The following is a 55717-nucleotide window of genomic DNA, read 5'->3' on the forward strand; positions in this document are numbered from 1 at the left end:
TGGCTGCAGCGCTGCCCGAGAACCTGGGCCAGGAGGTCATCGTGCAAGAGGGCGTGCCCACCCACGAGCGCGTGCACGAGGCCGTGGCCGAACCGGTCGTTTACATGATGGATCGCTACGTCGTCGGCGGCTACTACCGCGTGCATGCCCACCGCGGCATCGACGAGAGCCTCAATGCCCCGGGCGCCAGCTATGTGCCGCTGGCCTTCGCCGACTCACCTCATCTGCCCCGCCCCGGCGAGAAGCCTGGAGCGAGCGCTCCCAATCGCTTCTACATGTACGGTGTCATCGGCAGGCTGGCCATGCTGGCGGCCAGCTACGAGCTGGAGGCGACGGACCCGCAGGCGGAGGCGGAAGCGGCCTGAGCGGGCAACTTTCGGCAGGGCGCGGCCTTTGATCTAGGCTGGCGGTTTCGCGCAAACCGCTGCCCCAGATGAAGATCTACCGCCTCGCCGCCCTCGTTCTGTCCCTTCAGTTGGCCGGCCTTGCCGGTGCCGCACCGCATTCCGGCCTCGACCTCGCCGGCATCGACCGCGCCGTGCGCCCGCAGGACGACCTGTTCCGCGCCGGCAACGGCCATTGGCTGTCCACCACCGAGATCCCGGCCGACAAGTCCTCCTTCGGCATGGTGGCCCAGCTGCGCGACCTGTCCGACCAGCGCGTGCGCGCCCTCGTCGAGGGAGCGGCCCAGGCCAAGCCCGGTTCGGCGGAACACAAGATCGGCGCCTATTACGCCGGGTTCATGGACACCGCGGCCATCGACAAGGCCGGCATGGCGCCGATGAAGCCCATGCTGGGCAGCATCGCCGCCCTCCAGACCCGCCAGCAGCTCGCCGCCTGGCTGGGGCGCCAAAACGGCGTCATCGACCAGCCGCTGACGATGGTCGTCGATGCCGACTTCAAGCAGCCCGGCATCAACCGCCTGACGCTGAACCAGACCGGCCTGGGCCTGCCGAACCGCGACTACTACCTGAAGGACGACGCTCGCATGGCCGCCGCCCGCACGGCCTACCAGACCTATCTGCAGGTGCTGTCCGGCGCGGCCGGCCTGCCGGAAGGCGCCGCTGCACGCGCTTACGCCTTCGAGCAGCGTCTGGCCGAGGCCCAGTGGCCGGCCGAGGACAACCGCGACCCGCAGAAGATCTACAACCCGATGACGCCGGCGGAACTGGCCGCCAAGGCGCCGGGCCTGGACTGGGCGGCCCTGCTGGCGGCCGCTGGCGTGCCGGCGCCCGACCGTGTCATCGTGGCCCAGCCCAGCTATGCCGCGGCCGCCGCCCAACTGATGGCCGAGGCGCCGCTGGAGGATGTGCGCGCCTATCTCGCCCTGCGCGCGCTGGATCTGGGCGCCGATGTGCTGCCCCAGCCGCTGAGGGAGGCCCGCTTCGCCTTCCGTGGCACCGCGCTGAGCGGCGCCAAGACCGAGCAGCCACGCTGGCAGCAGGCCGTGGCCGACCTGAACAACAACATGGGCGAGGCGGTCGGCGAGGCCTATGTGAAGCGCCACTTCGCCGCGGCCGACAAGGCCCGCATGCTCAAGCTTGTCAACAACCTGATGGCCGCCTATGGCGAGTCCATCGACGGCCTGGGCTGGATGACGCCCGCCACCAAGGCCAAGGCCAAGGACAAGCTCTCCAAATACCTGGTCAAGATCGGCTACCCCGATGTCTGGCGCAGTTATGCCGCGCTGGACGTGAAGGTGGGAGATCCGCTGGGCAACCGCCAGCGCGCCGCGCAGTTCGAATGGCAGCGCCAGGTGGCCAAGGCCGGCAAGCCGGTGGACAAGCGCGAATGGGGCATGACGCCCCAGACCGTCAACGCCTACTACAACCCGACCTTCAACGAGATCGTCTTCCCGGCCGCCGTGCTGCAGCCGCCGCTGTACAACACCCGCGCCGACGACGCGGTCAACTACGGCGCCATCGGGGCCGTCATCGGCCACGAGATCAGCCATGGCTTCGACGACGAGGGCAGCCAGTTCGACGGCGACGGGGCGCTGGCCAACTGGTGGACCGATGCCGACCGCCAGGCTTTCGAGAAGGTCGGCGAGCGCCTGGTGGCCCAATACGCCGCCTACGAGCCCATTGCGGGCAAGCATGTGAACGGCAAGCTGACGCTGGGCGAGAACATCGCCGACCTGTCCGGCCTGCAGATCGCCTACAAGGCCTATCTGCGCTCGCTGGGCGGCAAGCCGGCCCCGGTCATCGACGGCCTCACCGGCCCGCAGCGCTTCTTCATGGGCTGGTCGCAGGCCTGGCGCGAAAAGATGCGCGAGCCGCGCCGCCTGCAGCAGCTGACGGCCGACCCGCATTCGCCGGCGGAATTCCGCGCCAATGGCGCCGCCGTCAACCACGACGGCTTCCACGAGGCCTTCAAGACCCAGGCCGGCGACGGGATGTTCAAGCCCGCGGAGGCGCGCATCCGCATCTGGTGAGAGGGTCGCCCGCGCTTACGCCTGCAGAGGGGCAGGCGTCAAGCCTCGGAACCATGGTTTTGCTGCGCTGCACAAAAACCCAAAACCGGGCGCAGAATCCCCTCTTTCGAACAACAAAAGCCACTGCTCAAGCCGGTGGCCTTCGCGAAGTGAGTTCTTCTCATGCGGCCCGCAGCCCCTCGGCGCTGGCGGGTCTGACCCTCGGGGCCCTCGGAGTGGTCTATGGCGACATCGGCACCAGCCCGCTGTATGCCCTCAAAGAAGTCTTCCATGGCGGTCATGTCAGCACGACGCCCGAGAACATCCTTGGCGTGCTGTCCCTGCTGTTCTGGACGCTGACCGTCGTCGTTTCGATCAAGTATGTGCTGCTGATCCTGCGCGCCGACAACAACGGTGAGGGCGGCCTCATCGCCATGCTGGCGCTGGCCACCAATGCCGTGAACGACAAGCCGCCGCTGCGCCGCACGCTGATGCTGGTCGGCCTGTTCGGCACGGCCATCTTCTTCGGCGACGCCGTCATCACGCCGGCCATGACGGTGCTGGGCGCCGTCGAGGGCATCGACGTCTATGAGCCGCATCTGCACGACGCGATCCTGCCGATCACGCTGATCGTCATGGTCGGCCTGTTCGCCGTGCAGCGCTTTGGCACCGGCGGCATCGGCAAGGCCTTCGGGCCCATCATGATGCTGTGGTTCCTGACGCTGGTGGCCCTGGGCCTGCCGCACATCTTCGAGAACCCGCGCGTGCTGGCGGCCGTCAATCCCGTCTATGCGCTGCACTTCTGCCTCGAATACCGCTGGGTCGCCTTTGTCGCCCTGGGCGCCGTCGTGCTCGTCGTCACGGGCGGCGAGGCTCTCTATGCCGACCTGGGCCATTTCGGCAAGAAGCCCATACGCATCGCCTGGTATGGCGTCGTCATGCCGGCTCTGGTGATCAACTATTTCGGCCAGGGCGCCATGCTGCTGGACAACCCCGAAGGCGTGAAGAACCCTTTCTTCCTGCTGGCACCCGGCTGGGCCGAGATTCCCCTCTTCCTGCTTGCCACTGGCGCGGCCATCGTTGCGTCGCAGGCCCTGATCACGGCGGCCTTCTCGGTCACCAAGCAGGCCATCCAGCTCGGCATCCTGCCGCGGCTGCGCGTGCTCCACACCAGCGTGCGCGACATCGGCCAGATCTACGTGCCCTTCATCAACTGGGGCCTGTTCAGCCTGGTGATCCTGGCCGTCGTCTTCTTCGGCTCGTCCACCAAGCTGGCCGGGGCCTACGGCGTGGCCGTCACCATCGACATGACGATCACGACGGTGATGACCTTCTTTGTCATCCGCTACGGCTGGAAGTACCCGCTGGTGCCGTGCATCCTGGCCACCGGCCTGTTCTTCCTCATCGACGTCACCTTCCTCGCCTCCAACCTGCTGAAGGTGGCGGCGGGCGGCTGGTTCCCGCTGCTGATCGGCATTGGCATGTTCACGCTGATGCTGACCTGGAAGCAGGGCCGCAAGCAGCTGTCCGACAAGCTGCGCGAAGACGCCATCGAACTCGATACCTTCCTCGAGGCTGTCTTCATCAACCCGCCCACACGCGTGGCCGGCACGGCCGTCTTCCTGTCGGCCGAGAAGGGCTCCACGCCCAACGCCCTGCTGCACAACCTCAAGCACAACAAGGTGCTGCACGAGCAGAACGTCTTCGTCACCGTCAAGCATCACGAGGTGCCCTGGGTCGGCTTCGAGAAGCGCTGCGAGGTCGAGGCCCTGGGCCATTGCTGCTGGCAGGTGGCCCTGCACTTCGGCTTCAAGAACGAGCCTGACGTGCCCGAGGCCCTGGCCCTGTTGAAGAAACATGGCGTGCAGCTCGACGAGATGGAAACCAGCTACTTCCTGAGCCGCGACATCGTCATCCCGACCATCGGCTCGGGCATGGCGCTGTGGCGCGAGAAGCTGTTCGCCAGCATGCACCGCAACGCAGCGGCGGCGGCAGATTTCCTGCACCTGCCGACCAACCGCATCGTCGAGCTGGGCTCCAAGGTCGAAATCTGATGTCTGCGGCGCTGCCCGAGCGCCGCCTCGGTGCCCGGCACGCGGGGGCCTTGTGCGTCGGCATGGTCGTCGGCGCCGGCATCTTCAAGACCTCGCCCATGGTGGCGCAGTCGCTGCCCGACGCAGGCCAGCTCTATCTCGCCTGGGTGCTGGGCGGCGTGCTGTCCTTTGTCGGCGCGCTGTGCTTTGCCGAGCTGGCTTCGGCTTTCCCTGACCCCGGCGGCGACTATCACTTCCTGAGCCGCGCCTTCGGCCGGCGCTTGGGATTTTTGTTCGCCTGGTCGCGCTTTGCCGTCATCCACACCGGTTCTATGGCGCTGCTGGGTTTTGTCTTCGGCGACTACCTCGCCCAGGTGGTGGACCTCAGCCCCTGGCTGGGCACCCATGCCAGCGCGCTGCTGGCCGCCGCGCTGATCGTGTTGCTGACGGGGCTGAACCTGCTGGGCGTGCGCGTGGGTCTGGGCACACAGCTGGGCCTGACGACGCTGGTGATCGCGGGCCTGCTGCTGCTCGGTTGTGCGGCCGGTGCACAACAGCTGAGCGGCCAGCCGCCCGCGACCCAGGGCGCGGCGACGGTCGGCACCGACTGGGGCGTGGCCATGGTCTTCGTCTTTCTGGCCTATGGCGGCTGGAGCGACGCGGCGACCTTGTCGGCCGAGATGCGCGATGAGAAGCGCGGCATCGTTCGCGCGCTGCTGCTGGGCCTCGGCGTCGTGATGGCCCTGTATCTGCTGGCGAACTGGGCCTATGTGCGCGTGCTGGGCCTGCCCGGGCTGGCGCGCAGCGAGGCACCGGCGGCCGAGCTGATGCGCCTTGCTTTCGGCCGCGGCGCCGAGCTGCTGATGGTGGGCGTCGTCACGTTGACCGCGTTGTCGGTCATGAACGCCATCCTGATCGCCGGCCCGCGCACCACCTATGCCGCCGCACGCGATCTCGCGGCCGAGTGGCGGCTGGCGCACTGGAACACGCGCCGCGGCACGCCCAGCGCCGCAGTCATCGCGACCGCCCTCGTGGCCCTGCTGCTGGTGGCCCTGGGCGACCTGACGCGCGGCGGCTTCTCGACCATGGTGGACTATTTGTCGCCGGTCTACTGGTTCTTCCTGGTGCTCAGCGGCGGGGCGCTGATCGTGCTGCGCCGACGCGAGCCCGAGCGGCCGCGGCCCTTTCGCGTGCCGCTGTACCCGTGGCTGCCGCTGCTGTTCAGCGCCTGCAGCAGCTATGTGCTGTGGGCCAGCCTGGTCTATGTGAAGGCGGGCGCCATCGTCGGCGTGGCCGTGCTGGCGGTCGGGGCGCTGCTGTTGCTCGTGTTCAGCAAGCGCTAACCGCCGCAGAGCATCCGCCGCTCGATGCGCCCATCGTGCACATGCACGACCTCGCCCTTGGCCAGCGGCTGCCAGGCCTCGGCGTCGTCGCCCAGCGGTTCCGACGCAATCGCCCAGCCGCCGGGCTGGGGCTTGAGGTAGAGGCTGGGCGGCTTGTCGTCGCTGGCCCAGCGCACCGCCCAGAGCTGCTCGCCGTCGGCCAGGGCGGCCGAGAAGCGCAGCGGCGTGGTGATGCCGCGCACTTCCATCTCGTCCACGATGTCCAGCAGCACCTGGCGCGTCGCCGCCTCCACCGTAGCGCCGGCCTTCACGCGGCCCATGATGAGCAGGAAGAGCAGCTCCGAATCCGTCGCGCCGCGACGCAGGTCATAGAGCTCGTCGCTCAACTGGGCCTCCATACCGCGGCGCAGGCGCGGGAAGTCGCCGATCTGGCCGTTGTGGATGAAGAGGTAGCGGCCGAGGTGGAAGGGGTGGCAGTTCTGCCGGGATACGCCACCACCGGTGGCGGCCCTCACATGGGCCATGAAGAGATGGGAGCGCACATTGGCGCACAGGGCCATCAGGTTGTCGTCGCTCCAGGCCGGCATCACCTCGCGGTAGACGCCCGGCGTGTCGCGCTCGCCATACCAGCCGATGCCGAAGCCGTCGCCATTGGTCACCGATTTGGCTTCCGACGCCTGCAGGCTCTGGCGCACCAGCGAATGGCGCGGCTTGCAGACCAGGTCTTCCAGAAAGATCGCGTCGCCCGAGTAGGCGAGGAAACGGCACATCCGCGGGCCTGTCGTTGATGAAGTGGTGGCTATGCTGGCTGCATGACACGCTTGCTGCAAGACTTTTCGCCCTCAACCGTTGTTGCCGGCTTCGTCGCGGTGCTGGTGGGCTACACCAGCTCGGTGGCCATCATCTTCCAGGCCACCGTCGCCCTCGGTGCCACGCAGGCCCAGACCGCCTCCTGGCTGTGGGCCCTGGGCCTGGGTATGGGCGTCACCAGCCTGGCCCTGAGTCTGTGGACCCGCCAACCGGTGCTGACGGCCTGGTCCACGCCCGGCGCGGCCCTGCTGGCCTCGACCTCGGGCGTGGAGATGCCCGAGGCCATAGGCGCCTTTGTCATCTGCGGCCTGCTCATTGCCTGGGCGGGTGCGAGCGGCTGGTTCGAAAAGCTGATGGACCGCATCCCCGTGGCCATCGCCTCCGCCCTGCTGGCTGGCGTGCTGGCGCGCTTCGGCCTCGACGCGGTGACCAGTGCCAAGACCGCACCCGAACTCGTCCTCGCCATGGCCGCTGCCTATCTGCTGGGGCGGCGCCTGTGGCCGCGCTATGCCGTGCCCGGCGTGCTGATCGTGGGCGTCGTCGTCGCGCTGGCACGGGGGCAGCTCAGCTTCATCGGCCTCGACACGGCCCAGATCTTCGTGCTGCCGGTTTGGACGGCACCGCAGTTCACCTGGCATGCCGCCATCGGCGTGGCCCTGCCGCTGTTCATCGTCACCATGGCCTCGCAGAACCTGCCCGGCGTCGCCGCCCAGCGCGCCAGTGGCTATGCAACGCCGGTGTCCGCCACCATTGCCGTGACCGGCGCGGCGACGACCCTGCTCGCGCCCTTCGGCGGCTATGCCTTCAACCTGGCCGCCATCACGGCCGCCATCTGCATGGGCCGCGAGGCGCATGAGGACCCGGCGCGCCGCTACACGGCCTCCATCGCCGCCGGCCTGTTCTATGTCCTCGTCGGCCTGGCGGGTGGTGCTGTCGCCATGCTGCTGGCGGCCTTTCCGCGCGAGCTCGTCGCGGCCATCGCCGGCCTGGCCCTGCTGGGCACGATTGCCGGCGCGCTGGCCACCTCGCTGAAGGACGAGACCCACCGCGACGCGGCCATCCTGACCTTCCTGGTCTGCCTGTCCGGCATCAGCGTCTTCGGCATCGGGGCGGCCTTTTGGGGTGTCGTGGCGGGTGGCGTCGCCACCCTCGTTGCCAGCTGGCGCCGTCGCCCCTAGGCCGGCGGGGGCGGGCGCCTTGTGCAACACTGGCCGGCGCTGAAATCGACAGGCCCGCCCCATGAAGCTGCTCTTCGTTGCCGACCCCCTCGCCACCTTCAAGACCTACAAGGACTCCACCTTCGCCATGATGCGCGAGGCCGTCAGGCGGGGCCACAGCATCGTCGCCTGCGAGGTCGCCCAGCTCGTCTGGCTGCGCGGCGGCCGCGTGACGGCGCGGGGCGCCCACCACATCACGCTGACCGGCGACGCCCATGACTGGTTCAAGGTCGAGGCCACTGCCGATGTCGCGCTGGCCGACGTCGACGCCGTGCTGATGCGCAAGGACCCGCCGTTTGACAGCGAGTTCTTCTACGCCACCCATCTGCTCAGCCAGGCCGAGCGCGAGGGCGCCCGTGTCTTCAACCGCGCCAGCGCCTTGCGCGAGCACCCCGAGAAGCTGGCCATCCTCGAGTTCCCGCAGTTCATCTCGCCGACGCTGGTCACTCGTGACCCGGCCGAGATCCGTGCCTTCCACGCCGAGCAGCGCGACATCATCCTCAAGCCCCTGGACGGCATGGGCGGCATGGGCATCTTCCGCGTCAAGGACGACGGCTTGAACCTGGGCAGCATCATCGAGACGCTGAACAAGGACGGCACGCAGACGGTGATGGTGCAGCGCTTCATCCCGGCTATTACCGAGGGCGACAAGCGCATCCTCATCATCGGCGGCAAGCCTGTGCCGCATTGCCTGGCGCGCATCCCGCAGGGCAATGAGGTGCGCGGCAACCTCGCCGCCGGCGGCAAGGGCGTGGCCCGCCCGCTCACCGCTCGCGACCGCGAGATCGCCGAATATCTCGGCCCCATCCTGGCCGCGCGCGGCCTGCTGCTGGTGGGCCTGGACGTCATCGGCGAGAACGTCACCGAGATCAATGTGACCAGCCCGACCTGCTTCCAGGAGATCACCGATCAGAGCGGCTTCGACGTGGCCAAGATGTTCATCGACGCCCTTGAAGAGGCCCTGGCATGAAGCGTAGAGAGTTCACCGCCCTCGGCCTGGCCACTTTGGCATTGCCAACCCTGGCCCAGGACGCCGGCTTCGACAAGCTGACCGAAACCTTCCTCGAAGCCCTGTGGCCGCTCGATCCCGATGCCGCCGTGGCGGCCGGCCGCTTCGAATTCGCGCCCGCAGTGACACTGCCAAGCAATGCTCAGCGTGATCGCCTGCGCGCCTTCCACAAGCAGTGGCTCGCCAGGTTCGAGCAGCAGCCGGATGCCGCGCTGAGCACCAGCCAGCGCATGGACCGCGCCCTGCTGATCGCCAAGCTCCAGAGCGACCTCTGGCGCCTGGACACGCTGCGTGAATGGTCCTGGAACCCGGCCGAGCACAACCCCGCGGCGCCGCTGGACCTGCTGCTCAACACCGACTACGCGCCGCTGACCGCCCGACTGGCGGCGCTCAAGCCGCGCATCGCGGCGCTGCCCACCTACTACCGCGCGGCGCGAACCAGCCTGGCCGGCGTCACGCGCGAGCACACCGAGCTGGCCATCCAGCAGGCACCTGGCGTGCTCGGCGTGCTCGACGACATCGCCAAGCGTGCCGCCGAGGCAGGTCAGGCCGTGGCCTTCAAGGCGTCGCTGAACCAGGCCCGCGCCGCGGTGAGCAGCTATGTGTCCCATTTGAAGCAACTGCTGCCGACGGCGCGGCGCTCCTTCCGCCTTGGCGCGGAGCTGTACGAGCCCAAGTTTGGCCACGACATCCAGTCCGCGCGCACGGCCAGTGAGACCTATGAGTTGGCTAAAGCGCGCCGCGAAGAGGTGCTGGCCAGCATGCAGACCCAGGCCGCCGCGTTGTGGCCCACCGTCATCGGCAGCGAGGCGCCGCCCGCCGACCGCTTCGCGCTGATCGGCCGCGTCATCGCCAAGCTCAGCGAAAGGCACGTAACTCGCGAACGCTTTGTCGACGAGATCCGTGCCCAGATCCCCCAGCTCGAAGCCTGGGTACGTGACCACGACCTGCTTAGCCAGGACGCCAGCAAACCCCTGGCTGTGCGCGAGACGCCCGAATACCAGCGCGGCGTGGCCGGCGCCAGCATCGAGGCGCCCGGCGCCTACCGGCCCCAGGACCGCACCTATTACAACGTCACGCCGCTGGACGACCTGACGCCCGAGCAGGCCGAGAGTTCACTGCGCGAATACAACCACTGGATCCTGCAGATCCTCAACATCCACGAGGCCATCCCCGGCCACTACACCCAGCTCGTGCACGCCAACCGCGCGCCGAGCAAGGTCAAAGCCCTGTTCGGCAACGGTGCGATGGTGGAAGGCTGGGCCGTCTATGGCGAGCGCATGATGATCGAGAGCGGCTACGGCGCCTCGCCCGAAATGACGCTGATGTACGGCAAATGGCATCTGCGCTCGGTCACCAACACCGTGCTCGACTACAGCGTGCACGTGCTCGGCATGACCGAGGCCGACGCGCTGGACCTGCTGACGCGTCAGGCCTTCCAGACCGAACGCGAGGCCAAGGAAAAGTGGCGCCGCGTGCAACTGAGCTCGGTGCAGCTGACCAGCTATTTCAGCGGCTACAGCGAGATCTTTTCGCTGCGCGAGGCACTCAAGGCCAAGTCAGGTGTCGCGGGCTTCAATCTCAAGGCCTTCCACGAGCAGTTCCTCAGCTATGGCAATGCGCCGGTGCGGCTGATTGCGGCCGACATGCTCAAAGCTTGAAGCGGTCATGCACCCGCGGCGCCGTCGCCGCGGGATCATCGTTGCGCCAGACCGGCCCCGGCGCGCCCGCGCGCCGCCAGCGCCGCGGCACGCGGTCGATGGCGATGAACCAGGCCGTCAACTCGCCGGCGGCATCGATGCGAAAGCGCAAGAAGCCCTTGTGGTCCTGCCCGTCGAGCGCCGAATAGGCGTTGTTGGTCAGCAGGCCCAGGCGACACATCAGTGCCAGATAGCCGCCGAAAAGTGCCGAGCCCAGCACCGCGCCGCCAGCGAAGACGCCCGCGCCGACCAGCAGCGAATGCAGGATCAGCCCCAGCCACTGGTCGCGGCTGCCCAGGCCCGCCCACAGGCTGACGGCCTGGTGCATGAAGAACTCCAGGCTGAACACGGCCAGCACGTGCACGCCCGCATGCACGGCACCCATGCCCCAGGTGACGGCCCAGCGCTTGGTGCGACCGTCGTCGGGTGACAGCTCGTCCACGGCCTCGCGGCCCATGGTCATGCAGCCAAAGGCCATCAGCCCGTTGATCAGAAAGCCCAGCGGGCTGAACACCATCGCCTTGAGCCACAGCGCCAGCACGGCCAGGTAGTCGCCCGGCCCGTAGGCCCACAGCGGCTGGAAACCATCGGCCCGGAACGACCAGGAGAAGGGGCTGGAGTTCAGGTAGGCGTTGAACCAGTACAGCGCGCCCAGCAGCAGCGCAAAGCCCACGTTGCCGTTGCCGCCCTCCCGACGCGGCAGGAAGGCGAACAGATTGCGCCAGCCCCGCCCCCGCGACGCTTCGGCCGCCGGGTAGACGGTGGCTTCCTTGCGCTCGAAATGCACACCCCGGGCGCGCCGGCCCGTCAGGCCGACCTTGAGGGCCGGCGTCTCGGTGCGTGGCTCGGGCGGGATGCAGTCCTCGGTGTCGAAGGCCTGCAGCCGCACGGGCCGTGTGGTCGCCCTGGTGTGCGTCGGGTGGGTGAAGGCGCCGCCGCAGCCGCAGGTGACGAGGCGGCCGTCTCGGGCCAGATCTTGGGAGTCCCAACGCATGTAGTGGTGCAGGTCGCCGGCCAGGCGCAGCCGGATGCGACCGCGCAGCAGGCCTTCCAGGCGCTGGTAGCGCTTGGGGTGGCTCTCATCGGCGCCGTCGCCGATGGGCCGTGTCCAGTAGGGCTCGGGGTAGATGAGGATGACCTTGTCGCCCGGGCCGATGACGGCCGGCTTGCCATGGCCGCCGATGGCCAGGGTCTCGAACTGCTCGTACTGGTCGCGATCGATGTCGCGCGTCAGTGCAAAGTCCAGGGCCAGGGCCCACCAGCCGCCCGGCAGCTTGACGCAGAAATAGGACTGGCGCTGCGGGATGTCGGCGCCCAGCAGCGGTGCCGAGTCGTAGCCGCGCACGAAGTAACGGCTGAAGGTCGAGGCCGAGTCCATCCAGTCGTGGTTCTGCGGCACGGCCGCCAGCGTCAGCCGCCGGCCGCGCACCAGGGTGTCAGCGAAGTCGTTGCGCACCGCTTCGAACATCTCGACGAAGCGGTAGCGGTAGTCCTCGGTGCTGGCGGCCGGGTAGGCGAGGTCGCCACCGAAGAGCAGCAGCTGGCCTCTTGGGAGTGTCTGCAGGGTCTCGCCGTCGAGCGCCAGCTCGGGCGCCAGCGCGGCGCTCGCCACCGCATAGCTGGCGTTGCCGCCGTCACCGGTGTCGGCGATGAAATCAAACCAGAACGTACCGTCGGCCTCGGGCTGGCTGCGGTCGATGACCACCAGCGGTTGCGGCTGTGCCTCGCGGCCGTCGCGGTTGCGCAGCTGGTCCAGTGACGACAGCACCTGGTTGGCGGCCGTCCACAGCACGCTGGGTTGGTACCAGGCGACCGGATGGCGTTCGTGGGGTGGAACGGAGCGGCCGAGCTTGGGTGAAGGCATGGGGCGCGATGATCCTCGCGGCCCCGGCGGTGATCAAGGGGCGCGTGTGCGATGCCCCGCAGCCGCCTTGTACGCATTGATCTCGGCCGCCACCTCGGCGGGGTCGATGACGTCCGCCAGCCGGGCAAAGCCCTCCGGCGCCAGCGCCTCCACGCGGTCGAGGATGGCGTCCAGCCCTTCGCGGCGGTTCATCTCGACGATGCGGGCGCACATGGGCCGCCGTTCGTCCTCGTAGGCGGCCAGTGCCGTGTCGAGGTCGGCGTGCGTGCTCAGGGCCTCGGCCAGCGCCTTGGCATCCATGATGGCCTGGGTCGCGCCGTTGGAGCCGATCGGCACCATCGGGTGGGCTGCGTCACCCAGCAGCGTCGAGCGGCCGAGCTGCCAGCGTGGCAGCGGATCGCGATCCACCATGGGCCATTCCAGCATCTGCTCGGCGCGGCTGATGAGGCCAGGCACGTCCAGCCAGTCGAAGTGCCAGTGGCCGAAGGTGGGCAGCAGGTCGTCGAGATTGCCGGCGCGGCTCCAGTCGGCGCGATCGGGGGCGGTCAGGCCGGGCGTGGGCTCCTGCACGCGGCGGTCGGCGATCCAGTTGATGAGCTGCAGCCCGTCGGCCCGCGGTGCGCCAATCGGGTAGACGACGAACTTGGCCTGGCTGTGGCCGGCCTGCACCATGGTGCGGCCGTCCAGGAAGGGCGGCGCCCAAGTCGTGCCACGCCACATCATGACGCCGCGCCAACAGGGCGCACCTTCGTCGGGTGCGAGGCGGCGGCGCAGGGCGGAGTGGATGCCGTCGGCGCCAATGACGAGATCGGCCGCCTGCTCGCGCGGGCCGTCCACGGTTGCGATCTCGGCAATGGCGCGGTCGCCTTCATCGCGCACGTTGACGACGCGCTGGCCGTCGAGCACCGTGACCTTGGCCGAGGCTTCGGCCCAGAGCCGCATCTGCAGCTCACCGCGATGGATGCTGAACTGCGGATGGCTGTAGCCGCCCTCCAGGCCGCGCGGGTCGCGGTAGATGGCCTGGCCGTGCTTGTTGGCGAAGACGAGGGCCGAGGTCTCGACGGCCATGCCGCGCAGCGCCGGCAGCAGGCCCAATTCGTCCAGCACGGCGACCGCATGCGGCAGCAGATTGATGCCCACGCCCAGCGGTTTAGGTTCCCGCACCGACTCCAGCACCGTCACGGCGTGGCCGCGTGCGTGCAGGGCCAGCGCGGCCGTCAGCCCGCCGATGCCACCGCCTGCGATCAGGATCTTCATGAGCTCAGGTTAACTCAGGGTAAGCGAGATAGTTGCAGTGAGCAACAAAAACTAAGCTGGATTGGTGAGCACGCCCGACGGCCCCAGCGCCATTCCTCCCGAAGGCCCGATGTTGCCTGTTCCCGGGCTGGATTACGGCCTGCTGGACGGCTTGCTGGGCTATGCGCTGCGGCGCGCGCAGAACGCGCTCTACCTGGACTTCTACCGCGCCACCGCCGAGTGGGACATCAGCCCGCCGCGCTTTGCCGCCCTGGTGCTGATCGCACGCAACCCCGGCCTGCGCCAGGGGCTGCTCGGCCAGGCCATGGGCCTGCACCGCAGCGGCGCGCTGCGCCTGACCGACTGGCTCAACGCCCAGGGCTGGGTCGAGCGCCGCGACGCGCCCGACGACGCGCGCAGCTGGGGCCTGCATCTGACGCCGGCCGGCAAAAGACTGCTGGCCAAGCTTGAAGCCGCCGTCGCCGAGCATGACCGTGCACTGGTCCGGGCCCTGGGCGACCAGGGGCCTGCACTGCAAACGGCCCTGGAGCGCCTCGCCCGCGTTGCCACTGCAGCGCCTATCAACTGACAACACGACCGGAGACAAGAGAAATGATGCAACGACGCCACCTGATGCTTTCCTTCGCGGCCTTGCCGCTCGCTGCGCGCGCGCAAGGCCAGCCGCCGCGCATCCTCGTCGGTTTCCCGGCCGGCGGCTCGGTGGACACGACGGCCCGCCGCTTCGCCGAATTCGGCCGCGGCAAGCTGGCCGAGACCATCCTCGTCGAGCAGAAGGTCGGCGCCGGTGGCCGCATCGCCATTGGCGCGTTGAAGGACGCGGCCCCCGACGGCCTGACGATGCTGCTCGGCCCTTCGTCCATGTTCACCGTCTACCCGCATGCCTACCGCAAGCTGGCCTACAACCCGGCGACCGACGTCATCCCGGTCTCGCCGCTGGCGCTGTCGACCTGCGGCTTCGGCGTCGGGCCCCAGGTGCCGGCCACCGTCAAGACACTGGCGCAACTGGCCGACTGGCTGAAGGCCAACCCCGACAAGGCCGCCTACGCCTCGCCCGCAGCGGGCGCCATGCCCCACTTCCTCGGCAACCAGTTCGAGCACGCGGCCGGCCTCAAGCTCACGCACGCGCCCTACCGTGGCGCGGCGCCCGGCATGCAGGACCTGATGGGCGGCCAGATTGCCGCGGGCTGCTTCTCCATCGGCGACTTCCTGCCCCACCTCGCCTCCGGCCGCGTGCGCCTGCTCGGCGTGACCGACAAGGCCCGCTCGCGCTTCGTGCCCGATGTGCCCACCTTCGAGGAGCAGGGCTTCAAGGGCATCGTTGGCGTCGAGACCTACGGCCTCTTCCTGCCGGCCAAGACGCCGCAGGCGACGGTCGACAAGCTGGCTGAGGTGGCCCGCGCCGCGGTGCGCGAGCCCGGCGTCATCGAGGCCCTGGCCAAGCTGGGCTTCGAGCCGCTGTCGCTGCCGCCGGCAGACTACGCCAAGCGCCTCGCCGCCGAACGCGAGTACTGGGGGCCGGTCGTCAAGGCTTCGGGGTTCTCGTCGGACGATTAGCATCGGCGCTCCACTCATGGAGCCTGAATGCCCTGGCGTCGACTGGCCGTTGGCCTCGCTGCTTGCCTTGCTGTTTGCCTGACCCTGGATGCGGCCCACGCGGCGACCGACGCCGCGCGGCTGCAGGCGTTGCTGACCGAACAGCAATACGCCGCGGCGCGCGCCGATGTCGACGCATTGCTGCGCGCCAGGCAACCCGATGCCGCCGAGCGCGTCGTCATCTACCAATGGCTGTTCGCCCGCGATGACGGTGCCGCCATCGATCGCCGCACGCGTCATGTGCTGACCACTTCCAACGTCGACGCCATCGACCTGCTCGCCGCCGGCCGCCTTGCGCTGGACCGGCGCGATTTCGAGCGCGCCAGGCAGTGCTTCGAGAAAGCCCTTGAGCGGGCAAAGCGGCCCGTCGACAAGGCGCAGGCCCTGCGCGGCCTGGGCCAGCGCCATTACCAGCTGCGTGAGTTCGACGCCTCGCTACAAAAGCTCGAAGCCGGCATCGCCGCCGAACGCACCGCCGACGGCCTGGCCGCGCTGGCCGACACGTTGATCCGGCTCGGCCGCACCGAAGACGCGATTGCTGCGGCCGAGGGCGCCGTCGCGCTGAACCGTCATCACGAAGCCGCCCACTACCTGCTCGGCAATGGCTATGTGCGCGAGAACTACAGCCAGCTCGCTGCTCGCCTGGGCGACGGCTTTGCACCGCTGATGGCCGACGTGAGGCGTGCCTCCGATGCCTTCGAAAAGGGCGACTTCGACACGGCGCTGCTCATCAGCCTCGCCGTGCTGGAGCGTTGCCCGCAGCTCGGCCGGGCTCATGCCATCGCGGCCAAGGCGCTGGAGTCGCAGCGCTTTGCCATTGATGTGCACCGCGCCGACTACGAGCGCCGCTTCAAGGCCCTGCCCATGCCCACCGTGCCGGGCATCGAGCGCTATGTACTGAACTGGAAAGAGCTGTCGCCGCGCCACCAGAAGCGTGTGGCACTGTCCGTCGCGCCGTGGAAGGCCTTCATCCCGGTGCTGGTGGAAGGGGGCGCTACCCACTTCATCAAGCCGATGTGGATGCGCCTGTCCGAGACGCCGCAGGCGCATGCGCTGAAGGATGCGCGCATCGACTACGACTCGCGGCTGTGGGACGACGTGCGCGGCATGGGCGGCCACTTCACCGTCACTGGTATCGAGGACGTCGAGCGCAGCATCTTCGACCGCTACAACACCGTGCTGCACGAGCTGACCCACCAGGTCCATGGCGTGCTGACGGCCGACCAGGCGCGCAGCATCGAGGCGCTCTACCAGCAGGCCAAGTCGCGTGACGCCAGGACACGCAAGGGCTTCCTGTCACGGTATGCCGGCGGCTCGGTGTGGGAATACTTCGCCGAGGGTGCCAACGCCGAGGCCTCGCCCCGGCGCGATGCCTATGACGGCCGCGAGATCGTGCGCGAGCGCCTCATCGAGATGGACCCGGCCCTGCGTGCCGAGATCCGGCGCTTCTTCGCCCAGCGCGACACGCGCGCCAGCTTGCCTGTGGCCCTGGTCAATGCCGGCAACCAGAAGCTGGAAGATGGCCAGCTGGCCGAGGCCAAGCCGCTGTTTGCGCGCGCTCTCAAGCTCGCGCCCACCGACGAGCGCGCGCTGACGGCCCAGCTCAATGCGCTGGCCATCGAGGGTGATGGCGCCGCCGTTGCTGAACTGGCGGCCCGCGCCCTGGCTGCTCATCCGCGCAGCGGTGCGCTGCGCGCGGGTGTCGCCGACGCCCTCTGGCATGGCGGCCGCCCACTGGCTGCCGAGGTTGTGCCTGGCCTGGGGCGCGATGTCGAGGCGCTGAAGGGCGAGGACCGCTTCCGCGTCGACCTCGCGCTGGCCGACTACTACCGGCGCCTCGGCGATGTGCCGCGGGCGCTGGCGGCCTATGAGGCCGTGCTGGCCTACCAGGGCGACCAGCCTGAGGCGCTGTGGGGCCGTGCCGCCACGCTGGCGCTGGGCAGTCGCTGGGACGACGCCTTCAAGCAGTACGAGGCCGTGTTGCGGCTGCGCACCGGCCTCGTGCCGCTGCGCCGCGATTACGCGCTGGACCTGCTGCGCGCCGGCCGCAAGGAGGCGGCGCGAGCCCAGATCAAGGAAGCGCTGATCTTGGACCCCGCCGACCCCGACACGCTGGCGCTGAAGGGCTGGCTGGCCCTCGTCGATGGCGACGCCGATGCCGCACGCCGCGATGCCGAGGAAGCGCTGCGGCTGGGGCCGTGGAGCGATCTGGCCCTCATCGTCGAGGCCGCCGCACTGCAGGCCCTGGGGCAGGGCGAGGCGGCGCAGGTGACTCTCGCGCCGCTGAAGCAGCGCATCGCCGGCAACGCGCCGCCGCAATACGTCTACCGGCCCGAGAAGTCGGGCTGGTTCTCGGTGCATGAGCTGCCGGCCAGCGAGCGCCGTGTCATGGAGCTGTTCGTCAAGTGAGATTCATCAAGCGCCTGGAGGCGGCCCATCTGAACGGCCTCAGCGTGGCCCTGGGCGTGGCCGCCACGCATCTCGCGGTCGGCGCGCTGTTCGGCGAGACGGCGGGCCTGGCGGCCGTGGGGGGCGCCGTCTGCGCCAGCCTGACCGATCTGCCCAACCCGCCCCAGCGCGTGCTGCCGCGCGTGTTGCCGGCAGCGGCCGCCGCGGCGCTCGTGACGCTGCTGGTCGGACTGACGGACCACTCGCTCGCGTTGACCGTCGGCCTGATCGCCGTCGTCACCTTCCTGTCGTTGATGGCCCTGGCCTGGGGCCTGCGTGCCGGGCCGCTGTCGTTCGCACCGGTGCTGGCCATGGTCTTCGCGATGGCCTGGGACCGCACGGCCGGCGCCACGTCGCCGCTGGAGCACGCGCTCTGGGTGGGCCTGGGCGGCTGCGTCTATGCCGGCTGGGCACGCGGCAGCGCGGTCGTGCTGCGCCACCGGCTGCGCGAGTTGGCACTGGCTACGGCACTGCGCGCCACCGAGAAGCGGCTGCGTTCGCGTGCCCAGCGCATTGCCGGTGCGGTGGGCGGCGCCGAGGCGAACATCCGTGCCTCCATTGCCGATGATGTGCTGCTCGCCGATGCATTGCAGGCCGCGCGCGACCAGGTTTTTTCCGCACGGCGCTCACCGCGCAGCCGCCGCCAGACCGACCTCGTGCTTGGCCTCATCGAGCTGCGCGACCTGCTGCTGGCCAGCCGGCTGGACACGGAGCTGCTGGGCCAGGACTTCCCAGGCCGCCAGTGGCGCGCCGCGCTGGCCGACGCGCTGCGCCACCTCGCCGACGTGCTCGCAGCCCTGGCCGACACCGTGGCCTATGGCGCACCCTTGCCCGAGGTGTCTGCCGACGCCTGGCGGGCGCAGTTGGCGGCGCGGTTGGCCGATGTCAGCGCGCCGGCTGGCGACTCGCGCACCCACCTCTCGTCGGCGCTGGCGTCGCGCGTCGGCCACATGCTGGACGACGTCAGCGCCATGGTGGCCCGCCAGACTGCCGCGGACAACCCCGACAGCCCCTGGACACCCGAGCGCCTCGCGCCCTTCGTGTCGCCCGAGGGCTGGCCGCTGGCGGCGCTGAAACCTCATCTGAACCTGCAATCCGGCGTCATGCGCCATGCGCTGCGCTCGGCGCTGGCGCTGTCGTTCGCCTATGCGCTGGGTGCGGCCTTGCCCTGGGCAGCCCACCCCTTCTGGTTGATGCTCAGCGTGGCCGTCGTGCTGCGCGGCAACCTGGAGCAGACGCTGTCACGCCGCAACGAACGGATCATCGGCACCGTGCAGGGCTGCCTGCTGGTGCTGCTGCTGGCGCACGTGAGCTGGACGCCGCTGCTGAGCCTGTGCTTCATCGCGGCCGTGGGCACGGCCCATGCCTATGTGAACCGCCGCTACCGTGTCGCCGCGACGGCCGCGACGCTGATGGCCCTGCTGCAGCCGCTGATGCTGGCGCCCGGCAGCGACCCCTTCATCTCCGAACGCCTGGCCGACACCGTCATCGGCGCCGGCCTGGCCTGGCTGTTCAGCTTCGTGCTGCCGTCATGGGAGCGCGCCGCGGTGCCGAGGTTGGGGGCGCAATTGCGCGGTGCGCTGGCACGGCATTCGGCCAACATGCTGCGCTGGATGCCCAGCGCCGAAGAGCAGACCGCCCAGCGCCTGTCGCGCCAGCAGGCGTACGCGGCGTTGGCCGCTCTTGCCGCGGCCGCCCAGCGCACGCGTGTCGAGCCGGAGCGCGTGCGCCTGCCCGAGGCCGAGATCGAGTCCGCGCTCAGCCACGGCTATCGGCTGATGGCACTGCTCGGTGCCGTGCAGCACCAGGTGCAGCGTCGCACGGCCCGGCTGGACGCCGCCAAGGCCGAGACCGCACTGCCGCTGGCGCGCAAAGCCTGCGTGGATGTGCTCAAGGGCGAGCCCATGACGGGCACCGATCCGGCGGAGACGCCCGATGGAGACGCCGGCGCCTGGCCCGAGCATCTCGGCCAGCAGGACCTGACGCCCTGGCTGCTGCGCCGGCTCAGGCTGTGCCGCCTTGAAGCGCGCGAATTCGTCGCCGCACTGACCCGACTTCAAACCCCTGCAGGAGAACCGAAATGAGCATCCAGACCCGCGCCGCCGTCGCCTGGAAGGCCGGCCAACCGCTGAGCATCGAAACCCTGGACCTGGAAGGCCCGCGCGATGGCGAGGTGCTGGTTGAGGTCAAGGCCACCGGCATCTGCCACACCGACGACTTCACGCTGTCGGGCGCCGACCCCGAAGGCCTGTTCCCGGCCGTGCTCGGCCACGAGGGCGCGGGCGTCGTGCTGGAGAGCAAGGTGCCCTGGCTCAAAGCCGGCGACCATGTCATTCCGCTCTACACGCCCGAATGCCGCGAGTGCAAGTTCTGCCTGAGCCGCAAGACCAATCTCTGCCAGGCCATCCGCTCGACCCAGGGCAAGGGGCTGATGCCCAACGGCACCTCGCGCTTCTCGCTGAACGGCGAGCCGATCTTTCACTACATGGGCACCAGCACGTTCGCGAACCACATCGTCGTGCCCGGCATTGCGCTGGCCAAGATCCGGCCTGATGCGCCCTTCGACAAGGTTTGCTACATCGGCTGCGGTGTGACGACCGGCGTGGGTGCCGTGCTGTTCACGGCCAAGGTGGAGGCGGGCGCCAACGTGGTGGTCTTCGGCCTCGGCGGCATCGGCCTGAACGTGATCCAGGGCGCGAAGATGGTGGGCGCCGGCAAGATCATCGGCGTGGACATCAACCCGGCGCGCGAGGCGATGGCACGGCAGTTCGGCATGACGGACTTCGTGAATCCCAAGGACGTGGGCAATGTTGTGGACCACATCGTGCAGCTGACCGATGGCGGTGCCGACTATTCGTTCGAATGCGTCGGCAATGTGCAGCTGATGCGCCAGGCGCTGGAATGCACGCACAAGGGTTGGGGGCGCAGCATCATCATCGGCGTGGCGCCGGCGGGGGCGGAGATTGCGACGCGGCCGTTCCAGTTGGTGACGGGGCGGAAGTGGGAAGGCTCGGCGTTTGGTGGCGCGCGTGGCCGGACGGATGTGCCGAAGATCGTCGACTGGTACATGGAAGGCAAGGTAAGGATCGATGAGCTGATCACGCACAAGTTGCCGCTGGAGAGGATCAACGAGGGGTTTGAGTTGATGCGAAGAGGAGAGAGCATTCGCTCGGTGGTGGAGTTTTAAGGGTTGCTTTTGCAACCAGTGCTCCTGATCGATGCATTGCCGGGAGTCCGTCCCGGCGGCCGGGTAACTTTCTTCTGCGGCGCCAGAAGAAAGTCACCAAAGAAGAGGCGCTGAACCGCACACGAGCACCACGCCGCCATGAACGGCGCGCGAAAACACTCACCATCATGGCGGGAAGAAGCGAACCGCTGCGCTCTCGCTGCTGTCCCTGTGAAGAGCGCCATCCATTGCCCCTTCACGCCGGTTAACGCCGGCTGCACGCCGGGCTCATCAGGAAATACCGCGTCGCCCGAGCGACGCTACATTCGGACTTCTGGTGAGCCCGGCGTGCAGCCGCGCGTCGGACGGGCAGCAGGCCCGATGGATGGTGGTCGTGACAAGTCAGGCGCGAGAGCGCAGCGGCTCGCATCGGGGCACGGCCCGCTCCGAGCGACGCGAGCGCCTCATCCCGCTCGAGTGCGGATTGCATTGAGCGCTCCTCTTTTGGTGACTTTGCTCTGGCGCGTCAGAGAAAAGTTACCCGCCATCGCGGGGCGGATTCCCGCGGCACTGCGGCGAGTCAAGAGGCTCTTCGCAAACCAACCCTACCGCTTCTCAGGCGGCAACCCGCCAAGCGCAGCGACCAACGCCGCATGCGCCTCCAGATCCACCGGCCTCAACTTCGGCACCGTCCTTGCCGGATAGTCCCCAAGATAGTTCCCACCCTTCCAATTCCTCACCGGCCTCACCGGCCGCGGCACAAAGCCGCCGCCGCAGTTGGGGCAGACATTGCCGAGCAGGCCTTCCGCACAGCCCACGCAGAAGGTGCACTCGAAGCTGCAGATTCGCGCCGCTGTCGACTCCGGCGGCAGCGCAACCGCGCAATGCTCACAGCTGGGACGCAACTCCAACATGGTCAGCGGCTCTTGCGGTAAGGCTCGTCCTCGACGATGAAATCCTGTTCGCGCATCGAGTCCGCGATCCAGTCCTCTACCGCCGGGTGTGCCAGCAGCGAATCGCGATACGTCGCAGCCGCTTCCGACACCGGCAGGCCAAAGCGGCTCAGCCGCACCGCTACCGGCGCAAAGTAGGCATCCGCCGCGCTGAACTCGCCGAACAGGAAAGGTCCCCCGCTGCTGGCCAGCGCGCCGCTCCACGCCGCATCCAGTCGCGCCACATCGGCACGCAGGGCCTCGTCCTCAGCCCAGAGCTTGGCGCCGACGTCGGGGAAGAAGACCTCGATGTTCATCGGGCAAACCGTGCGCAGTCGCATGAAGCCGGCATGCATCTCGGCGCACAGGCTGCGCGCCCGCGCGCGGGCTTTCACATCGCGCGGCCAGATGGCGTGCTCGGGATGGCGGTCGGCGATGTACTCGGCGATGGCCAGCGTCTCCCAGACCGTGAAGCCGTCGTCCTCGACGAGCACGGGCACGCGCTTAGTCGGCGTGATGCCGGCGATGACGCGGGTCCATTCCGAGTCCGGCGTGAAGTCGAAGCGCAGCTTGACCTCTTCAAACGGAATGCCGAAGGCCGCCAGCAGCACACCGCTGCGCATGGACCAGGACGAGTAGTTCTTGTTGCCGATGTAGAGCTTCATGACACCTTTCGCGTTGAGCCGGCGAGCTTAAACAGCCGCTGCTGCGCCGGGGATGAGCAATCCGCAACGGATTGATGCGCGCTCAGCGCCTGGCGCGCCAGGCGTCCAGGCGTGCAACGCCGCCGTCAGGCGACAGATAAGTCGGCAGCACGGCCTCCAGCGAACTGGCCTGAATGCCCAGTTCCGCCAGGCCCGGCAGCCTTCCGTTCGGCACATTGGGCACGCTCAGCGATGCGAGGTTGTCGCGCGACAGCAGCGGCTCGCCGGGCAGGCATTCCATGAAGAGGGCTTGCAGCGTCGCCAGCGCGCCGGGCAGGCGCAGGATGGGCCGCTCGCAGCCCGCAACGCGGCCGGCCAGCCGCACCAGCTCGGCCAACGTCAGTTCACGCGGGCCGGCGATCTCGTAGGTCTGGCCGATGGTCTCGCGGCGCAGCAGCGTCTCGACGAGGGCACGGGCCAAGTCCTGCACCCACACCGGCTGCAGCCGCGCATTCGCCCCGCCCAACGGCATCACCGGGAACAAGCCCTGCAGCCGCGCGAACAGGTTGACGCTCTTGTCGCCGTCGCCAAAAACCAGCGAGGGGCGCAGCAGCGTCAGCTCCAGTGGATGGGTCTGCGCCGCGACCTGCAGCGCAGCTTCGCCAGCGGCCTTGCTGCGCAGATAGCGCGACGGTGCATGCTCGCTCATCCCCCCACCAATACCCAGGGCGCTGACATGCACGAGGCGCTTCGCACCGGCCGCGGCAATGCGCTTGGGCAACTCGACATGCACATGCTCGAAGGCGGCCATGCTGCCCTGCAGGATGGCGACGAGGTTGACGACGGCGTCATGGCCTCTCACCAGGTCTGGCAGGTCGTGGAACACGTCGGCCTGCACGACGGTGACGCCTGGCAGGCTCTGCACGGCTTGCGCATGCGGCAGGCGGCGCGTGGGCACGGTGACGCGAGCCTCGGCGCCGAGGCGGCGCGTCAGCTGTTCGCACAAGGCGCGGCCGACAAAGCCGCTGCCGCCCAGGACCAATACGGACAGGCTCATGATTTGGACTCTCCCACCGCTGCGGGCGGCACGTCGCTGACGTCGGCATCGCGTGCGCCGGCAGGCCCGATGCTTTGCCCCAGGCGCTCGCGCAGCTTGGTGGCTGGCAGGCCCAGCACCTGGGCGTAGATGGCGCCGCCGAGCAGCACCTTGCGCACATAGTCGCGCGTCTCGTTGAACGGAATGTTCTCGGCCCAGATGGCCGCGTCGATGACGGGGCCATCGCGCCAGCGCGCGGGGCGGCCGGGGCCGGCGTTGTAGGCCGCCGCGGCCAGGGCCTGGGCGCCTTCGAAGCGGTCCAGTACCAGCTTCAGGTAGTTGGTGCCGATGCGCAGGTTGAAGTCGCGGTCGTGCATCAACTCGGCGTTGTAGTTCAGGCCCACCTTCTTGGCCGTCCATTTGGCGGTGGCGGGCATGACCTGCATCAGGCCGGCCGCACCGACGTGCGAGCGTGCGTCCAGCACGAAACGCGATTCCTGGCGGATCAGGCCGTAGACATAGGCGGCGTCGAGCCCGGCGGCCTGCGCCTCGCGCTGCAACTCGACGCGATGCGGCGTGGGGTAGCGCTGGGCGATGTCGATCTCGGCCTTGGTGCGCTCGCTGGTGTTGATGCAGCGGTCCCAGACCTCACGGTCGCAGGCTTCCTGGGCGGCGGCCAGCAAGGCGCGGTCGCCCATGCCGCGCAGCGAGAAATTCCATTCGCGCACGCCCTCGCTGCGCAGGCCGAGGTTGATCAGCGACAAGGCCCGGGTCAGGCCGGGGTGGCTGCGCGCGGCGCGGCGCTCCTCGGTCGTCAGCGGCGCGGGCGCGGGCGGCAGCGGCGTGGGCAGGCCGATGTCCTCGGCGGCGAGGCGGCCGAAGTAGTTCAGTGGCGTGGTCGCCAGCGCGGCGAGCTGGGCACGAGCGGCCGGCTGGTCGCCCTGTTGCCGCGTGGCGCGGGCCTTCCAGTAGACCCAGGCCGGGTCGCGCTGCTCGATCGACGTCATGCGCTCGATCGCGCGCAGGGCTGCGGCCGGCTGGCGGGCGCGCAGCGCGGCGCGGGCGTGCCACGCCAGGGCGTCGTCGGTCCAGGGGAGGTCGGGCGCGAGCTTCTCGGCGCGAGCGAAGGCGGCGAGGGCGTCGTCCTGCAGGCGCAGCGCGGACTGGCGGCCGATCTGCACCCACAGCCAAGCCTGCAGGTCGGCGGGCAGCTTGCTCCATTTGTCCTGCAGCAGGTCGCCGGCCTGATCGGGGTCGTTGCCGGCGACGCGGGCCAGGGCCAGCGCCGTCAGCTCCGCCTCGGGGCGCGGCGAGGTGCGGGCCTTGCGCGTCAGGTAGCGGCCGGCGTTGTCTTGCAGCTCGGCGAGCTTCTGGTCGAGGGGCTTGGCTGAAAGCAGGGCGACGGCCTGACGCGCGGCGCGCGGACGGCCCTGCTCGGTGGCCAGGCGGGCCTTGGCCCACAGGGTGTCGGGCTTGAACTGGCCGGCCTCGACCATGGCAGCCGTGAGCTGCTGGCAACCGTCATCGCCGTCCTTCTGGGCCATCCACGCGGTGCGGGCGGCGTCGGCATCGACCTTGGTGCCGGCGACATGGTCCGCCAGCATGACGTAACAGGCGACCTCGCGGTCGTCGCGCATCTGATAGCTGGCATGGTCGCGCCTGAAATTGGCCCAGTCGCGGCGGTGGCCCAGTTCCAGCAGCCAGTCGTTACGCAGCCTGTCCTCGACATAGCTGCCGGGATAGCGCGCGTAGAAGGCGTCCATCTCGGGCTGGCGCACTTCGCTCAGGCGGGCATTCAGGTCGAAGTACTCGACCCAGCCGGCCAGCGGATGGTTCTGGGCGCGAGCCGCCTCGACGAAGGCCGTGAGGCGCTTGCGGTCGCGCTTGACCCAGGCGTCGCGGGCCTGCACGGCCAGGTCGGCGTCGGCGGGGGGCACCGGCGGGGCGGCGTCGGCGCTCAACGCCGCCGACAGCAGCAGGGCCAGCGCCCCGCGGCTCATGCATTCCAAGACTCGACCACCCATCTGACTCATGCGCTTCACGCCTCGCGACTGCTTCACTTTGCGTGAGCGCCGGCCAGCTGGCCGAGCGCCGCGCCTTGATGCCGAATTTAACCCAGGGAAACCCGGGGCTTCGCGCTTTACGCAGGCGCGCGGTTTGCACACGAATTTGTCCACGAGTTAGGGGCTGGTGATAGCGCTATCCAATCCGCTAACCTCACATCCAATCGACGAGGAGACTGTTGATGAAGACCGCTGCAAAACGTCTGTTGTTGGTGGCCTCCGCCGCGCTGCTGAGCCTGGCCGCCCAGGCCAACCCTGCCGTCTACCCGACGCCCGGCACGCCGGCGCCACCCAGCAGCTTCACGGCGGCCACCAGCGGCCTGCTGGTGGCCTACTACACCGGCGCGGCGGGCGGCTTCACCAACCTCGTCGGCGCGCGCATCAACGGCGTCGACGGCACGCCCGGCCTGGACAACCATGCCAGCGCCTATGGCCAGACCTTTGTGCTGGGCGCCGTGTCGGCCGGTGACAACCTGGTGTTCTTCATCGATGCCAACAGCGGTGCGGCGCGCTATTACAGCGACGTCAGCCTGAACAGCGATGGCGTCAACCATGTCTGGGCCGCGCCGTTTGCCGGCGACGCCAAGGTGCCGGCCGGCACCAACCTCGCCTTCGAGGACCTGCCCAGCGGCGGTGATTTCAACTACAACGACCACAGCTTCGTCTACCAGATTACCGCCGTGCCCGAACCTGCCAGCTGGGCGCTGCTGCTGGCCGGCGCCGCCGGCCTGGCCTGGCGCCGTCGCCTTCGCTGACTCAGCTCGCGTCCACGTTCCAGCCCTCGATCTCGAAGCGCAGCCGCCCGCGGATGCCGGGGTTGGTGGGCTTCATCTTGCCGTTGGTGGCGACCGCGCTGCTGTCAAAAGGCACGCTGACCTCGATGCGGCCCGACTTCAGCTGCTTGGCCGCGATCTCGGTGTCGGCCATGGACACGCCGGCGTCCTGCCAGGCGTACTTGACCTTCCAGGCCTCGCCCTCGTTGGCCGGCGGCACCATCTCCAGAATCAGCGCATTGCGGAACAGATAGCCGCCCTCGAAGTGCTCGTTGAGCCACAGGCGCTTTTCGATTTCGTAGTCGGGCACGCGCACGCCCAGCGTCATGCCATAGGCGAGCGACTTGCGGCGCGGGTTGATCTTGGCCCGGTTGGCGAGGAAGACGCTGCTGAGGTAGAGGCTGGCGTTTTTCTTCCAATCGGCCTGGGCCACGCAGGCGACGGAATCCTCCTCCGTGGTGCGCCGCGTCAGGTACCAGAGCTTGCCGCGCGGCGAAGCCTGCACCTCGATCTGGTAGAGGGCATTGACGGCCCGGCCGGCGTCGGCCTCCTCCTGCACCTTGTCGGGCAGGCGGATGTCGTCGATCTCCAGCCACAGGTCCACCCGCACGTCGCCGAACAGGAAGCGGGCCAGGTTCTGGAAACCCTCCTCGCTGTTGACGATGCCGAAATAGCCCGAGTGGGCGCGGTAGACGAAGGCCTTGGCACACTGGTCGGTGATGTTGCCCTTGGCGTCCAGGCCGCACAGCGTCGCGTTCTCGATCTTGACGAGGCCATCGCTGCCATGGCCGACGAAGCTGCGCGACACGCCGGCCGCGGCTTCGTAGTCCAGCCGGTTGGTGCCCACCAGCGTGAAGACGCGCCGCGACGGGAAGCGGGCCTCCGGGATGAGGTCGGCGCGCTTGTGCTTCTTGGCAGCCGTGGCCAGGTCGAGGTAGGCCGGCATGCGCTTGTCGCGGTCAAAGTTGGAGATGTCGTTGACGCTCAGCCAGGACGGGATGTTCACGCCCAGCACGTCGATGCCGTTGTGGGGCGTCGCATAGGTGAAGAACTTGTCGACGTGCTTGGCGACCTTCTCGGTGTCCAGCGCCACGTTCTGCAGGAAGGCGCGGCAGACCAGGCCGCCCATGGAGTGGGCAACGAGGTAGCAGCGGAAGTCGGCCGGCTTGATCTTGTTGTCGGGGTTCTTGCAGACCAGGTCGCGCACCCGGGCGATCAGCTTGGACAGCCCCTTGGCGAAGTCCTCGATCTCCGGCGTCTTGCCGCTGCCCAGATAGGAGGAAGCGGCGTCGTAATAGCGATAGATGACGATGCAGCGGTTGCCCAGCTTGTTGTCGGTCGGCTTGCCCAGGGAGTCGGCCTCCCATTCCGGGTCGACGATGTCGTAGCCGTCCTCGTAGACGTCCTTGTACTGGTACTCGGAGGCCAGCCGCACGACGGGCGACTCGAACACGTATTTGCGGGGCCTGTCGGTCTTGTTGGGCACGGCGCGGTACATCGTCGAGCCCAGGTTGAAGCCACAGAAGGGGTCGGCCGTGGTCTCGTCGATCTCGCCGCGCGACATCGCATAGCCGCGCACGTAGATGATCGGATGGAAGGGGGTGTCGGGCGTGGGCATGGCGGCTTCCGAGCATTGGCGACGAAGGCAACCATAGCCCCAGCCGGGCGTTGTGAGGTGCCGTGGCGTCATCAGGGCTGAGGAGCAGACTGGCCCTGGGTTTTAATTGGCCGATGACTGCTTCTCACCCCGACCGTCCTTCACTGCGCCGCGAGCTGCTGGCCGCGCGCCGCGGCTTTGCGGCCAGCCCGGCCTTCCAGACCGCGCAGGCCGCGATCGCACTGGGCCTCCACGAGCTGCTGGCCCAGCTCGAGCCCGAGCTGCTGGGCGTGTACTGGCCGCTGCCGGGCGAGTTCGACCCCGGCCCTGTGCCATTCGCGCGCGCGCTGCCGTTTGCGCGCCGTGAACCCGCTGAGATGGTCTATCGCCGCTGGGACGGCGGCGTACCCGCGGCCCAGGACGAATGTGGCATCGCCTCGTCGACCGGCGCGGTCGTTGTACCCGACGTCGTGCTGGTGCCCTGCGTCGGCTTCACGCGAGAGGGCTTTCGCCTGGGCTATGGCGGCGGCTATTTCGACCGCTGGCTGGCCGAACACCCGGGCGTGACGACCATCGGCCTGGCATGGTCCGCGGCCGAAACCCATTTCCCCGTCGAGGCGCATGACCGTGCGTTGACGCTGATCCTCACCGAGCGCGAGCTCCTCACTCCTGAGTAATTGGCGATGCACGATGGCATGACCCTGATCTCGACGCTGGCCGCTGCCTTTGGCCTGGCTCTGGTGCTGGGCCTGCTCGCGCAATGGGCGCGGCTGCCGGCCCTCGTGGGCTACTTGCTGGCCGGCGTGCTGATCGGGCCGCACACGCCGGGCTTCGTCGGCGACGTGCACCTGGCCCAGCAGCTGTCAGAGGTCGGCGTCATGCTGCTGATGTTCGGCGTGGGCCTGCATTTTTCGGTGCACGACCTGGTGTCGGTCAAGGGCATCGCACTGCCCGGTGCGCTGGTGCAGATGGCCGCGGCGACGGTGATGGGCGCGGGCCTGGCTCACGGGTGGTGGGGCTGGGACCTGGGCGCGTCGCTGGTGTTTGGCCTGGCGCTGTCGGTGGCCAGCACGGTGGTCCTGCTGCGCGCGCTGGAATCACGCGAGCTGCTGCACACCGGCAATGGCCGCATCGCCGTGGGCTGGCTGGTGGTCGAGGACCTGGCCATGGTGCTGGCCCTCGTGTTGATGCCGGTACTCAGCGGCAAGGGCGATGGCGGCGGCAACCTGGCCGTCACCATCCTGACAACCTTGCTCGCCGTGGCGGCCTTCGTGGCCGTCATGCTCATCGTTGGCCGGCGCCTGCTGCCGTGGCTGCTGTGGCAGGTCAACCGCACGGGCTCGCGCGAGCTGTTCACGTTGGCCACCGTGGCCGCCGCCATCGGCCTGGCGGTGGGGGCGGCGGCGCTGTTCGGTGTCAGCGTGGCGCTCGGCGCCTTCTTCGCCGGCCTGGTGCTGCGCGAATCGGCGTTCAGCGAGCGCGCGGCCCACGAGAGCCTGCCGCTGCGCGACGCCTTCGCCGTGCTGTTCTTCGTTGCGGTGGGCATGCTGTTCGACCCGCGCATCCTCGTCGAGCAGCCGTTGGCGGTGCTGGCGACGGTGGCCGTCATCCTGGTCGGCAAGACGTTCGCCGCCGGCGCGCTGGTGCTGCTGCTGCGCTATCCGCTGTCGACCGCGCTGACGGTGGCGGTCAGCCTGGCGCAGATCGGTGAATTCAGCTTCATTCTGATGGGGCTGGGGCAGAGCCTCAACCTGATTCCCCCCGAGGCGACCAGCCTCGTCGTCGCGGGTGCCATCGTGTCGATTGCGCTGAACCCGCTGCTGTTCTCGGGCGTGGAGCCGCTGCGCCGCTGGGTGCTGAAGCGTTCGGCCTGGGCACGCAAGCTGGAGGCACGCGACGACCCGCTGGCCGAGTTGCCGGCCGACACGCCCGAGAGCGCGCTGGCGGGCCAGGTGGTGCTGGTCGGGCACGGGTCGCTGGGCACGGCCCTGCATGACGAGCTGGGCAGCCGCCCGCTGGTGGTCATCGACCGCGATCGCGAGGTCGTCGAGAAGCTGCGTGCCGCCGGCCATGCGGCCGTGCTTGGCGACGCCAGCGAGGCCATGACGCTGGTGCAGGCCCACATTGCCCAGGCGGATTGGTTGGTAGTGGCCGTGACTGATGTGCGGGTCGTGCCGGCCATGCTGGCCACGGCGCGCCAGCTCAATCCCGGGCTGCGCTGTGCCGTCGTCGCCCAAACGCCGGAAGAGGCGCGGTGGCTGGAAGATGCCGGCGTCAACCATGTGCTGCGGTCGCAGCAGGCGCTGGCACAGGCGCTCGCTCGGGTCGTGGCCGCCTAGGCTTTCTGCTTGCCGCCAAAGGCCGCATACAGGCCCAGGGCGAAGTACACCAGCGCCGACACATAGCGCCCGCGGCCACCGGCACCGCGCAACAGCGGCTTTATCCAGCCGGCCAGCAGCGCATAGCCGCTGTCCGTCACCGCGGCGACCGCGACGAAGAGGATGCTCAGCGTCAAGGCTTGCGCGGCCTGCGAGCCCTCAGGGTGCAGGAACTGCGGGATGAAGGCGGCGAAGAACAGCGTCGTCTTGGGGTTGAGCAACGCGACGAAGAAGCCGTCGCGGAAGAGCTTGCGTGGCTCGGCGGGTGCAGGCGGCGTGCCGTCAGCCACTGCGGCCGGCTGGCGCAGGGCCTGGATGCCAAGGTAGACGAGATAGGCCGCGCCGGCCCAGCGCACGGCGGTGAAGGCCAGCGCCGACGCCGCGAACAGCGCCGCCAGGCCGATGGACGCGCCGACCGCATTCGTCAAATTGCCGAGGGCGACGCCGGCGACCGACGCAAGGCCTGCCGTGCGCCCCTGCGCCAGCGTGCGCGCGACGATGAAGACGACGCCCGGTCCCGGCGTCAGCGCGAGCACCAGGGTGGCGATCAGGAAGGCGTAGAGGGCGGCGCCGGTGGGCAACATGGGTGTCTCCTCAGGTCCGCTTCGAAGCCATGAAGCGCGGGTTGCGCAGCAAGGCCGCCGAGATCAGTGACACCAGCAGGCCGACCGGCACGATCTCGGCCATGGTCATCGGGAAGCGGAACAGCGGGTTGGCGTAGTTGCGCTTGAACTCGTCCATCTCGGCGGCGAGCTTGGCCAGCTCGGCCTCGGGCAGGCCCTTGGCCTTGTTCTGCGCGAGATACATCTTGGCCCACTCGGTGCCGAAGTCCATCTTGGTGACGGCCAGCGTCACCTCCCAGGCGGCCGCATAGACGACGCCTGCGACGAGGCTGATGGCCAGGCCCAGCGCGAAGGCGGGCCAGAAACGGATGACGCCGCCGAGTTCGTCGTCACGGCGGCGCTTGATGGCGACGAAGATCAGGCTCAGCGCGATCAGCATCAGCGTGTAGCCGATGACCATGCCGTGAGCCGGCGGTGCGCCCCGGTTCAGGATCAGCAGGGCGAACAGCGGGATGCCGGCGAGCAGGCCGGCGATAGCACCGAAGGACAGGATGGTTTTCAGCATTTGGACCTCATGGCGGGTGGAAAAACCGCCATGGAACGATGTTGGGACCGCCGGGGCTATCGGACAAATGGGTGATTTCGCTGGAATCAGCCGAAAAACGACCAGTTTGTTGCGCTTGACTCCGCGCACAGCTGCTCGCCGAGCGTCACTTGCCGGGACGACGGGTCTTGAACAGGTCGATCAGTACCAGCAATATGGCGGTTCCGAAAACCCCGCCGAAGAAAAAGATGACAAGCATCAGTGCCTGCATTTCGAAGGCGCAGTCATATCGACCGTCGCAGGCTTTAGGGGCAAATATGCAGGCGAGAAGCCCTGCCCCGACTGCGTAGCAAAGTGAGACGACGCGCTCCTGGGCAAACAGGTAGCGGACCGCTGCAAATCCGGCTACTAGGTAAACAAGTACCCCCACGATCACAAGCGGCAGTCCGTTGAGCATTGGTTCTACCTGGTCACATGGGTGGTAAAGGAAAGGAAGTGCTCAGCGTAGCAAACCCAGCTCTCTCGCCTTCAGGATGGCCTCGGTGCGGCGCCGCGCATCGAGCTTTTCGAACAGCTTGGCCACATGCGTCTTGACCGTGTGGGGTGACACATGCAGCTTGTCGGCGATCTCCTTGTTGGAGAGACCCGCCGCCAGCAGTTCCAGCACCTCGCGTTCGCGCGGGCTGATGCCCAGCGTCGCCTGCGCCTGCGGGTTGCCGTCGAAGGGCTGGGCCGGCGGCGCGCGGTGGCCGAGCAGCTTGATGCCGGCCCAGGCGCCCAGGGCCAGGAAAACCACGGCGATCAGCGCGATATAGACCGTCTCGGACTGGGCGCGGGCGAGGTGGCGATAGTCCAGCCATTGCAGCAGCGCAGTCCCCGCCGCGAGGGCCAGGCCGTAGAGAAGGGCGCGCTTCCACATGGCTAGACCCCCGCCACCTGGGCCCGCGTGATGGCCGCCTGCTCGCGCACCCAGTCCGCAAACTGCTGCACCTCGGGCCGGCGCGCGGCGTTCGGGCCCAGCATCATCCAGTAGCTGAACGGGCAGCCCAGCCGTCCGGCCTTGCCGAAGGGCTCGACGAGCTCGCGGCGCGTCAGATGTTCGTGCACCAGGGGCAGGCGGGCCAGCGCCACACCCTGACCGGTCAGCGCGGCCTGCACCTGCTGGTAGGTGAAGTTCAGGTACAGCCAGCGGCGCGGCTGCAGATCGTGCTCCCCCATTTCGGTCAGCCAACGACGCCAGCTCAGGAACTCGGCGCTGGGACGGGCGTCGTCTTCTTCGGCCAGCGCATGGCCGGCGAGGTCGGCGGCGCGCTTCAGCGGCGCCGGTGGGTTTTGCAGATACCAGGGGCTGACGCAGGGCGACAGCAGCTCCTCGAAGAGCTGCTCGGCGTCCGCCGGCACCGAGGGACGGTCGTCATAGCGCAACGCCAGGTCGCTTTCGCCGTCCTCCAGGTCGACCTTGCGGTCATAGGCCGACACGCGGATGTCGATGTCGGCATGCTCACGCTGGAAGGCCTCCATGCGCGGGATCAGCCACAGCGATGCGAAGGACGCAAAGGTGCTGACGTTGACGACGCGCCGGCCACGCGAGCGGCGGATCTGGCGCACGGTCTGGTCCAGCCGGGACAGCACGGCCACGGCGGTGGGCAGCAGCACGGCGCCATCACTGGACAGCTCCACCTTGCGCGTGCCGCGCAGGAAGAGCACGCAGCCGATCTCCTCCTCCAACGACTGGATCTGCCGGCTGATGGCCGACTGCGTCAGGCTCAGTTCCTCGGCCGCCGCGCGGAAGGACAGCAAGCGGGCGACGGCCTCGAAGGCGCGCAGCGGGCCGATGGACAGGGGTCTTTGGCGGACTGGTTGCTTCGGCTGATTCATGCGTGAATGGTATCAATCGGCGCCGCGGAGTCATTGGACCGCCTTGGGTGAAATAAGCAGAATCCCTGACATCAACCCAGGAGTCTCATCATGAGCGACGCGCAATCTGTTTGGCATTTGGACGGTGGCCGGGCCATGACCTTGGCCGGTGGCGCCGAGTCTCGCCGCCTGGCGGTGGCCCGTGGCCGCGTCTGGCTGACGCTGTCGGGCACCCCCGACGAGCCGGCCGAAGACAAGTGGCTGGAGGCCGGCGAGGCCGTGGCGCTGGCGCCGGGCCAGACGGCGGTGCTGGAAGGCTGGCCCGCCGCCGACTTCGAGCTGCTGGTGCCGCCGGTATCAGCCTCGGCGAGCCGTGGTTTTCTTGCCCGCCGGTTTTTGGGCCGCTGATTTCTTCCTGGCCACGGGCTTCGCGGCCTTGGCGTTGGCGGCACGCAAGGCCGCCTCGAGCGCCAGCCGCGCCCAGGGCAGCATCAGCGCAGGTGATTCCAGCGTCTCCTCGGGCGGCTGGTAGTAGCTCATCACCTGGCGCTCGCCGTTCTTGGTACCGTAGCTGAAGGGCTCGCAGCCGGCTGCGACGAAACGCTCACGCGACACGTCGTCGGTCTTCAGATAGAGCTGGTTCGAGATGACCAAGGCCATGAACAGGCCGTCCACGTAGATGCCGTGGCCGCCAAACATGCGGCGCGGCTGCACCGGGCCGAGGGGCTGCAGCAGCTCGACGCAGAGCTCGATGAAGGCGTCCATGCGTGATCAGCCCTTCCAGGTGAACGGGAAGTGCAGCTGGCGCAGGAAGCCGTCGGGCACATAGTCACCCAGCACGCCGTAGTGCTCCGGCCATTTGCGATCCGACTGCACGGCGGTGCCGAACAGGTGGTCAAGAAAGGCGAAGTGAGCCGCGTAGTTCTTGTCCAGCGCCTCCTGGTCCTGCGAGTGGTGCCAGTGGTGGAAGTTGGGCGTCACGATGAGGTAGCGCAGCGGCCCCAGGCGCACGCTGACGTTGGCGTGGTTGAACACGGCCTGGAAGCCGACGACGACGATGTAGGCGTCGATGACTTCCTTGCTGAAGCCCAGCACGAAGATGGGTGCCAGCACCAGGGTGCGCGTGATGATGAGCTCCAGGATGTGTTGGCGCGAGCCGGCCAGCCAGTCCATGCTCTTCACGCTGTGGTGCACCGCGTGCAGGCGCCACAGCGTCGGCACCTCGTGATAGGCCCGGTGCGTCCAGTACTGCACCAGGTCGGCCACCAGGACGATGAGGAAGAGGGCGACGGGGAAGGGCAGGCCCTGCACCCAGCCCTGGATGCCGTCCTTGGCCGCCCAGCCGAAGAACTTGTGCACCAGGAGATTGGTGGCCAGCATCACGAAGCCCACGGCCAGGTGGTTGACGATGAAGTGGTGGAAATCCGTCTGCCACTCGGGGCGGAACACCGGCTGGTCACGGCGCAGCGCGAACAGCTTCTCGATGAAGACGAAGATCAGCGTCGAGCCCAGCAGGTCGAGGATGAACCAGTCCAGGCCGACATAGGGCGTGTGGTCGGGGAAGTTCGGGTCCACCTCGACCTTGTGCCCGCCCAGCGCCAATGCCAGGCCCAGCAGCACGAAGGTCCACAGCGCCAGCCAGCGCATGCGGCTGAACACGATGTTGAACAGCGCCAGCCCGCCGGACAGCACCAAGGCCCAGTACAGCAGGCGCCGGATCACGTCGACGTCGTAGGACTGGCGCAACTGCGGCGTCGTCAGGTATTCGGGGAAGTGGAAGGCCAGCACGCCGAGGAAGCACAGGATGGCGAGGGTCAGCGCGATGACGCCGCTGATCATGCCGCGGCCCGGCTTGAGCGCCCCGCTTGATTCGCTGAGCTGGTTGAGCTTGTTCAGCACTGGTGGTTCTCCCTGCGTTTCCGTTGGGTCGGGACTCTAGCGAGGTCGGCGCTTGGCCCACAATGGCCAGATTCACAGGTCCGGAAGAAAGCCACGCTCTTGGACGCCAACGACCGCGCCGCCATCCGGCACAAGCTGATCGAACAACGGCTGGCCCTGCCCAACCGCCTGGACCTGGCCGCCGAGCTGCAGGAGGTGCTGAGCGTCTGGCTGCTGCGCCGGCGCGAGACCACCATCGGTGCCTACTGGCCCATCAAGGGCGAGTTCGATCCACTGCCCACGCTCTACCGCTGGGGCGAGACCCACCCGCATCGCCGCATCGGCCTGCCGGTGGTGGACAAGGTGCACGGCACGCTGCGCTTTCATGTCTGGTACCCCGGCTGCCCGATGGAGGAAGACGCCTTCCACATTCCCAAGCCCAAGGACACCGAAGAATTCAAGCCGCAGCTGATGCTGGTGCCCTGCCTGGGCTTCGGGCCTGCCGGCCTGCGGCTGGGCTATGGCGGTGGCTTCATGGACAAGACGCTGGCGGAGATGGATCCGAGGCCGGCAGCTGTTGGGATCGGCTACGCGCATGGCTTTTTGCCGCTGTTGAAGCCGAGTCAGCTGGATGTGGCGTTGGATGCGATGCTGACGGAGGAGGGGGTGGTTTGGGATCGGGAGGGGTGACGGTGGTTTGGGTTGCTTTTGCTTAGGGCGTGTCTGCTCGCTGCATTGCCGGGAGTCCGTCCCGGCGGCCGGGTAACTTTCTTCTGCGGGGCCAGAAGAAAGTCACCAAAGAAGAGGCCCTGAACCGCACACCAGCGCGACACCGCGATGAGCGGCGCGCGAAAACATCCGCTGGCATTGCGCGAAGAAGCGACCCGCTGCGCTCTCGCGTCTGACTTGTCACGACCAACATCCATCGCACCAGCGGCCCGTTCGACGCGCGGCTGCACGCCGGGCTCATCAGAAAACCAAATGCAGCGTCGCCCGAGCGACGCGGCTGTTCGGTATTTGTCGGGCGTCGGCGTGCAGCCGCGACTTAAGCGGCGTGAAGGTCTGATCGCTGGTGCTCGGCACAAGTGGTGGGCGAGAGCGCAGCGGTTCGCTTCGGGGTGCAGCCCGCTTCGAGCAACGCGAGCACCTGATCCCGCTCGAGTGCGGATTGCATTGAGCGCTCCTCTTTTGGTGACTTTTCTCTGGCGCGTCAGAGAAAAGTTACCCGCCCTCGCGGGGCGGATTCCCGCGGCAGTGCACGCGAGTCATGAGGACTTGGGCAAAGACAACCGGATGAGTCCGCCTGTCTCACAATCCAATATCTCCCCTGACACACGCAAATCCGATGTCCAAGCCCACCCTGCTGATCCTGAGCGCCGCCGCCGCCGCTCTGCTGCTGACCCAGGCCGCCCACGCCGCGTCCAAGCCCTGCGACGAACTCAAGACCGAGATCGCCGCCAAGCTCGACGAGAAGGGCGTCAAGCGCTACGAGATCGCTGCCGTTGACAACGACAAGGTCGGCGACGCCAAGGTCATCGGTAGCTGCGACGGCGGCACGAAGAAGCTGACCTACGTGCGCAAGTGAGCCGAGCGATGAGCCTCTACACCGACCACCTTGCCGCATTGCAGCAGCACGCGGAATCGGCACTCGAGCGCACCGGCTTCGACACACTGCTGATCGCCTCCGGCATCGAGAAATACGCCTTCCTCGACGACCGGCCCTATCTCTTCCAGGCCAACCCGCATTTCAAGCACTGGCTGCCGCTGACCAACCACCCGCATTCCTGGCTGGCCGTGCGCCCGGGCAGGAAGCTGCGCGTCGTCTACTACCAGCCCGACGACTACTGGCATGTGCCGCCCAGCGCGCCGAGCGGCGAGTGGGTGGATGCGGTCGAGCTGGTCGTCATTCGCGAGCCCGAAGAGGCCGCCACCGCGCTGGCTGACTGCGTCACGCCGCGCACGGCCATCATCGGTGAGGCCGATGCCGCGCTGTCCGGCATCACGCCCAACAACCCCGAGACCCTGCTGAACCTGCTGCACTGGGCCCGCGGCGTGAAGAGCCCTTATGAGCTGGAACAGATGCGCGCCGCCCAGCGCCGCGCCGTGCCGGGCCACAACGCCGCCCGCGCCGCCTTCCTGCGCGGCGAGAGTGAGGCATCCATTCACCGGGCCTATCTGGTCGCCACCGGCCACACCGACCGCGACCTGCCCTACAGCAACATCGTCGGCCTCAACGAGCACGCCGCGGTGCTGCACTACCAGTACCAGGACGAGAGCCCGCCGCCCGAGTCGCGCAGCTTCCTCATCGACGCCGGCGCCCAGGTCAACGGCTATGCCAGCGACATCACCCGCACCTGGGCGGCGCCCGGCCATGACGAGTTCGCGGCGCTGATCGCGGCCATGGAGCGTGAGCAGCTCGGCCTGGTCGATGAGGTGCGCGAGGGCGTCGACTACCGCGACATCCACCTCAGCACGCACCGCCGCATCGCCCGCGTGCTGCGCGAGGCCGGCATCGTCAACATGAGCGATGAGGCGATGGTGGCCGAAGGCGTCACCAAGCCCTTCTTCCCGCACGGCATCGGCCATCTGCTGGGCCTGCAGGTGCACGACGTCGGCGGCTTCATGGCCAACGAGGACGGCGGCGTGGCCGACAAGCCCGAAGGCCACCGCTACTTGCGGCTGACGCGGCCGATGCAGGCGGGCATGGTGGTCACCATCGAGCCGGGGCTGTACTTCATCCCGACGCTGTTGCGCCAGCTGCGCGCATCGCCGCAGGCGGCGCAGGTTGACTGGGGCGCGGTGGAGCGGCTGTCGCGCTACGGCGGCATCCGCATCGAGGACGACGTGGCCTGCCGCACGGCCGGCGAGGCGCCCGAGAACCTGACGCGGGACGCATTCGCGTTGGTGTGATGAACCTCTCGATGGTGCTGCTGGCCGGCGCGCTCGCGCTGCCCGCCAGCGCGCCACCGCCCGAGGCCCAGCTCGGCCGCGTCGAGGTGCAGGGCGAAGCTGCCACGGCGCGTGAGAAGAAGACGCTGGGCCAGCTCTTCAAGGCCGAGGCGCTGTTCGAGAAGCACCATGTGCTGGCGCCGGCAGCGGCGCTGAGGTTCAAGGTCTATGCGCGCACGCAGGCCGAGACGACGCAGGCGCTGGAGCTTGGGCTGATGGTGCCCACCGGCCGACAGCCGGTGGTGCTGGACGCCGAGGCCCGCTTCGTCGTCGACCCGGCGTGGCGGCTGCTTCCTGAGCGCACCGAGGTGCGCAGCCGTCTGGCCGATGGTCGCGTGACCTGGCGGCCCGACATCCGCACGCCCGGCGTGCCCGAGAGCGAGCGGCGCCTGGGCGACCTGCGGCTGCAATGCCGCGTCGCCTTCGGCAGCGGCGTGGCACGCGGCGCGACGTTCCTGTTTGGGCTGCTGCAGCTGGACACCGCCGATTGCGCGGACCGTGACTGGAGCCCCAGCAACTTCGCCGACCGGCCCATCTTTGCCGTGACGCTGGTGCACGGCGAGCGTCGCCTGACCCTCAGCGCACGCCTGCTGCACGGCCTGCGCGACGACGGCGGGCCCGACTACGACTGGGGCTACTCGCTGCGCGAGCGCATGTTCCGCCTGCCGATGGGCGACGCCAGCTGGCCGGACGACACGCGCGTCGTCTTCGAGGCCATGGACGATCCGCCTTCGCCGCCCGAGGCGGAACTGCAGGCGCTCAAGAGCGGATGGGCACAGGAGGCGCTGACGCTCGCGCCCGGCCTGACGCCTGCCGAGGTCGCGCAGCGCCTGGGGCCGGCCAGCGACGACACGCGTTTCGAGTCGGGCCGGCGGTTGCGGCGCCATCTGCATGAGATCAGGACGCCGACCGGCCCGGTGCAGCTGGAACTGGTCAGCCTCTACGATGCCAGCGACCGGCTGCTGAAGTCGTCGCTGCGGCGGCTCGCCCCACCACGACCTAAGTGACCGGCGGCAGCGACCGCGGCAGGTCGAACCACGGCAGCACGCTGCTCTCGAAGCGCGTCAGTGCACAGATGCGCTCGCCCGCCAGCGTCATCACGAACAGGCCGGCGCCATGGCGGATGCCGTTGGGCGCGAGGACGTAGGCACCGAAGGCCGGCTGGCCATTGGCCCGCGTCGGCAGCAGCGTGAAGCGCCGGCCGGCGCCGTAGATGCTGGCGAAGAAGCGCGTGGCGGCGTCCAGGCCTTCGTACTCCAGCGGCATCGGCGGCATGGAGACAAACACGTCGTCGGTCAGCAGGGCCACCAAGGCGTCGAGGTTGCCGGTCTCGTAGGCCTGGGTGAACTTCGCGGTGATGGCCGTCTCCGCTGGCGAGCCGATCACAGGAGGTGCGGCGCGGCCCGTCGGCTGGCGGCGCTGCAGGCCGGCGCGGGCCCGCTTCAGCGCGCTGGTCACCGACTCCAGCGTCGCATCCAGCATGTTGGCCACCTCGTTGGCGCTGAAGCCGAGCACATCGCGCAGGATCAGCACGGCCAGCTGTCGCGGCGGCAGCAGCTGCAGGGCGGTGACGAAGGCCAGCGAGATGGATTCGCTGCGCTCGTAGACGGTGTGCGGGCCGGGCGCCACGTCGATGACGCCGTCCAGCAGCTCGTCGGGATAGGGCTCCAGCCACACCACCTCGCCGAGCCGGGTCGGCTCGGGCGGTTCGATGTTGGGCACGTCCCAGGCCTTGGCCGGCCGCCGGCTGGCGGTGCGGCGCAGGTTCAGGCAGCGGTTCGTTGCGATCTGGTAGAGCCAGGTGCGCAGCGACGCGCGGCCTTCGAAGCCATCCAGGCCCTGCCAGGCCGCCAGCAGCGTGTCCTGCAGCGCGTCCTCGGCGTCCTGGAAATTGCCGAGCATTCGGTAGCAATGCAGTTGCAGCTCGCGCCGGTAGGGCGCGAGCGCCTCGCGGAAGGCGTCGCCGTCGCCGGCCCGCGCCTTGTCGATCAAGTCCGGATTCACCCTGTCCATCGGTGCCTCGCTTCGTGGATTGATTGTCTTCATCCCTGTAGACACCGGCGGGCGCCGGAACTGGGCGGTCCCCGAGCGCCGCCCAGTTTGCTGATGTCGTGGTGTCTACAGCAGTGACGGGATCCCCCGTCGCCAGCCGTTGAGTTGCGGCTGGCCATCCATGCTGAAAGGAAGCGACATGCTGTTGAAGAACAAGGTGGCGGTGATCTATGGCGCCGCGGGAGCGATTGGTGGGGCCGTCGCGCGCGCGTTCGCGCAGGAGGGTGCCAAGGTCTTTGTGACGGGCCGCCAGCTTGGCGGCGTGCAAGCCCTGGCTGGCCAGATCGAGTCGGCGGGCGGGTCCGCCCATGCTGCGGAGGTGGACGCGCTTGACGAGCAGGCTATTGACCGGCATTTGCAGGCGGTGGTCGAACAGGCAGGGCACCTGGACATCTCGTTCAACGCTGCGGGGTTCTCGAACGCGAAGGCGCTGGGCGTGCCGTTGGTGGAACTGGGCCTGGCGCAGTTCTCCGCCCCGGTCGTCGACTACGCCAGGTCTTACTTTCTGACGGCGCGGCTTGCGGCGCGGCGCATGGTAGCGGCCAAGTCAGGCGTCATCATGACCGTCACTGCGCTGCCGGGGCGCACCGGCACGGCGCTGAACGGCGGCTATGGTGCCGCTCAAGCCGCCAAGGAGGCGTTGACGCGCGACCTGTCCACCGAACTCGCGCCGCATGGCATCCGCGTCGTCGGCCTGCGCCCGCATGGCATGCCCGAGACCCAGGTGATGAAGGAAGCCTTCGAGCTCAAGGCCGCGCGAATGGGCATGACGTGGGAGCAGTTCCAGGTCTTCCTCGCCAACTGGAGCCACCCGAAACGCGTCATGAGGCTCGAGGAAGTGGCGCAGATGGCCGTGTTCCTGGCCTCCGACAAGGCAAGCGGCATGACGGGCACGACCGTCAATCTGACGATGGGCGGCGCCTCTGATTAGGGATTTGGATCTCCGTACTGCACGCCGCGGCCATGCGTGCCGACGTAGACGCGGCCGAACACCTTGGGGTCGCCGCTGATCTGCAGGATCAGGCCCCACTGGTGCGCGTCGTCGTTGATGCGCCGCCAGCTCGCTGCACTGTCGGCCGACCGGAAGATGCCGTATTGGCCGGAGACGACACCGACGAGGTAGAGGGCCGGCTCGGCTGAGCCTGGCGACGCGCGGCCAAAGCCGAACGCGTGGATCTGCGTGACGGCGGGCTGCCGCTTGAAGCCTTTGCCATCACCGGCGCGGTACAGGCCGTGGTAGGCCGCGAGCCACAGGTCGCCCTCGCGGCCGGGCGTGGCGTAGAGCCTGTCCTGGCCGCCGCGGTGGTCGCCGCGGTCGCCGCCGTCGTGGTTGCGCGGCGCGGGGCGTTCGACGGCACCGTCGGGCAGGGCCAGCGGCCGGGCGCTGAAGGTCTTGCCGCCGTCGTCACTCGCGTACAGCTTGTCGTCGAACAGCGCCATTGCGTGGAAGCGGCGCGGGTTCACGCGGTCGGCAACGACACGGGTGCCGGCGGGCAGGCCCTGCGCCGCGGTCCACGTGTCGCCGCGGTCGTGGCTGACATGGGGCTGCCCACCCTTCGGTGTCCAGACCCAGGCCTTGCCATCCGCAGACACGGCGATGAAGCCGTCGCCGGACTTGGGGTCGGGCACGGCGGCCGGCTCACGCCAGGTCTTGCCGCCGTCCAGCGAATAGCCCAGGTTTTTGCCGATGCGTGCATGGCCGATGCGCACGATGACCTCGGGCGCCAGCTCGGCGCCGGTCACGTCGTGCGTGTTGCCGAAGAAGGGCGGCTTGGGGTTGCCGGGTGCGGGCACGTCGAGGTCGGCATGGACGAAGCCCGAGTAGTCACCGATGGCCGTGACGAGCGGGACGCCCTGGGTCGGGCTGTGCAGCGCCAGGGCCACGGTCTCCTCGATGCCGGTGCTCATGACCTGCCAATGCGTGGGCTTGGCGTTGTCGGCCTGGGTCAGGTCCAGCGTTTCCCAGCCGCCATAGCCGGTGGTGAAGAGGGCATGGTCGGGGTTGGCGGGGTTGATCTTGACGTCGTACATCCAGTGCACCGGCGTGTCGGCAACGTAAGGCGCGGCGGCGGCGTCGAACTTCGCAGCGAGGAACGGCGGCTTCCACGTCGCGCCGCCATCGGTGCTGCGAAAGAGCTGGTCGCCCGCGCCTCGGCCGACCGTGCTGGCGAGCAGGCGCTGCGGGTTCGCGGCATCGACGGCGACGGTGGCATAACCGAAGGGGAGGGCGGCGCTGGGGCGCTCGGGCGTGATGTCGGCCCAAGCCTGCTTGGGGATGTCGTAGCGCCAGACCGCGCCGTCTTTCATACGGTGCGGGCCGGGGTCGCTGGCATAGGCGATGTAGAGCTTGCCGTCACTCGCGAGCGCGGCGCGCATCGGGCGGTACTGCGTCGGGGCACCGGGGATAGGCAGCCAGCTCGTGCCGGCATCGCGACTCACCCAAAGGCTGGGCCGGCCGATGACCGACACGCCCGCGTAGATCGTTCGGCTGGGCTGGCCGCGTGTGCCACTGCTCGGGTCGAAGAGCACGAAGTTGATCGTCGCCTTGCCGTCGCTGCCGCCCCAGCTGGGTGGCGGGCCGTCGGCCGCGTCGCGGCGCCAGGCCGAGTCGGGGAAAGCGTCCACGCGCTGGAAGCTCTTGGCTGCATCCGCGCTGCGCCACAGGCCGGCAAAGCGGCTGGCGAGGTAGAGCACGCGGCCGTCATTGGGGTCCACGGCCAGCCGCTCGCCATTGCCGCGGCCGCCCTCATTGCCGCCGAGCTTGAAGGGCAAGTCGGTGCGCTGGAAGGTGCGGCCGCGATCGTGTGAGCGCAGCACGGCGCCATTGGGAACGGCGGGGTTGGTGTAGGTGCCGCAAGCCAGATACAGGGCGTCGGAGTCGTTGGGGTCGACGGCCAGGCTCTCCACGCCCATCAGGTTCACGTCGGCCAGCGGCAACCAGTCCAGCAGCGGCTGCCAGGGACCGGTGGCCGTGTCGCGGCGGTAGGCGCCGCCCATGTCGGTGCGGGCATAGGCCAGGCCCGGCACGGCGGGCTGGAAGACGATGCCATCCACAAAGCCGCCGCCACCGATGGCGACCGGGCGCCAGTTGTAGGACACGTCGGCAGGTGGCGCGGCCTGGGCAGTTGCGGCGGCGAGCAGCAGGGCGCCCAGCAGGGGCTTGATGGGGTTCATGTCTCCAGCACTTCTTATGACAGCGCTCGACATCGTAATTTGTTCGCTCGACGAACAAATACGGTTTACCCCAAGAAACTCGATGTCACCGCTGCTGATTGGATGTGGCGCGGCACGCTCTCAAGAGCGGAACGCCGATCCAGCCCGGACTGCATGGACGCGAGGCGAAACGATCATCGCTTGCGAAGGCTCTCAACCAATCCATCACAAGCTGCTTCGACCAAGTCCAGCACCTCATCGAAGCCGGCAGCGCCGCCGTAGTAGGGGTCAGGCACTTGCGGGTTGCCTGCGTGAGGCGCGTAGTCCATCAGCAGCTTCAGTCGATGCCGTTGGCTGGGCGGGCACAGCCGTTCCGCATGGGTGAGGTTGTCGGCATCCATTGCCAGCACAAGGTCGAAGCGGGCGAAGTCCTCCGCCACCAGCTTGCGGGCGCGCAAGCGACTCAGGTCATAGCCACGCTTCAGCGCGTGCTCCTGGCTGCGCTCATCCGGCGGCGCGCCGATGTGATAGCCGTGCGTGCCGGCCGAGTCCACCTCAACATCGAGGCCGGCAGCCTCCAGCTTGGCGCGCATGACGCCCTCGGCCGTCGGGCTGCGGCAGATATTGCCCATGCAAAAGAACAGGATGCGGCGGGTCATCAGTACATTCTCGACCGGGTTGTGGCAGCCGGTGGTGGGTGATCTTTGGCTTGAGCCGGTTGCTACATTGGAGGCAGAACGACATAGCGCCGGGGAGGCCATGAGCAATCGCGCAAACAACTTCGACGGGCTGCGTATCGTCGGCGCATTCCTGGTGCTGTTGACACATCACTTCCCGCTCATGGGCGGTATCGAGCCCGGCATTCGATCCACGTCCATGATCACGTTGGGCCATTTCGGCGTGATGCTGTTCTTCAGCATCAGCGGCTACCTGGTCGCGCAAAGCTGGGAGCGCGACCCCCACGTTGCTCGGTTCCTGGCGCGGCGTGCGCTGCGCATCATGCCCGGCTTCGCGGCCTGCATATTGGTGCTATGCATCGGCCTTGCCTGGTACGCCGCCACTCGCCACAGTACCGCCTACTGGCAAGGGCTCCTGGCCTACAGCGGCAACCTTGTTCCGCTGAGCTATTGGGACGACATTCACTTCATCGCCCGGCCGGGCGATGGGAAGCTCAACGGCCCCCTCTGGACCATCCCCTATGAGGTTCGTTGCTATCTGATCTTCGCGGTGGGCGCATTCCTTCTGCAGAAGCGGATGCGCTTTGCGGTGGCGGGCGGGCTGCTGTTGGGGCTGACCTGCTATCTGGCCGCGCACCTCGACGATGCCCTGGTGGCGCGCGCGCTCGTGGCCGAGGAGTTGCGCCTGACGCAGTTGATGCTGTTCTTCGGCTTTGGTGCAGCCCTTCTCTACTTCCCTCTTACCGCGCGGCGGCTTGCCGTCCTCCTGGCGGGTGCACTGGTGGCCGCGCTGCTGGGCCATCAGCATCTGGCGACCTGGCTGGCCATTCCGCCCGTGGCGGTCTGCGTGGGCAGCCGCTCATGGCCCGTGCTGCGCAGTGCCGGCCGATTTGGCGATTTGTCCTACGGTGTCTATCTGTGGGGTTGGCCGACCCAGCAGCTGGTGTACATCTGGCTGGAGCCCAAAGTTCCTTTCCTCATGTCGCTGCTGCTGACGACATGCATGGTGTTGGTCCTGGCTTGGTTGTCCTGGACGTTCATCGAACGTCCGGCCCTTCGACTCAAGCCTCGCACCAGGCAGAGGCAGGAGGCCGAAGCACCTTCGCTTGCGCACCCCGGCCAGGATATGGCGGCGTAATACTTAGGCGAGCGCCTGCGCTCGCCTAACCCGCTACCAGGCGATACCGGCAGCGATGCTCAAAACCGCATGTCTGCCCGCAGCGAGATCACCCGGAAGGTGCGGTTGCGTGACCAGCTGTCGGTGACGATGTTGTGGCTGGTGATGGTGTCGATGTAGACGGCCTCCGACGTGACCTGTGCATCGCGCGGCAGCAGGTTGGCCAGGGACAGGCGCCAGTTGATGCCGTCGCGCACCGAGCCGCTGGCCCAGGACAGGTAGGCATCGAACTGGCGGCGGGCGGTCTCCTCACGCTTCAGGTTGAGGGTCTGCTGCACGCTGCTGGCCGGCACGTAGTTGAAGTTGAAGCCGCTGCCGAAGTTCTGGCCCAGGGCCTTCCAGCGGTGGTCGAGGCCGAAGTTCAGGCTGCCGCGCGGCTGCTGGTCCAGGCGGGCGTTGGAGCCCGGGATGCCCTTGACCTTGCTGTCGAAGACGGCGATGTTGAAGCGCAGCAGCAGCAACTGCCATTCGGGCGGCGCTTCCTCCCACAGCTCGTCCAGGCGCGCCTTGACCTCGAACTCGAAGCCCATGGTGCGCGCGCCTTCCATGTTGCGCGGCCGGCTGACCCAGCGCTGCGACTCGTCCCAGGGCACGGTCTCCAGCTGCAGGTTGCTTCGGATCAGGCTCTTGATGTCGCGCACGAAAGCGCTGCCCGACACGATGCCGCCGGTGGGCAGCCAGTGCTCCAGGCTCAGGTCCACGCCGGTGGCCAGCTCGGGTTTGAGGTCGGGGTTGCCGGCGCGGTCGGCGTAGGTGGGCAGGTTGGGGCCGGTGGGGTAGGTGGTGTTGATGGTCGGCCGGGCGATCAGGTCGTTGAGGTTGGGCGAGCGATAGCTGCGCGTCAGGCTCAGCCGCACCTGGTCCTTGGGGAAGGCCTCGGGCTTCCACAGCAGGTGAAAGAGCGGCGACGTGACCTGCGAGACGTTGCGCGTGTCGGGCAGCAAGCCGCTCGCGTCGGCGCGGGTCTCGATGCGTTCGTAGCGGATGCCGGCATAGACCGACCAGATCTTGCTCGGGCTCCACTCGTCCTGCGTGTAGGCCGCAAAACGCTGGTTGCGCGAGCCCAGCGTGTCGCCGAACTTCTGCAGCGCGGGCGACTCCACGCCGTCGATCAGCGTGCGGCGCACCTGCACCCGGTGGCTCTGCTCGCTCTCGGCGCCGGTCACCCACTGGTGCTCCTTGGCGGTCTTGAGGCTCCACTTGGCGCCCAGGCTGGTCTGGCCTTCGTCGGTGACGTTGTGGTCGTCCTGGATGCGCTCCAGGTCGATGCCGATGTCCTTCAGCGTCTCGCGGCGCTGGCTGTTGCTGGTGGACTTGAAGCCGCCACGGCCCACGCGCAGGTCCCAGCTCTCACCGACGGCGGGCCGATAGTTGGCCGACAGGTTGAGTCTCAGGTTGTGCACGCGGCTGTCGTTTTCGCCTTGCACGTCGCGAAAGCGCGTGAAGCCGACGGCGTTGTTCTGGCTTGAACCTTCGCTCTGCGACAGCGCGAAGAAGGGCGCGAGGTTGAAGCTCAGCGTGTCGCTGTATTTCCAGCGCAGGCGCGCATTGCCGTTGAGGTTGGCGCTGTTGCCCACGCTCGTGCCTTGCTGCACGGTCTCGTTGAGCACCTGGCCGGTGTCGGTGTCGACGACGCGGTTGTGCGAGTCGATGTTGTTGAAGCGACGGTGCAGGCCGGCGTTGGTCGACACCGCGCCGACGAACTCGTCGCCGTTCGGGCCGCCCCACTTCAGGTTGCGCGTCCAGCTGGCGTCGGCCTGCGGCTCGCCGCGGTCCTGGCCGAGGCTCAGGCGCAGCTCGTTCGTGGCCTTGAGCAGCGGCTCGCGCAGGATGATGTTGATGGTGCCGGCAATGGCGCGCGCTCCAGTCTCGGCGGTGGGCGCGCGGTAGATCTCGATGCGCTCGACCTGGTCCGGCGGCAGGTCCTCCACCGCGAAGCCGGCCGGCGCGCGTTCGCCGTCGACGAGGATCTGCGTGAAGCCGCTGCCCAGGCCGCGCATGCGGATGTCGCCGCCACGCCCGGGCCGGCCGCCGATGGTGACGCCGGGCAGGCGGCGCAGCACGTCGCCCAGCACCGTGTCGCCGTAGCGGTCCAGGTCTTCGCGCTCGATGACGATCTTGCTGGCCGTGCTGTTGCGGCGGCGGCTGTTGGCCGTCGGCCCGCCGTTGACCTCGACGCGGTCCAGGCGGTTGGCGGCGCCGCTGGCGGCGGAGGCCGGCGCGGCGGGCGGGGGCGGGGGCGTTGTCTGGGCCGCGCACAGGGCGTTGGCACACAGCATTGCCAGCGCAACAAGAAGGCGGCTCATGGCCGCGCATTCTTGCGGAGCGAAGTGACTTTCGCTTACGTAAAGCGCTCATTTACATGAGCGCAAGCGGCCGTCAGAACCGCCAACCCAGGCCGACGCTGGCAAGTGTCGGGTTGACCTTGAACTTGCCGGCCGACGCGCCGTTGGCATAGACCGTCGTCTGCAGGTCGACCTTCTTCACGTCGAAGTTCAGATAGGTGCCCTTGCTGATCTCGACGTCTGCGCCGATCTGCCAGGCAGCGCCCCAGCTGTTGTGCTTGATGCTGGGATGAAGAGCGGTCTGCACGGCAGGCGCGAACTCGACGCTGGAGAAGTTCGTGTAGTTCACGCCCGCACCGACGTAGGGACGCACGGTGCCGGTCGGGTTGAAGTGGTACTGCAGCGTCAGCGTCGGCGGCAGGTGCTTGAGCGAGCCGATCTCGCTGCCGTTGGAGTAGATCGTCTGCTTCTGCGGATAGGTCAGGATCAGTTCGGCCGCGATGTTGGGCGCGATGAAGTAGCTGAAATCAACTTCTGGGAAGGTCTTGTTGTTGATCGACAGGCCCAGGCCCGTGCTGTCCTTGTTGGCGGAATCCAGGTGCAGCGCCCGCACGCGTACCAGCAGCGGGCCTTCATCGGCGAAGGCGGGCTGCAGGGCAAGGGCAGCGGCGGCAACGGCGGCCAGGCGCAGGGCGGAAGAGAACTTCATCAATGGCTCCAGTGAATGGGACGTGTCCCGATGGAGGCATTGCACGCGCCGGCGGCTCACGGCGGTTTGAGGCAACACAAGGCGGCGCCTCGCAGCGCCACACTCGATGTGGGGTTTTGAGCTGGATCAAACCTTGTTGCCAAGGCCGAGGCGTTTGCACAACTCCAGCGTCAGCGCGCTCTGGTTGAGCGTGTAGAAGTGGATGCCCGGCGCGCCGCCGTCGATGAGGCGTTCGCACAGCCGCGTGATGACGTCCAGGCCGAAGGCACGGATGCTGGCGGCGTCGTCCATGAAACCTTCCATCTTCATCTGCACCCAGCGCGGGATGTCGATGCCGTCACGCTGCGCGAACTGGGCGATGCGGCCGTAGTTGTGGAAGGGCATGATGCCCGGCACGATGGGCTGGGTGACGCCCAGGCGGCGCGCCTCGTCGACGAAGTGGAAGTAGGCGTCGGCGTTGAAGAAGAACTGCGTGATCGCGCCATCGGCGCCGGCCTTCATCTTGTCGACGAAGTGCTGCAGGTCGCGCGCCGCATAGCGCTGCTGCGGGTGCACCTCGGGGTAGGCCGCGACCTCGATATGCCAATCCTTGCCCTGGGTCTCGCGGATGAAGCTGACCAGTTCGGAGGCGTAGCGGAACTCGCCCGCCGTGGCCGTGCCGCTGGGCAGGTCGCCGCGCAGCGCGACGACGCGGTGGATGTCCTGGGCACGGTAGGTGGCCAGGATCTCGGCGATGTTCTCGCGCGTGGAGCCCACGCAGCTCAAGTGCGGGGCGGCGTTGAAGCCGGCCGCGGCGATGTCCATCACGGCGCCCAGGGTCTTGTCGCGCGTGGAGCCGCCGGCGCCGTAGGTGACGCTGAAGTACTGGGGCGACATCGCGCCCAGCTCCTGCACGACGGTCTTGAGCTTTTCGACGCCGACCGGCGTGTTTGGGGGGAAAAATTCGAAACTGACAAGGGTGCTCATCGGGAGGCCCACAAGAAGAATTCGCGGTTGCCATCACCGCCGGTGATGGGGCTGTCGAAGTAGTCCAGCACCTTGAGGCCGAGGGCCGTGCAGGCCAGGCGCACGCGGGCTTCCAGTCGCGGGTAGTCGGCCTCGTCCTTGACGAGACCGCCCTTGCCCAGGGCTTGTGGCCCCAGTTCGAACTGCGGCTTGATGAGCACGAGCAGATGGCCGTGCACCTCCAGCCAGGGCAGCAACTCCGGGAGGCTGCCCACCATGGAAATGAAACTCAGGTCGCCGACGATCAGCGTGAAACCGCCCGTCGGCGCGTGCTGGCGCAACACGTCCAGCTCGCGCACATGCACGCCTTCCAGCGCCGTGACGCGCGGGTCGGCCAGCAGCTTGGCATGCAGCTGGCCATGGCCTACGTCCACGCCAACGACATGGCGGGCGCCGTGAGCCAGCAGGCAGTCTGTGAAGCCGCCTGTGCTCTGGCCGACGTCCAGCACAGTGTGCGTCGTGACGTCGAAGCCGACGCGGGTGAGCGCGCCTTCCAGCTTGAGCCCGCCACGCGACACATAGCGCAGCTCCGCGTCGTCGGTGACGCGCAGCTGCGCCGTCTCGGGCAGGTCCTCGCCGGCCTTCTTCAACATCGCCCAGCCGGTGGGCGAGGCCCATTCGGCGGCGGCGTTCGAGATCAAGCGCTGGGCCACCGAGCGGGTCGGTGCCAGGCCTTGGGCGACGAGGAGCTGGTCAGCGCGCATCGACGATCAGTACCGATAAGTGTCGGGCTTGTACGGGCCGGCCTTGTTGACGCCGATGTAGGCGGCCTGCTCTTCCGTCAGCTCGGTCAGCTGCGCATTCAGCGTGGTCAGCTGCAGGCGCGCGACCTTCTCGTCCAGGTGCTTGGGCAGCACATAGACCTGGCCGATGGCGTAGTTGTCCTTGTGCGCGTAGAGCTCGATCTGGGCGATGGTCTGGTTCGCGAACGAGCTGCTCATCACATAGCTCGGGTGGCCCGTGCCGCAGCCCAGGTTCACCAGGCGGCCCTTGGCCAAGAGAATGATCCGCTTGCCGTCCGGGAAGATCACATGGTCGACCTGGGGCTTGATCTCTTCCCACTCGTACTGCTCCAGCGCCGCGACCTCGATCTCGTTGTCGAAGTGGCCGATGTTGCAGACGATGGCGTTGTTCTTCATCGCCAGCATGTGCTCGTGGCGGATGACGTTCTTGTTGCCGGTCGTCGTCACGAAGATGTCGGCCTTGCTTTGGGCGTACTCCATCGTCACGACGCGATAGCCTTCCATCGCGGCCTGCAGCGCGCAGATGGGGTCGATCTCGGTGACCCACACTTGCGCCGACAGCGCACGCAGCGCCTGGGCCGAGCCCTTGCCCACGTCGCCATAACCGGCCACGACGGCGATCTTGCCGGCGACCATCACGTCGGTAGCGCGCTTGATGCCGTCCACCAGCGATTCACGGCAGCCGTAGAGGTTGTCGAACTTGCTCTTGGTGACCGAGTCGTTGACGTTGATGGCGCGGAACAGCAGCGTGCCCTTGGCCGACATTTCCTTCAGGCGGTGCACGCCCGTGGTCGTCTCTTCGGTCACGCCGATGATCTCAGCGCTCTTGCGGGTGTACCAGGTGCCGTCTTCGGCGACCTTCTTCTTGATGGCCGCGAACAGGATGCGCTCTTCCTCGCTGCCGGGGTTGGCCAGCACGGACAAGTCCTTCTCGGCCTTCTGGCCCAGGTGCATCAGCAGCGTCGCGTCGCCGCCGTCGTCCAGGATCATGTTGGGGCCTTCGCCCGCCTCGCCCTTGCCGGCGAATTCGAAGATGCGGTGCGTGTAGTCCCAGTAGTCTTCCAGCGTTTCGCCCTTGTAGGCAAACACGGGCGTGCCGACGGCGGCCAGCGCGGCGGCGGCGTGGTCCTGCGTCGAGAAGATGTTGCACGAGGCCCAGCGCACCTCGGCGCCCAGGGCTTGCAGCGTCTCGACCAGCACGGCCGTCTGGATGGTCATGTGCAGCGAACCGGTGACGCGTGCGCCCTTGAGCGGCTGGGTCTCGGCGTATTCCTTGCGGATGGCCATCAGCGCCGGCATCTCATGCTCGGCGATCTTGATTTCCTTGCGGCCCCAGTCGGCCAGCGACAGGTCCTTGACGATGTGATTCGTGGTGCTCATGCAGGGCTCCTTCAAGCGAATGAAGCCGCTGGCGGGTCGTACGGGGGGATCAAACCTCACCCAGGCACGGATTGCCAGCGGGTGAGCGCAGTTGCAGGGGGTCAGAACTTCCGAGCCTGGCCTCAATAGGTGCTGAGGTTGCAACGCTCCTCGGAAGGAGGCGGCATTCTAGCCGGCAGCGCTGCGCAGCAGCGAGATGTCCTCGCGTGGCGGCGCGCCAAAAAGGCGACGATATTCACGGCTGAACTGCGAAGGGCTCTCGTAACCAACCCGGTGCGCGGCGCTGGCGGCATCCAGGCCATCGCCCAGCATCAGCCGGCGTGCCTGCTGCAGGCGCAGGTTTTTCTGGAACTGCAGCGGTGACAGGGCGGTCAGCTGCTTGAAGCGCAGATGCAGCGTCGACGGGCTCATGTGGGCCAACTCGGCCAGTTCGTCGATGGACAGAGGTTCGGCATAGCGGCGCGACAGCTGCTCGATGACGCGGCCCACGCGGCGGGTGACGCCGTCGGTATGCGCCAGCGAACGCAGCCGCGGGCCCAGCGGGCCGGTCAGCACGCGGTAGAGGATCTCCCGCTGCACCAGCGGCGCGAGCGTGCGCAGATCCTGGGGGCTGTCCAGCAGCTGCAGCAGACGCAGGGCAGCGTCCAGCAGCGGCGCGGTGACGGGCGCGACATGCAGGCCGGCGTCGTTGCCTTCAGGCGGTGCATCGCCGTCCAGCAGCAGCTCGGTCAGCGCCTGCGTCTCGCAGCTCAGGCGTATGCAGACATAAGGCTTGTCCGGGCTGGCCTCCACCACCTGGCCGCGCGGCAGCATGGTCATCGGCACAACCAGGCACTGCATCGCGTCGTAGTGCACCACGCGCTCGCCGAGCTGCGCGCGCTTTCGCCCCTGCAGCACCAGCACCAGGCCGGGCTCGTAAACCGCCGGCACCGGCTGGGCCGGCGCGCTGGCGCGGATCAGCCGCAGCCAGGGCAGGGCGGTCGTGTGCAGGCCATCTGCGGGCGCGCGGGCCAGGGCTTGCGCGATGGTGCGCTCGCGCAGGGCGTGCAAGTCATCGTCTTGAGGCATGTGGGCGATTGTGCAAACACTTGCCCAAAGCTGGCCTCGTGCAGGGGCATGCGCTGGAGGATCGGGCAAGCATGTCCGAGCTTTGTGCTGGGCGACCGGCGCCCGGTTTCCTAAGCTGTCGCCATCCCGTTGATGATCCCTTCAAGGAGTTCCACCATGACGCATTCGACCCTTCCCCGCCGCCGCCTCGGCGCTCACGGCCCCGCGGTGTCTGCCCTAGGCCTGGGCTGCATGGGCATGTCTGAGTTCTACGGCCCGGCCGATGATGCCCAGTCGCTGGCCGTGCTGCACCACGCGCTGGACATCGGCATCAACTTCCTCGACACGGCCGACATGTATGGCACCGGCGCCAACGAGCGCCTGCTGTCGCAGTTGCTGGCCACGCGTCGCGACGAGGTGATCGTCGCGACAAAGTTCGGCCATGTGCGTGCGCCGGATGGCGCGGCGGTGCGCATCGACGGCAGCCCGGCCTATGTGCGCGAGGCCTGCGATGCGAGTCTCAAGCGCCTGGGTGTGGACCACATCGACCTCTACTACCAGCACCGCGTCGACAAGAACGTGCCCATCGAAGAAACCGTCGGCGCGATGGCTGAGCTGGTCAAGGCCGGCAAGGTCGGGCACCTGGGCCTTTCGGAGGCCTCGGCCGCGACCATCCGCCGCGCGCATGCGGTGCACCGAATAGCCGCTGTGCAGACCGAATACTCGCTGTGGAGCCGCGACGTCGAAGCCGAGATCCTGCCCACCTGCCGTGAGTTGGGCATCACGCTGGTGCCCTACAGCCCGCTGGGCCGCGGCTTCCTGACCGGCGCCATCCGTTCGGCCGAGCAACTGGCACCCGACGATCGCCGTCGCATCCATCCGCGCTTCCAGGGTGGCAACCTGGACCACAACCTCGCGCTGGCGGATGCGCTGTCGGCGTTGGCCGAGGAGTGGAGCTACACGCCGGCCCAGCTCGCGCTGGCCTGGCTGCTGCACCGGGGCGAGGACATCGTGCCCATTCCCGGCACGCGCAGCATCAAGCGGCTCGATGAGAACGCGCTGGCGTCCCACATCCACTTCGATGCCGGCCGGCGCGAGCGCATCGAGGCGCTGCTGGCCGCGCACATGGTGGCCGGCACGCGCTACCCGGCGGCGCAGATGAGCGCGGTCAACGTGTGATGCTGCGATAGGCCCAGAAGCGCGGCAACAGGAAGCCGGTGGCGATGACACCGGCCAGGCAGATCACGCCGCCGATCCAGATCGCCGGCGCCACGCCCCAGGCGTCGGCCATGAAGCCTGCCCGCGCGTTGCCGACCAGCGGGCCGGTCAGGTAGCTGATCATCTCAATGCCCGCGAGCCGCCCGCGCAGCGTGTTCGGGATGGTCTCGTTCCAGATGGTGCCGCGGAACACGCCGCTGACCATGTCGGCGGCACCCGCCACCGCCAGGCAGGCCAGGCCCAGCATCAGGCTGGGTGCAAAGCCCAGCGCCACGATGCCCAGAGCCCACACCGCCGCCGCGATGACGACCGCGCGGCCGTGGCGGCTGACCTTGCCCGTCCAGCCGCTGAACAGGCCGATGACCAGCGCGCCGACCGACATCGCCGACAGCAGCCAGCCCACCGACTCGGTGCGCCCGTCCGCCGCCGCCATCGCCGGGAACAGCGCCACCGGGAAGGCAAAGGCCATCGCGACGATGTCGACGATGTAGGTGCCCATCAGCTCGGGCCGCGCCCAGGCGAAGCGCAAGCCCTCGGCCAGGTCGGCCAGCAAGTGCGGGCGTTCGCCGGGTGCGTCGACCGTGCCGATGGTTTCGCGCGGTATGCGGGCGATGAAGAACAGCGCCGCGATGAAGGTCGCGAAGTCGAAGATGTAGGCGCCGACCGCGCCCCATTTCGCGAGCAGCAGCCCGGCCAGGGCCGGCCCGGCGACCATGCCCACCGTGCCCCGCACCGACGACAGCGCCGCGACGGCAGCAAACTCCTCGGGCCGCGCGAGTTTCTGCGTCAGCGCCTCCAGCGCCGGCCGATGGAAGCCGCTCGCGCCCTGCAGTACCGCCACCAGCGCGTAGATGGCCAGCACGCTCGGCGTGGCGCTCAGCGCATTCATCAGCAGGCCGGCCAGGCACAACGCCATCAAGGCCTCGGAGCCGATCAGCAGCCGCTTGCGGTCGACCCGGTCCGCCACCGCGCCGCCCAGCAGGCCGCACACAACAACGGGGATCAGCTGCACCAGGCCGAGCAGGCCGACCTGGGCGTTGGAGTGCGTCAACTCATAGAGCTGCCAGGGCACGGCCACATAGCTGACCATGGTGCCCAGGCCCGAGATGAACTGACTGGCGAAGAGACGGCGAAAGGCGGTGTTGCGGCGCAGCGGCCCGATATCAAGAAGCATTCAGTGAACTTGGCTTTCGAAGCGGGCAAAGCGTGCTTCGAGGTCCCATTGCAGGCGGGCCTTGGTGTGGGTGGAAAGGAAGTCGCGACAGCGCGCCGTCTTGGGCTCAGCCCCGGTGCGTTCGCCCGCGCAGCTTGCAACGAAGCGGCCGCTGCCGGTGTCGGCCAGCAAAGCCTGACCTTCGACGAAGCCGTAGTGGAGGGCATTGCGCGACAGCTGCTTGAAGTCACGGTAGCTCAGCTTCGGATAGGTGGCCGCGGCGCGCTGGTATTCGTTCGTCAGGTCGATGCGGAACACGCCTTCATCGTCGGCCGACAAGGCCGTGGGCACGCCGAACTGGCGGTACAGCAGGAAGGGGTGCTGATCGCCCTTGAGGTCGTGCACGATGGCATTGCTGGTCAGGTTGATCTCAACCATCACGCCCCGCTTGGCCATCTCGCGCAGCGTGTCGAAGGCGCCGGTCTCCAGGCCGATCGCCTCGCCGTGACCGATGCGGCGCGCACCGGCGACGTCCAGCGCCTGGCGGATGTGGTCCTTGAAATCCTCGGGCGGTACGAGGCCGAATCCGAACTCGCCGGCGTGCAGCGTGACCTTCACCTCGGGGTAGAGCTTGCTTAAGCGCCCGATGACGCTCATCTGCTCCTTGTAGTGGCGTAGCGTGCCGGGGTCGTCCTCGGGCGCGACGAGATTGAGCCCGACGTAGCGCGGGTCGGCCTTCACAAGCAGGAAGGCCAGCGCGATCTGCGCATTGACCTGCTCGGGCGGGAAGGTGCGGATGACCTGGGCCAGATAGCGCAGCGCCACGCCGCAGCCCGGCTCGGCATTGGCCTGGTTGCAGTGCGCCAGCTCGCGCCAGCGCTTCTCGATGCGGTCCAGCTCGGCGCGCGTGTCGGCGACGATGCGCTGCAGGGCCGGGTGATGGGTCCAGTCGCTGGTGGGCCGGTCGGCGCGAAAGGCACCGGCCTCGGCCGCCGCGATCGCGCGCGCCTTGTCCATGCCCCAGGACTGCAACAGCTCCAGGTAGACCGTG

Annotated in this window: 49 protein-coding genes and 1 riboswitch (2 of these 50 running past the window's edge); of the genes, 23 read left to right on the forward strand and 26 right to left on the reverse strand. The window is 68.3% G+C overall.

What is annotated here, in order from left to right:
* From gshA to AC1DW0_RS08605, 4 genes are all read left to right on the forward strand, one after another.
* On the forward strand, positions 1-365 hold the 3' portion of the coding sequence (gene gshA, locus AC1DW0_RS08590; RefSeq protein WP_056192333.1) for a glutamate--cysteine ligase. 901 nt of this gene lie to the left of the window's left edge; only the last 365 of its 1266 coding nucleotides appear in the window; its start codon lies beyond the left edge, outside the window; the stop codon is at positions 363-365.
* 68 nt (positions 366-433) lie between these two features.
* Entirely contained in the window at positions 434-2434 is a 2001-nt protein-coding gene (locus AC1DW0_RS08595; RefSeq protein ID WP_477945400.1) for a M13 family metallopeptidase, read from the forward strand.
* A gap of 149 nt (positions 2435-2583) precedes the next feature.
* On the forward strand, positions 2584-4467 hold the full coding sequence (locus tag AC1DW0_RS08600) for a potassium transporter Kup (protein WP_477945401.1): 1884 nt from the start codon (positions 2584-2586) through the stop codon (positions 4465-4467).
* Positions 4467-5789, forward strand: coding sequence for an APC family permease (locus AC1DW0_RS08605; protein WP_477945402.1), 1323 nt, complete (start codon positions 4467-4469; stop codon positions 5787-5789). The genes AC1DW0_RS08600 and AC1DW0_RS08605 overlap by 1 nt, the downstream gene beginning before the upstream one ends.
* Here the strand turns inward: AC1DW0_RS08605 and AC1DW0_RS08610 are convergent.
* Positions 5786-6559 carry a class II glutamine amidotransferase gene (locus tag AC1DW0_RS08610; protein WP_477945403.1) on the reverse strand — a complete coding sequence of 258 codons (774 nt, stop codon included), beginning with the start codon at positions 6557-6559 and terminating at the stop codon, positions 5786-5788. The genes AC1DW0_RS08605 and AC1DW0_RS08610 overlap by 4 nt on opposite strands.
* Positions 6560-6601: 42 nt before the next feature.
* On the opposite strand from AC1DW0_RS08610, the gene AC1DW0_RS08615 reads away from it, so the two are divergent.
* From AC1DW0_RS08615 to AC1DW0_RS08625, 3 genes are all read left to right on the forward strand, one after another.
* Entirely contained in the window at positions 6602-7777 is a 1176-nt protein-coding gene (locus tag AC1DW0_RS08615) for a benzoate/H(+) symporter BenE family transporter (protein WP_477945404.1), read from the forward strand.
* Between the two features lie 61 nt (positions 7778-7838).
* Positions 7839-8786 carry a glutathione synthase gene (gshB, locus tag AC1DW0_RS08620; RefSeq protein ID WP_477945405.1) on the forward strand — a complete coding sequence of 316 codons (948 nt, stop codon included), beginning with the start codon at positions 7839-7841 and terminating at the stop codon, positions 8784-8786.
* Positions 8783-10486: a DUF885 domain-containing protein gene (locus AC1DW0_RS08625; RefSeq protein WP_477945406.1), complete on the forward strand. Its 1704-nt coding sequence runs from the start codon at positions 8783-8785 to the stop codon at positions 10484-10486. Before gshB ends, AC1DW0_RS08625 begins: the two co-directional genes overlap by 4 nt.
* Here the strand turns inward: AC1DW0_RS08625 and AC1DW0_RS08630 are convergent.
* A complete protein-coding gene (locus AC1DW0_RS08630) occupies positions 10476-12389 on the reverse strand; it encodes a hypothetical protein (protein WP_477945407.1) in 1914 nt (637 codons plus the stop codon). The genes AC1DW0_RS08625 and AC1DW0_RS08630 overlap by 11 nt on opposite strands.
* 33 nt (positions 12390-12422) lie before the next feature.
* Positions 12423-13646, reverse strand: coding sequence for a flavin-dependent oxidoreductase (locus tag AC1DW0_RS08635; RefSeq protein ID WP_457350920.1), 1224 nt, complete (start codon positions 13644-13646; stop codon positions 12423-12425).
* 64 nt (positions 13647-13710) lie between these two features.
* Between AC1DW0_RS08635 and AC1DW0_RS08640 the strand changes: the two genes are divergently transcribed.
* From AC1DW0_RS08640 to AC1DW0_RS08660, 5 genes are read left to right on the forward strand one after another with little or no spacing between them, the layout of a single operon-like run.
* Complete coding sequence (locus AC1DW0_RS08640) at positions 13711-14214, forward strand: MarR family winged helix-turn-helix transcriptional regulator (protein ID WP_235531798.1); 504 nt, start codon at positions 13711-13713, stop codon at positions 14212-14214.
* A 23-nt stretch (positions 14215-14237) separates the two neighbouring features.
* On the forward strand, positions 14238-15200 hold the full coding sequence (locus AC1DW0_RS08645) for a Bug family tripartite tricarboxylate transporter substrate binding protein (RefSeq protein ID WP_056192369.1): 963 nt from the start codon (positions 14238-14240) through the stop codon (positions 15198-15200).
* 27 nt (positions 15201-15227) lie between these two features.
* Entirely contained in the window at positions 15228-17648 is a 2421-nt protein-coding gene (locus tag AC1DW0_RS08650) for a tetratricopeptide repeat protein (protein WP_477945408.1), read from the forward strand.
* The gene (locus tag AC1DW0_RS08655) at positions 17645-19771 is read left to right on the forward strand and encodes an FUSC family protein (RefSeq protein ID WP_477945409.1); all 2127 of its coding nucleotides are present in this window, start codon (positions 17645-17647) and stop codon (positions 19769-19771) included. Before AC1DW0_RS08650 ends, AC1DW0_RS08655 begins: the two co-directional genes overlap by 4 nt.
* Before the next feature lie 2 nt (positions 19772-19773).
* Positions 19774-20874, forward strand: a complete 1101-nt coding sequence (locus tag AC1DW0_RS08660) for an S-(hydroxymethyl)glutathione dehydrogenase/class III alcohol dehydrogenase (protein ID WP_056192672.1) — start codon at positions 19774-19776, stop codon at positions 20872-20874.
* A 584-nt stretch (positions 20875-21458) separates the two neighbouring features.
* Here AC1DW0_RS08660 and AC1DW0_RS08665 read toward each other — a convergent pair.
* The 4 genes from AC1DW0_RS08665 to AC1DW0_RS08680 form a co-directional block, all read right to left on the reverse strand.
* Positions 21459-21767 carry a DUF1272 domain-containing protein gene (locus AC1DW0_RS08665; protein ID WP_477945410.1) on the reverse strand — a complete coding sequence of 103 codons (309 nt, stop codon included), beginning with the start codon at positions 21765-21767 and terminating at the stop codon, positions 21459-21461.
* Between the two features lie 2 nt (positions 21768-21769).
* Positions 21770-22450 carry a glutathione S-transferase family protein gene (locus AC1DW0_RS08670; protein WP_457352637.1) on the reverse strand — a complete coding sequence of 227 codons (681 nt, stop codon included), beginning with the start codon at positions 22448-22450 and terminating at the stop codon, positions 21770-21772.
* 82 nt (positions 22451-22532) lie between these two features.
* The gene (locus AC1DW0_RS08675; RefSeq protein ID WP_477945411.1) at positions 22533-23486 is read right to left on the reverse strand and encodes a complex I NDUFA9 subunit family protein; all 954 of its coding nucleotides are present in this window, start codon (positions 23484-23486) and stop codon (positions 22533-22535) included.
* Positions 23483-25465, reverse strand: a complete 1983-nt coding sequence (locus AC1DW0_RS08680) for a lytic transglycosylase domain-containing protein (protein ID WP_477945412.1) — start codon at positions 25463-25465, stop codon at positions 23483-23485. The genes AC1DW0_RS08675 and AC1DW0_RS08680 overlap by 4 nt, the downstream gene beginning before the upstream one ends.
* A 245-nt stretch (positions 25466-25710) precedes the next feature.
* On the opposite strand from AC1DW0_RS08680, the gene AC1DW0_RS08685 reads away from it, so the two are divergent.
* The gene (locus AC1DW0_RS08685; protein ID WP_477945413.1) at positions 25711-26283 is read left to right on the forward strand and encodes a DUF4114 domain-containing protein; all 573 of its coding nucleotides are present in this window, start codon (positions 25711-25713) and stop codon (positions 26281-26283) included.
* A 1-nt stretch (position 26284) separates the two neighbouring features.
* Here AC1DW0_RS08685 and AC1DW0_RS08690 read toward each other — a convergent pair whose 3' ends face one another.
* Complete coding sequence (locus AC1DW0_RS08690; protein WP_056192392.1) at positions 26285-27919, reverse strand: lipase/acyltransferase domain-containing protein; 1635 nt, start codon at positions 27917-27919, stop codon at positions 26285-26287.
* A 113-nt stretch (positions 27920-28032) separates the two neighbouring features.
* Here AC1DW0_RS08690 and AC1DW0_RS08695 point away from each other — a divergent pair, with 113 nt between their 5' ends.
* Positions 28033-28575: a 5-formyltetrahydrofolate cyclo-ligase gene (locus AC1DW0_RS08695; RefSeq protein WP_477945414.1), complete on the forward strand. Its 543-nt coding sequence runs from the start codon at positions 28033-28035 to the stop codon at positions 28573-28575.
* A gap of 6 nt (positions 28576-28581) precedes the next feature.
* Positions 28582-30237, forward strand: coding sequence for a cation:proton antiporter (locus AC1DW0_RS08700; RefSeq protein ID WP_477945671.1), 1656 nt, complete (start codon positions 28582-28584; stop codon positions 30235-30237).
* On the opposite strand, the gene AC1DW0_RS08705 is transcribed toward AC1DW0_RS08700, so the two are convergent.
* From AC1DW0_RS08705 to AC1DW0_RS08725, 5 genes are all read right to left on the reverse strand, one after another.
* Complete coding sequence (locus AC1DW0_RS08705) at positions 30234-30860, reverse strand: LysE family translocator (RefSeq protein WP_457390565.1); 627 nt, start codon at positions 30858-30860, stop codon at positions 30234-30236. The two genes, AC1DW0_RS08700 and AC1DW0_RS08705, sit on opposite strands and share 4 nt — an antisense overlap.
* 10 nt (positions 30861-30870) lie before the next feature.
* Positions 30871-31404 (reverse strand): DUF4199 domain-containing protein, encoded by a 534-nt coding sequence (locus AC1DW0_RS08710; RefSeq protein ID WP_477945415.1) that lies wholly within the window; start codon positions 31402-31404, stop codon positions 30871-30873.
* Between the two features lie 145 nt (positions 31405-31549).
* Positions 31550-31840 carry a hypothetical protein gene (locus AC1DW0_RS08715; RefSeq protein WP_477945416.1) on the reverse strand — a complete coding sequence of 97 codons (291 nt, stop codon included), beginning with the start codon at positions 31838-31840 and terminating at the stop codon, positions 31550-31552.
* A 42-nt stretch (positions 31841-31882) separates the two neighbouring features.
* Positions 31883-32302 carry a response regulator transcription factor gene (locus AC1DW0_RS08720; RefSeq protein WP_477945418.1) on the reverse strand — a complete coding sequence of 140 codons (420 nt, stop codon included), beginning with the start codon at positions 32300-32302 and terminating at the stop codon, positions 31883-31885.
* Between the two features lie 2 nt (positions 32303-32304).
* A complete protein-coding gene (locus AC1DW0_RS08725) occupies positions 32305-33261 on the reverse strand; it encodes a LysR substrate-binding domain-containing protein (RefSeq protein WP_056192407.1) in 957 nt (318 codons plus the stop codon).
* A gap of 90 nt (positions 33262-33351) precedes the next feature.
* Here AC1DW0_RS08725 and AC1DW0_RS08730 point away from each other — a divergent pair, with 90 nt between their 5' ends.
* A complete protein-coding gene (locus AC1DW0_RS08730) occupies positions 33352-33648 on the forward strand; it encodes a DUF2917 domain-containing protein (protein ID WP_082532395.1) in 297 nt (98 codons plus the stop codon).
* On the opposite strand, the gene AC1DW0_RS08735 is transcribed toward AC1DW0_RS08730, so the two are convergent.
* The gene (locus AC1DW0_RS08735; protein WP_457390567.1) at positions 33598-34005 is read right to left on the reverse strand and encodes a TfoX/Sxy family protein; all 408 of its coding nucleotides are present in this window, start codon (positions 34003-34005) and stop codon (positions 33598-33600) included. The two genes, AC1DW0_RS08730 and AC1DW0_RS08735, sit on opposite strands and share 51 nt — an antisense overlap.
* Before the next feature lie 6 nt (positions 34006-34011).
* Positions 34012-35139, reverse strand: a complete 1128-nt coding sequence (locus AC1DW0_RS08740; RefSeq protein ID WP_057298115.1) for a sterol desaturase family protein — start codon at positions 35137-35139, stop codon at positions 34012-34014.
* Between the two features lie 99 nt (positions 35140-35238).
* On the opposite strand from AC1DW0_RS08740, the gene AC1DW0_RS08745 reads away from it, so the two are divergent.
* The 4 genes from AC1DW0_RS08745 (at position 35239) to AC1DW0_RS08760 (ending at position 39074) form a co-directional block, all read left to right on the forward strand.
* Positions 35239-35808 (forward strand): 5-formyltetrahydrofolate cyclo-ligase, encoded by a 570-nt coding sequence (locus AC1DW0_RS08745; RefSeq protein WP_057298116.1) that lies wholly within the window; start codon positions 35239-35241, stop codon positions 35806-35808.
* Positions 35809-36463: 655 nt separating this feature from the next.
* Positions 36464-36703: a DUF1161 domain-containing protein gene (locus tag AC1DW0_RS08750; RefSeq protein WP_477945422.1), complete on the forward strand. Its 240-nt coding sequence runs from the start codon at positions 36464-36466 to the stop codon at positions 36701-36703.
* Positions 36704-36711: 8 nt separating this feature from the next.
* Complete coding sequence (gene pepQ, locus AC1DW0_RS08755) at positions 36712-38028, forward strand: Xaa-Pro dipeptidase (protein WP_477945424.1); 1317 nt, start codon at positions 36712-36714, stop codon at positions 38026-38028.
* Positions 38028-39074 carry a hypothetical protein gene (locus tag AC1DW0_RS08760; protein ID WP_477945426.1) on the forward strand — a complete coding sequence of 349 codons (1047 nt, stop codon included), beginning with the start codon at positions 38028-38030 and terminating at the stop codon, positions 39072-39074. The genes pepQ and AC1DW0_RS08760 overlap by 1 nt, the downstream gene beginning before the upstream one ends.
* Here AC1DW0_RS08760 and AC1DW0_RS08765 read toward each other — a convergent pair.
* On the reverse strand, positions 39067-40080 hold the full coding sequence (locus tag AC1DW0_RS08765) for a sigma-70 family RNA polymerase sigma factor (protein ID WP_477945428.1): 1014 nt from the start codon (positions 40078-40080) through the stop codon (positions 39067-39069). The two genes, AC1DW0_RS08760 and AC1DW0_RS08765, sit on opposite strands and share 8 nt — an antisense overlap.
* Positions 40081-40258: 178 nt before the next feature.
* Here AC1DW0_RS08765 and AC1DW0_RS08770 point away from each other — a divergent pair, with 178 nt between their 5' ends.
* The gene (locus AC1DW0_RS08770) at positions 40259-41050 is read left to right on the forward strand and encodes an SDR family NAD(P)-dependent oxidoreductase (RefSeq protein ID WP_477945430.1); all 792 of its coding nucleotides are present in this window, start codon (positions 40259-40261) and stop codon (positions 41048-41050) included.
* On the opposite strand, the gene AC1DW0_RS08775 is transcribed toward AC1DW0_RS08770, so the two are convergent.
* Together AC1DW0_RS08775 and AC1DW0_RS08780 are read right to left on the reverse strand one after the other, a co-directional pair.
* A complete protein-coding gene (locus tag AC1DW0_RS08775) occupies positions 41047-43293 on the reverse strand; it encodes a xyloglucanase (protein ID WP_477945432.1) in 2247 nt (748 codons plus the stop codon). The two genes, AC1DW0_RS08770 and AC1DW0_RS08775, sit on opposite strands and share 4 nt — an antisense overlap.
* Positions 43294-43466: 173 nt before the next feature.
* Entirely contained in the window at positions 43467-43931 is a 465-nt protein-coding gene (locus tag AC1DW0_RS08780; protein ID WP_056192426.1) for a low molecular weight protein-tyrosine-phosphatase, read from the reverse strand.
* Positions 43932-44031: 100 nt separating this feature from the next.
* Here AC1DW0_RS08780 and AC1DW0_RS08785 point away from each other — a divergent pair, with 100 nt between their 5' ends.
* Positions 44032-45087 carry an acyltransferase family protein gene (locus tag AC1DW0_RS08785; RefSeq protein ID WP_477945434.1) on the forward strand — a complete coding sequence of 352 codons (1056 nt, stop codon included), beginning with the start codon at positions 44032-44034 and terminating at the stop codon, positions 45085-45087.
* A 59-nt stretch (positions 45088-45146) separates the two neighbouring features.
* On the opposite strand, the gene AC1DW0_RS08790 is transcribed toward AC1DW0_RS08785, so the two are convergent.
* The 6 genes from AC1DW0_RS08790 to AC1DW0_RS08815 all read right to left on the reverse strand — a co-directional run bounded on the left by AC1DW0_RS08790 (position 45147) and on the right by AC1DW0_RS08815 (position 52316).
* On the reverse strand, positions 45147-47432 hold the full coding sequence (locus AC1DW0_RS08790) for a TonB-dependent receptor plug domain-containing protein (protein ID WP_477945436.1): 2286 nt from the start codon (positions 47430-47432) through the stop codon (positions 45147-45149).
* A gap of 73 nt (positions 47433-47505) precedes the next feature.
* Positions 47506-48120 carry an OmpW/AlkL family protein gene (locus AC1DW0_RS08795; protein WP_056192435.1) on the reverse strand — a complete coding sequence of 205 codons (615 nt, stop codon included), beginning with the start codon at positions 48118-48120 and terminating at the stop codon, positions 47506-47508.
* Between the two features lie 126 nt (positions 48121-48246).
* On the reverse strand, positions 48247-49086 hold the full coding sequence (gene metF, locus AC1DW0_RS08800; RefSeq protein WP_457352611.1) for a methylenetetrahydrofolate reductase [NAD(P)H]: 840 nt from the start codon (positions 49084-49086) through the stop codon (positions 48247-48249).
* Positions 49083-49829 carry a TlyA family RNA methyltransferase gene (locus AC1DW0_RS08805; protein ID WP_056192440.1) on the reverse strand — a complete coding sequence of 249 codons (747 nt, stop codon included), beginning with the start codon at positions 49827-49829 and terminating at the stop codon, positions 49083-49085. Before AC1DW0_RS08805 ends, metF begins: the two co-directional genes overlap by 4 nt.
* A 6-nt stretch (positions 49830-49835) precedes the next feature.
* Entirely contained in the window at positions 49836-51248 is a 1413-nt protein-coding gene (gene ahcY / locus AC1DW0_RS08810) for an adenosylhomocysteinase (RefSeq protein WP_056192443.1), read from the reverse strand.
* Positions 51249-51324: 76 nt separating this feature from the next.
* A riboswitch (S-adenosyl-L-homocysteine riboswitch) is annotated at positions 51325-51406 on the reverse strand.
* A 10-nt stretch (positions 51407-51416) separates the two neighbouring features.
* Positions 51417-52316, reverse strand: a complete 900-nt coding sequence (locus AC1DW0_RS08815) for an AraC family transcriptional regulator (RefSeq protein ID WP_477945439.1) — start codon at positions 52314-52316, stop codon at positions 51417-51419.
* Positions 52317-52472: 156 nt separating this feature from the next.
* On the opposite strand from AC1DW0_RS08815, the gene AC1DW0_RS08820 reads away from it, so the two are divergent.
* Positions 52473-53474 carry an aldo/keto reductase gene (locus AC1DW0_RS08820; protein ID WP_457442523.1) on the forward strand — a complete coding sequence of 334 codons (1002 nt, stop codon included), beginning with the start codon at positions 52473-52475 and terminating at the stop codon, positions 53472-53474.
* Here the strand turns inward: AC1DW0_RS08820 and AC1DW0_RS08825 are convergent.
* On the reverse strand, positions 53464-54687 hold the full coding sequence (locus AC1DW0_RS08825; protein WP_477945442.1) for an MFS transporter: 1224 nt from the start codon (positions 54685-54687) through the stop codon (positions 53464-53466). The two genes, AC1DW0_RS08820 and AC1DW0_RS08825, sit on opposite strands and share 11 nt — an antisense overlap.
* On the reverse strand, positions 54688-55717 hold the 3' portion of the coding sequence (locus tag AC1DW0_RS08830; protein ID WP_477945444.1) for a hypothetical protein. It continues 470 nt past the right edge of the window; only the last 1030 of its 1500 coding nucleotides appear in the window; its start codon lies off the right edge, out of view; it ends in the stop codon at positions 54688-54690. It abuts the gene before it with no gap.

The organism is Roseateles sp. P4_D2 (genome assembly GCF_056401875.1).

What these genes read in the sequence shown, in the direction of transcription:
- AC1DW0_RS08595 (WP_477945400.1), top strand. Translation starts at nt 434, where the DNA reads ATGAAGATCTACCGCCTCGCCGCCCTCGTTCTGTCCCTTCAGTTGGCC.
- AC1DW0_RS08605 (WP_477945402.1), top strand. Translation starts at nt 4,467, where the DNA reads ATGTCTGCGGCGCTGCCCGAGCGCCGCCTCGGTGCCCGGCACGCGGGG.
- AC1DW0_RS08610 (WP_477945403.1), bottom strand. Translation starts at nt 6,559, where the DNA reads ATGTGCCGTTTCCTCGCCTACTCGGGCGACGCGATCTTTCTGGAAGAC.
- AC1DW0_RS08615 (WP_477945404.1), top strand. Translation starts at nt 6,602, where the DNA reads ATGACACGCTTGCTGCAAGACTTTTCGCCCTCAACCGTTGTTGCCGGC.
- gshB (WP_477945405.1), top strand. Translation starts at nt 7,839, where the DNA reads ATGAAGCTGCTCTTCGTTGCCGACCCCCTCGCCACCTTCAAGACCTAC.
- AC1DW0_RS08625 (WP_477945406.1), top strand. Translation starts at nt 8,783, where the DNA reads ATGAAGCGTAGAGAGTTCACCGCCCTCGGCCTGGCCACTTTGGCATTG.
- AC1DW0_RS08630 (WP_477945407.1), bottom strand. Translation starts at nt 12,389, where the DNA reads ATGCCTTCACCCAAGCTCGGCCGCTCCGTTCCACCCCACGAACGCCAT.
- AC1DW0_RS08635 (WP_457350920.1), bottom strand. Translation starts at nt 13,646, where the DNA reads ATGAAGATCCTGATCGCAGGCGGTGGCATCGGCGGGCTGACGGCCGCG.
- AC1DW0_RS08645 (WP_056192369.1), top strand. Translation starts at nt 14,238, where the DNA reads ATGATGCAACGACGCCACCTGATGCTTTCCTTCGCGGCCTTGCCGCTC.
- AC1DW0_RS08650 (WP_477945408.1), top strand. Translation starts at nt 15,228, where the DNA reads ATGCCCTGGCGTCGACTGGCCGTTGGCCTCGCTGCTTGCCTTGCTGTT.
- AC1DW0_RS08665 (WP_477945410.1), bottom strand. Translation starts at nt 21,767, where the DNA reads ATGTTGGAGTTGCGTCCCAGCTGTGAGCATTGCGCGGTTGCGCTGCCG.
- AC1DW0_RS08670 (WP_457352637.1), bottom strand. Translation starts at nt 22,450, where the DNA reads ATGAAGCTCTACATCGGCAACAAGAACTACTCGTCCTGGTCCATGCGC.
- AC1DW0_RS08675 (WP_477945411.1), bottom strand. Translation starts at nt 23,486, where the DNA reads ATGAGCCTGTCCGTATTGGTCCTGGGCGGCAGCGGCTTTGTCGGCCGC.
- AC1DW0_RS08680 (WP_477945412.1), bottom strand. Translation starts at nt 25,465, where the DNA reads ATGAGCCGCGGGGCGCTGGCCCTGCTGCTGTCGGCGGCGTTGAGCGCC.
- AC1DW0_RS08685 (WP_477945413.1), top strand. Translation starts at nt 25,711, where the DNA reads ATGAAGACCGCTGCAAAACGTCTGTTGTTGGTGGCCTCCGCCGCGCTG.
- AC1DW0_RS08690 (WP_056192392.1), bottom strand. Translation starts at nt 27,919, where the DNA reads ATGCCCACGCCCGACACCCCCTTCCATCCGATCATCTACGTGCGCGGC.
- AC1DW0_RS08695 (WP_477945414.1), top strand. Translation starts at nt 28,033, where the DNA reads ATGACTGCTTCTCACCCCGACCGTCCTTCACTGCGCCGCGAGCTGCTG.
- AC1DW0_RS08700 (WP_477945671.1), top strand. Translation starts at nt 28,582, where the DNA reads ATGCACGATGGCATGACCCTGATCTCGACGCTGGCCGCTGCCTTTGGC.
- AC1DW0_RS08705 (WP_457390565.1), bottom strand. Translation starts at nt 30,860, where the DNA reads ATGTTGCCCACCGGCGCCGCCCTCTACGCCTTCCTGATCGCCACCCTG.
- AC1DW0_RS08710 (WP_477945415.1), bottom strand. Translation starts at nt 31,404, where the DNA reads ATGCTGAAAACCATCCTGTCCTTCGGTGCTATCGCCGGCCTGCTCGCC.
- AC1DW0_RS08715 (WP_477945416.1), bottom strand. Translation starts at nt 31,840, where the DNA reads ATGCTCAACGGACTGCCGCTTGTGATCGTGGGGGTACTTGTTTACCTA.
- AC1DW0_RS08720 (WP_477945418.1), bottom strand. Translation starts at nt 32,302, where the DNA reads ATGTGGAAGCGCGCCCTTCTCTACGGCCTGGCCCTCGCGGCGGGGACT.
- AC1DW0_RS08725 (WP_056192407.1), bottom strand. Translation starts at nt 33,261, where the DNA reads ATGAATCAGCCGAAGCAACCAGTCCGCCAAAGACCCCTGTCCATCGGC.
- AC1DW0_RS08730 (WP_082532395.1), top strand. Translation starts at nt 33,352, where the DNA reads ATGAGCGACGCGCAATCTGTTTGGCATTTGGACGGTGGCCGGGCCATG.
- AC1DW0_RS08735 (WP_457390567.1), bottom strand. Translation starts at nt 34,005, where the DNA reads ATGGACGCCTTCATCGAGCTCTGCGTCGAGCTGCTGCAGCCCCTCGGC.
- AC1DW0_RS08750 (WP_477945422.1), top strand. Translation starts at nt 36,464, where the DNA reads ATGTCCAAGCCCACCCTGCTGATCCTGAGCGCCGCCGCCGCCGCTCTG.
- pepQ (WP_477945424.1), top strand. Translation starts at nt 36,712, where the DNA reads ATGAGCCTCTACACCGACCACCTTGCCGCATTGCAGCAGCACGCGGAA.
- AC1DW0_RS08760 (WP_477945426.1), top strand. Translation starts at nt 38,028, where the DNA reads ATGAACCTCTCGATGGTGCTGCTGGCCGGCGCGCTCGCGCTGCCCGCC.
- AC1DW0_RS08765 (WP_477945428.1), bottom strand. Translation starts at nt 40,080, where the DNA reads ATGGACAGGGTGAATCCGGACTTGATCGACAAGGCGCGGGCCGGCGAC.
- AC1DW0_RS08770 (WP_477945430.1), top strand. Translation starts at nt 40,259, where the DNA reads ATGCTGTTGAAGAACAAGGTGGCGGTGATCTATGGCGCCGCGGGAGCG.
- AC1DW0_RS08775 (WP_477945432.1), bottom strand. Translation starts at nt 43,293, where the DNA reads ATGAACCCCATCAAGCCCCTGCTGGGCGCCCTGCTGCTCGCCGCCGCA.
- AC1DW0_RS08780 (WP_056192426.1), bottom strand. Translation starts at nt 43,931, where the DNA reads ATGACCCGCCGCATCCTGTTCTTTTGCATGGGCAATATCTGCCGCAGC.
- AC1DW0_RS08785 (WP_477945434.1), top strand. Translation starts at nt 44,032, where the DNA reads ATGAGCAATCGCGCAAACAACTTCGACGGGCTGCGTATCGTCGGCGCA.
- AC1DW0_RS08790 (WP_477945436.1), bottom strand. Translation starts at nt 47,432, where the DNA reads ATGAGCCGCCTTCTTGTTGCGCTGGCAATGCTGTGTGCCAACGCCCTG.
- AC1DW0_RS08795 (WP_056192435.1), bottom strand. Translation starts at nt 48,120, where the DNA reads ATGAAGTTCTCTTCCGCCCTGCGCCTGGCCGCCGTTGCCGCCGCTGCC.
- metF (WP_457352611.1), bottom strand. Translation starts at nt 49,086, where the DNA reads ATGAGCACCCTTGTCAGTTTCGAATTTTTCCCCCCAAACACGCCGGTC.
- AC1DW0_RS08805 (WP_056192440.1), bottom strand. Translation starts at nt 49,829, where the DNA reads ATGCGCGCTGACCAGCTCCTCGTCGCCCAAGGCCTGGCACCGACCCGC.
- ahcY (WP_056192443.1), bottom strand. Translation starts at nt 51,248, where the DNA reads ATGAGCACCACGAATCACATCGTCAAGGACCTGTCGCTGGCCGACTGG.
- AC1DW0_RS08815 (WP_477945439.1), bottom strand. Translation starts at nt 52,316, where the DNA reads ATGCCTCAAGACGATGACTTGCACGCCCTGCGCGAGCGCACCATCGCG.
- AC1DW0_RS08820 (WP_457442523.1), top strand. Translation starts at nt 52,473, where the DNA reads ATGACGCATTCGACCCTTCCCCGCCGCCGCCTCGGCGCTCACGGCCCC.
- AC1DW0_RS08825 (WP_477945442.1), bottom strand. Translation starts at nt 54,687, where the DNA reads ATGCTTCTTGATATCGGGCCGCTGCGCCGCAACACCGCCTTTCGCCGT.